Source organism: uncultured Bacteroides sp. (genome assembly GCF_910585845.1).
GTDB lineage: Bacteria > Bacteroidota > Bacteroidia > Bacteroidales > Bacteroidaceae > Bacteroides.
This window is the reverse complement of record NZ_CAJUHF010000008.1, coordinates 1-57,671: the sequence shown is the minus strand read 5'-3', so window position 1 is coordinate 57,671 and position 57,671 is coordinate 1. Positions and strand designations below refer to the sequence as shown.

Genomic DNA, 57,671 nt, shown 5'->3' with positions numbered 1-57,671 from the left:
TGACGAGAGAAGATCAAACCTGTCGGAGTTGTAGTATTTTCCATTGCCAGTCTCCATGCCACGGTTGTTTCTTCGGCATCTGCTGGGCGGAGCACCAACATAGAATTGTGACCTTTGTGGTTTTTCAGTTTCTCCATCAGACGGATCTGAGCTTCCTGTTCTACCGGTTCATGGGTAGGACCGTCTTCACCTACACGGAAGGCATCGTGTGTCCAAATGAACTTCACGGGCACTTCCATCAGCGCTGCCATACGTACGGCAGGTTTCATGTAGTCGGAGAACACGAAGAATGTTCCGCAAGCGGGAATAACACCACCGTGCAGTGCCATACCGATACAGCAGCAAGCCATTGTCAACTCGGCAACACCAGCCTGGAAGAATGCACCGCTGAAGTCACCTTTCGTGAATGCATGGGTCTTCTTCAGGAAACCGTCGGTCTTGTCAGAGTTTGAAAGGTCGGCAGAGGCTACGATCATATTCTCTACCTGAGTGGCAAGGGCACCGAGCACAGTAGCTGATGCGGCACGCGTGGCAGAACCTGCTTTCTGTTCGATAGCAGCCCAGTTCACTTCCGGAGCTTTGCCTGAGAAGAATTGCTCAAGCTTAGCTGCTTTTTCAGGGTTGGCTTTTTCCCATGCTGCTTTGATTGCATATTGTTTAGCCATGATTTCCTTCAGTTCGGCAGCGCGTTTGGCATACAGTTCTGCCACTTCGGGGAAGATAACAAACGGGTTGGTCGGATCGCCGCCCAAATTCTTGATCGTGTTGACGTATGCATCACCGCCCAGAGGAGCACCGTGCGTTGCGCAGTTTGCTTCGTAGCTGCTGCCATCGGCTTTGCGTGCGCCTTTACCCATGACAGTCTGTCCGATAATCAATGTCGGGCGTTCGTTCTCAGCCTTAGCCTCATTCAGGGCACCGCGGATAGCGTCAGGATCGTTACCGTTGATTTTGATGACTTTCCATCCCCATGATTCATATTTCTTTGCAGTATCTTCGATGGTTACATCTTTGGTCTCGGTAGACAGCTGAATATCGTTGGAGTCGTAGAACATGATAAGATTGTCCAGCCCCAATGCACCGGCAATACGGCCTGCGCCCTGAGAAATCTCTTCCTGTATACCACCGTCGGAGATATAGGCGTAAATGGTCTGCGGCATCACCTCTTCGAAACGGGCTTTCATGAATTTGGCAGCAATGGCAGCACCTACAGCGTAAGTGTGACCCTGTCCGAGCGGGCCGGAAGTGTTTTCAATGCCACGCATGATGTCGCGTTCGGGATGTCCCGGTGTGGGGCTTCCCCATTGGCGGAACTCTTTCAGTTCATCCAGCGTGAACTTTCCGGTCAGTGCCAATTGGGAATACAACATCGGCGACATGTGGCCTGGATCAAGGAAGAAACGGTCGCGACCTTCCCATGACGGATTTTCAGGGTCATAAACAAGGAATTCAGAGAAGAGCACGTTCACAAAATCAGCGCCACCCATAGCGCCACCGGGATGACCGGAATTGGCTTTCTCGACCATAGAAGCAGCAAGGATACGAATGTTGTCCGCTGCGCGGTTCATAAGTTTGTTGTCGTTCATATTGATATTAATTATACATTTGAATACTATAATAAAGCGGGTTGAAGTTTCACTTGTTAATTTTAACAGCGACAAAGATAACTCTTTATGCGAAATTCACAACACAGAAAGAGGCTCTTTTTTATCCTTCCCTCTTCCGACTCTTCGTTGGAAATACAATAAGTATTTCCTTCTGATTTACTGTAACTCAATCGTAATAATTGACTTTGCAGGTAGTTTGATCTTTAATTCTCCTTTGTTGATTTTTACCTCTTTGAACGGGGCTAATTTTACATTATCCGGTTTTTCAAAAGAATTGTAATCAGTCAGGTTGGGAGAGGTCAGAATCTCACCTACGGCTTTTTTTGCCTTTACATCCGGAAGGTTGATGGTAACTTCCTGGGAGTTGTCGGCATCAATGTTTGATATGGAAATGTGTATTTTACCGTCTTTGTCTTTGGAAGCAGTTGCACTGATCAGGGGCACCTTGCGGTTGTCGCGCACGTCTTTGATTTCACAGTTCAAGTCGAGTGGGAGATAGGTGGCATCCTGATGCACGTTGTACATCTTGAATACATAGTAAGTGGGTGTCAATACCATCTCTTTGTCTTTGGTCAAAATCATTGACTGCAATACATTTACTATCTGTGCGATGTTCGCCATTTTCAGGCGGTCAGTGTACTTGTGGAAGATATCAAAACTGAGAGAGGCTACGAAAGCATCGCGCAAAGTGTTTTGCTGGTAAAGGTGGCCTGGAATAGTACCGGGTTCTTCATCCCACCATGTACCCCATTCATCAAGCATAAGGGCTATATTCTTTTTAGGGTCGTATTCGTCCATGATGGCACAATGTTTTTTGAGCACGTCTTCTATCTCGCGGCATTTACCCATTGTCCAGTAGTAATCGTCTTTGCTGAACTGGGTGGCTGCACCTTTGCTTCCGCTCCATCCGGTCACGGTGTAGTAGTGGAGGGAGAGACCGTTCATGCGTCCGCCTACCTGGTTCATCAGGACTTTCGTCCAGTTATAATCATAATCGCTGGCACCACTGGCAATCTTAAATAAGTTATTGCCATCATAATTGCGGCAATAAGTGGAGTAACGGCGATATAAGTCTGCATAATATTCAGGACGCATGCTTCCGCCGCATCCCCAGCTTTCGTTGCCTACACCAAGATATTTAACCTTCCATGCTTTGTCACGCCCGTTCTGACGGCGGAGTCTTGCCATTGGGGAATCTCCTTCGGATGTCATGTATTCTACCCATTTAGCCAATTCCTCTACGGTGCCACTACCTACATTTCCACTGATATAGGGTTCGGTGCCCAACATCTCGCAGAGGTTGAGGAACTCATGTGTACCGAAGCTGTTGTCTTCGATCGTGCCTCCCCAATTGTTGTTCACCATTTTAGGGCGGTTTTCTTTCGGACCGATACCGTCCATCCAGTGATATTCGTCGGCAAAGCAACCGCCAGGCCAACGGAGGACAGGAACACGGAGTTCTTTCAATGCGTTGAATACGTCAGTGCGGTAACCCTTGATATTGGGAATGGCAGAATCTTCACCTACCCAAAGTCCGCCGTAAATGCAAGTACCGAGGTGTTCGGCAAACTGACCGTAGATTTCTTTAGGGATGATCTGTGTGCCTTGATCGGCATGAACTGTGATGGATGCACTCTTCTGTGCAGATAATGATACGGAAGCAGCTAAAAGGATACTGCTGAAAAATAATTTGTTTCTCATAAATGTAATTAGTTATATGATCTTTGTAATGTAAGGAATCTGTTGATTTTAGCAAACACACTCTATGAATGGCATACGCCTGTTGAGGCTTATAGAGAAGGGATTGCATCAAATAAGTTTCTGTCTGGGGGAAGACAATTGTGTTTACCCGGTTAGGGTAGGGCGCTTGAGAGGAAGACCGCTTTCACGCAGGACGGGATATCAAAATATACGCAACAATATACGTATGGTAAAAGCATCATTTGCATAATGAGAGTGTGCGCAATGCACGAAGCTGTGTCTTGCACACTCTCATCATGAATAATTACTTCTTGAATTTCACCGCTGCTTCTTCTACGGGCAGTGCTGCTTTATAGTTTTCGATGTATGCGTTAAAACCTTCTACCTCTTCTGCTGTAGGAGAGATTTCAATGCCTGCATCTCCACCGAACACTTGCTCATCGAGGAAAACATCAAGTGGTTGATTCTTCTTGTTGTTCACGAGATAAGAACCTAACAAGGCAATACCCCAAGCGCCGCCTTCACCAGCTGTTTCCATCACCGAGATTGGTGAGTTTAATGCAGCTGCAAGTACTCGCTGACCTACGTTTTTGGTCTTGAACAATCCTCCATGTCCTGTGATTCTGTCTACTTTGACTTTTTCTTCTTTGAAGAGAATGTCATTACCGATCTTGAGAACGCCGACAGAAGCATACAGATGTGTCCTCATCAGGTTGGCAAGGTTGAACTTGTCGTTTGCTGAACGTACAAACATGGGTCTTCCGTCTGCAAGTCCCATTACTGGTTCGCCTGAAATGTAGTTGTATGAAATGAGGCCTCCACAATCAGCATCGCCTGTAAGAGCGTGATTGTAGAGTTTTCCATATACTTCATTCATATCTACCGGAATGCCTAACAATTCTTGATACTCCTTAAACAGATTGACCCATGCATTGAGGTCGGATGTGCAATTATTGCAATGTACCATCGCTACGGGACTTCCGTCAGGAGTTGTGACCATGTCAATCACTTCATACGGTTGAGATAGATCCTTTTCCAATACAATCATAGAGAAGGATGAAGTACCTGCCGAAACATTTCCTGTACGTTGTTTGACTGCATTGGTTGCCACCATACCTGTGCCTGCATCTCCTTCGGGCGGGCAGACTGGTACTCCTGCTTTCAGATGGCCTGAAACATCAAGTTTCTGTGCACCTTCCGGGGTGAGGTAGCCGGCATTCTCACCCGCTGACAATACTTTGGGGAGGATATCCGACAGTTTCCAGTCAAATCCCTGTGGGGCAATCAGCTTGTCGAACTTATCTACCATTTCGGCAGAGTAGTTCTTGGTAATCGGGTCTATAGGTAGCATACCTGATGCATCGCCTATCCCCAACACCTTCTGACCTGTCATTTGCCAATGAATATATCCTGCCAGGGTAGTCAGATAATCAATCTCTTTGACGTGCTCTTCGTTATCTAAAATGGCCTGATACAGATGGGAGATGCTCCATCGTAAAGGAATGTTGTAAACGAACAGTTCCGATAGAGCGGCTGCCGCCTTGCCTGTATTGGTATTTCTCCAAGTGCGGAAAGGCACAAGAATTTCCTCTCTCTTATCGAACGCCATGTAGCCGTGCATCATGGCGCTGATACCGATGGCTGCCAACGTTTCTATCTCTATGCCATACAATGCCTTTACATTTGAGCGCAGATCAGCGTAGCAGTCCTGCAGTCCATGCCAGATGGCTTCAATGCTATACGTCCAAAGTCCGTCTACCAATTGGTTTTCCCAAGTGTGGCTTCCCTGAGCGATAGGTTTGTTCTCTTCGTCAATCAAAACAGCCTTTATTCGGGTAGAGCCGAATTCTATACCCAGAATAGCTTTGCCGTTTTCTATGGTTGATTTAGCATCCGGTTTCATAATCAGCAAAGTGCTTTGTTCAACATGTAATATACTTCATTCATGCGCAGTTCTTTCTTGAACTCGCTGATTGTTGTATTTTCATCAATGACAACCATTTCGATACCTGCCATTTCTGCATAGTCGGCCCAGTATTCTACTGTCAGGTCGTAAGAGAAGCTGGTGTGATGGGTACCACCTGCCAGGATCCATGCGGCGGCACCAATCTCGAGGTTAGGCTGCGGAATCCACAAAGCGCTGGCTACGGGAAGTTTCGGCAGCGGTTTGCTCTTGATGCATTCCACCTTGTTTACGATCAGACGGAAACGGTTGCCCAAATCAACAATAGTGGCTGCTACGCCTTCACCTTGCTTGCTGGTGAACACGAGGCGTGCCGTTTCGCTGTCGATACCGATGCTTAGGCGATGTACTTCCAGTTTCGGTTTGGCCTCAGCTATCAGCGGACATACTTCCAGCATGTGTGCTTGCAGGATGGCACTCTTTTCGCCATCGAAGTGCAGAGTATAGTCTTCGAGGAAAGAACATCCCTTAGGCATACCTTGACTCATGAACCAAGTGGTACGGTATAATGCAGCTGTCTTCCAGTCACCTTCTGCACCGAAGCCGTAGCCTTCTGCCATCAGACGTTGGGATGCCAATCCCGGAATCTGGTCGAAGTCACCCAGGTCATTGAAGTTGGTGGTGAATGCTTTGGCACCTGTATCCTTCAGGATGCGGCGAAGGGCGATTTCTGCTTTAGCAGAGTTCCATACTTTCTGATAAGCCATTGTGCGTCCGTCTTCCAGTTCGGGAGCGTGGTCGTACTCTTTGAAATAGGTTTCCACAAGAGCCTGTACATCGTTGTCTTCTACTGCATTATAGTACTTCATCAGGTCGTTAACCGGACAATAATCTACGTGATAGCCTAATACTTGCTCGGCGGATACTTTGTCGCCATCAGTTACGGCAACGTTGTTCATCTGGTCGCCAAAGCGGATAATCAACATATCCTGTGCGTCGGCCCAGCCTGCACATACACGCATCCATGCTGCTATCTGTCCTTGTGCTTTTTCGTCTTGCCAGTGGCCGACAACTACTTTGCGGTTCTTGCGCATGCGGGTTACGATATGACCGAATTCGCGGTCTCCGTGGGCGGATTGGTTCAAGTTCATGAAGTCCATATCCATGGTGTCCCAAGGAATTTCTTTATTGAATTGTGTATGGAAGTGCAACAATGGCTTCTTCAATTCCTGCAAGCCGTGAATCCACATTTTGGCAGGAGAGAAAGTGTGCATCCAAGTGATGACACCGATACATTTCTCATCATTGTTGGCTGCTTTGAAAGCGGCAGTCACTTCTTTTGAGGAGTTTACTGTACCTTTGTAGACAACTTTAACAGGCAGATTCCCACTGGCGTTCAGTCCGGCTACCATTTCGTTACTATGTGCGTCTACTGCGATAACTGCATCGCCTCCGTACAGGAGCTGTGCTCCGGTTACGAACCATACTTCATATTGATCAAATGCGCTCATGATTGATTGTTTTTATTGTAATTCTAAATAGTTGATTTTATTTCTTTTGTCCGTAATAGGCATTGGGACCATGTTTACGGTTGAAGTGCTTTTCTACCAGCAGTGGATTCATGGTCAAATTCGGGTTGACACTATAGGCTATGCTTGCCATTTTTGCTACTTGTTCCATCACTACGGCATTGTGCACTGCATCGTGTGCATCTTTTCCCCATGAGAAAGGACCGTGATTCTTCACCAATACCCCTGGTGTGTGTACAGGATTCAGTCCTTCGAAACGTTTGACGATGACGTTTCCGGTTTCCAGTTCGTAGGCTCCTTCCACTTCTTCTTTTGTCATATCTGCCGTGCAAGGTATGGCATCGTGGAAATAGTCGGCATGCGTGGTGCCGATGTTGGGTATATCGCATCCTGCCTGTGCCCAAGCAGTCGCATAGGTAGAGTGGGTATGTACCACACCGCCTATTTCAGGGAAAGCTTTGTAGAGTACGATGTGGGTAGGAGTGTCGGAAGAAGGATTCAGTCGTCCTTCTACTACTTTCCCGTTGAGGTCAACTACTACCATGTCTTCAGCTTTCATATCGTCATAGCTTACACCACTGGGTTTGATGACTACCAGCCCTGACTCACGGTCAATAGCTGATACATTTCCCCAAGTGAAGATAACCAGTCCATGCTTCACCAGTTCAAGGTTGGCATGGAATACTTTTTCTTTCAGTTCTTCCAGCATAATATTAATTATCATAGTTTAAATTTGGGTGCCTTGCGGTATGCCTTTTCATTGAATTTATATAAGGCTGCACCGCGTTTGGAACCGGTTTTATCAATCTTGTCTGTCTTTTCGATGTAATCCATTTCAGCTATTCGTTTACGGAAGTTACGTTTATCTATCTGTTCGCCATAAATAGCTTCGTAGAGACTTTGTAATTGGGATAGAGTGAATAATTGGGGTAACAGATTAAATCCAATAGGTTCTGTGGATGCTTTTTGCTGCATCAATTTCCTGGCCTGCTCCACCATTTGAGGATGGTCGAAAATCAGCGGGGGAAGCTCATTGATGTTCACCCAATATGCATTGTGCTGACGCACCAGTTCACGGTCGTATTCATTGATGTTGATCAGTGCATAGTAAGCGATGGAGATAACTCGTTCTCCCGGATCACGTTCGACTTCTCCGAACGTTCCCACTTGTTCCATGTATACATTTTCCAGCCCGGTGAGTTCTGTCAGTACGCGCTTGGCGGCATCATTTACACTTTCACTCTGTTGCACAAATCCACCCATCAAAGACCATTCACCCATTGCAGGCTGAAAGTTTCGTTTCAGCAATAACAGGTCCAATTCTCCTTCGTTGAAACCGAAAATAATGCAGTCTATACCAACATAGAAAGTTGGATTTGAGCTATAATATTTATTCATATTAATTTATGAGTTGCGAGCTACAAGTTGCAGCGGGTGTATTATAATGCTGTTACGGCTTGTAGCTCGCCTTTGTTTTACCAGAAATAGATATAGAAAGCGGCTGTAATACCTAAGATAATAATCGTGTGGATAATATCCCAATGATTCCAGCTGGCGCGTGTTTCTGCTCTTTGTTCTGGAGTAGAGGTTCCGAACACCAAGCCTTGTATCTTGTCGGTAGCAGGTGCTTCTGTTGCCAGGCTGACCAGAATGACTACAATGATGCAGAATAGGAACATCCATCCGCAGAAGAACAGCCAGTTCATATCGTAGAACAGGTATTTGAACATGCCGTCGGTTGCATCGCTTATGTTGCTATAATATACTTTGGCTCCCAGACGTGTCAGACCGATTACCATACCGGCAATCAATCCCCACATACCGCCTTGTGCAGAAGTGCGTTTCCAGCATATACCCAGCAGGAATGCAGCCGCAATACCTGGAGCTAAAACAGATTGAACGTCTTGTAAGTACGTATAAAGAACGTCACCTACGCTACGCATGATAGGAATCCACAATATACCCAGAATCACAATAACTACAGTTGCTGCCTGACCAATACCAACTAATTTCTTTTCCGGTGTATTGGGTTTGAAACGTTTGTAGAAGTCAATTGTGAACAACATTGCCGAAGAATTGAACAGAGAGGCCAATGAACTCATCAGGGCTGCCAAGATACCGCAAACAACCAGCCCTTTAACACCCGCGGGTAATAATTTGGCTACCAATGTGGGGAAAGCTGCATCGGCATTTGCATTACCATTAGCAAGCATCGGAAGGAAACCTTCACCGCCTGCACCGATATATTTCTGGTGGAGAGCAAAAGCAATCATGCCTGGAATCAGGAACAGGAATACCGGTAACAGTTTCAAGTAAGCACCGAAGATCGTACCACGGCGAGCTTCTTTCTGGTTCTTTCCAGAAAGCACACGTTGCACGATGAACTGGTCAGTACACCAGTACCAGAAACCGATAATAGCCGAGCCGATCAATGCTCCCAGCCAAGGGAAGTTGGGGTCGCTGTTGCTGCGAATCAATTCGGTCATTGTATTGCCTTGTTCGTTTACGGTCACTGCACCGCAAATCCTCATCATTTCATCCCAGCCCCCCAATTCTTTGAAACCAAGGACAAGAATGATTAGTGAACCCAAAAGCAGAATCGGAGTTTGCAGCACAGAAGTGTAAAGTACTGACTTCATACCTCCGAAAATGGTGTATAGGGCAGTGATTAGTACCAAACCGATAGCTGCGATCCAGAAGAAGTCAATTCCCCAAAGTTCCTTGATCCCGAACACTTGTTGGAAAACCAGACCTCCGGCATATACCGTAACCGCAACTTTGGTCAATACGTAGCTGATTAAAGAAATGACGGACAATATGGTACGTGACTGCGGATTGTAGCGACGTTCCAAAAATTCCGGCATCGTGTACACCATGCTTCTTGTATAGAAAGGCACAAATACCCATCCTAAAATAAGAATCATCCATCCTTGAATTTCCCAGTGTGCCATAGCCATACCGCTGGAGGCTCCTGCGCCTGCTAAACCGATCAAGTGTTCCGATCCGATGTTTGATGCGAAAATAGACGCACCGATAGCAATCCATGTAGCATCGCGTCCACCTAAAAAATAGTCTGCTGAATCGTTCTGTTTTTGCTTGACAACCCAAACAATAATACCTATCAGAGCCACAGCAAAGACTCCGATAACAATCCAATCTAATGCTTCCACAATTTTAATATTTAAAGGTTAACAATTATTGCTCTACTGAAAATTTGAAAAAACATTCGCTATTGTAGGTTTCTCCCGGTTCCAACACAACGCTGGGCCATTCAGGTTTGTTGGGGCTGTCGGGATAGTGTTGTGTTTCCAAGCATACGGAAGCACGTTGGTTATAAACGATGCCTTTTTTGCCAGTAACGGTTCCATCCAGGAAATTGCCGGTATAAACCTGTATGCCCGGTTCGTCAGTATATACTTCCAGTGTGATTCCACTAACTGGTGATGTCAGTCTTGCGGCTACTACTGAGAGGTCACCCTTAGTGTTCAACACCCAGTTGTGGTCATAACCGTTTCCATTCTTCAATTGGGCGAAATCGTATTTTGTAATATCCTGTCCCACGGCTTTAGGAGTAGTGAAATCCATAGGGGTGTCTTTCACTGGTACAATTTCCCCTGTGGTCATAAATGTGTTGTCTACCGGAGTATAATTGTCGGCGTTCACATATAAGATATGATCGGTTGCTGCTTGGGCAGGATTACCGGATAAGTTGAAGTAAGAGTGATTGGTCATGTTGATGATGGTCTTCTTATCCGTAGTGGCACTATACTTTATGTCTATGGCATTGTCTTCAGTCAGTTTGAACAGGACTTTAGCTGTCAGGTTACCGGGGAAGTTCTCGTCTCCGTCCGGAGAAATGCGGGTCAGTTCCAAAGTTGTATTGTCAATAGGGTTGGCATTGTAGACTTGGTATTGCCATCCTTTTGGACCACCGTGCAGGCAATGGCCGAAGTTGTTTTTCGGCAGCTGGATCGTATCTCCGTCCAATACGATTTTTCCTTGATTGATTCGGTTGGCATAGCGTCCGATAGAAGCACCGAAGTCACTGGGAATGTTGATGTAATCGGCGATACTGTCGAAGCCTAATACTACATCTTGCATAGTACCATTCTTGTCAGGTACCATAATAGATACGATGCGACCTCCAAAGTTGGTGATACACACTTCCATACCAGCTTTGTTTTTTAAGGTGTAAAGCTGCGTTTGGGCATCGTTTACTGTTGTTTGGAATTTTACCGGATCAAGGCCGGAGAGCGTAAGCGCTGTTTCTGGTTGGTGGTTACACGCAGTCAACATCATTGCGGCAACTCCTGCAAGTAAAACTTGTCTTTTCATGGTTTTGTATTTAATGTAAATGAGATAATTATCTTCTTTTGGGTGTAAAAGTAACACTTTTCTTTGTTGTATGGTACATTCTTTTGCATGTTATACAACATAAACGAAGAAAGAGGATGTATCAAAACTCCTTTTTTGAGAAGAATTCCCCCTACGACAAATAGTTGTGCAGGGGGAATTCTTTCAATTTGGGCATTATGAGACACCTCTTTCTTTCTGAAAAAGGGGGATTAACGTGATTTTTTACCCCAATACGTCTTGTTGTTGCCATATCCGGCATATACAATGGTGTGGGTTCTGGGATTTGCTTCCCAATCCACTTCTCTTTGGAGATAAACTTCCACTCCATTGCTGAAACTGATTCGTTCGTTATCGGCATCATACGTCCAATCGGTTCCTTTCCAACTTCCTTCTGTCACTTTGTGGTCAGCGGATAAGGTCATGCCGGTTGATTCTTTTTGTTTACCGTAAGCATAAGAGAGGTCGATGTGTTCCCAGTTTCCGACTAACTCTTCTTCGGTGATGGATACTTTGGGGACAGCACCGTAGCGTTCGGGCATTACCACCGGCCAGCCGTCCTTGGTCCAGCGGATAGAGCGCACATGTCCCATCATTACTGCGTTACTTGCATTGATCCCCGGTACATTCTCCGGCAACCTGCCTTGTGAAGCATAAAACCAGTTGCCCTTGCCGTCATCAAAGATGGCGCAGTGTGAAATACCTACCCACCCGTTGCTGTTACTGAATTTATAAGGATGGGTGACGACAGGAAGCATCTCACCACCTGTGTTGGTGAGGTCTGTACCGTCAATGCCAAAGTAAGGACCGTTGATGTTTTGTGAGCGGCAAACGCGGGTGTTATAGGGGACAGACAAAGCATCATAAGCAACAAACAGGTAATAATATCCCGTTTGGGGATTATAGATGATTTCCGGTCCTTCCGAAGCCTGCCAACGGTTGCCCATTTGACGGGTTACCAAGAGCTTGCCGTAAGCTGAAATTTCTTTGCTTGTTCCCCACGGATTGGGAAGGTCAGTAGGCTTTCCGCTGTTTGCTTCCAGTTCTACAGCTGCAATGCCGCTATGCCAAGAACCGTAAATCAAGAAGTGCTTGCCATCTCCATCTATGATATAAGAGGGGTCGATGGCATTCCATTTAAAGTAACAGTTGCCCCAGTCATCAGGTTTTACCATATAGTCCAGCCCTTTATCCGAAGCATTGGTGATGACGTAGCCTTTGTCTTCCCAACCGTCATTGTTGGCAGGATTGTCGTTTTCCATCAATCCGATGAATGCACGTTCGCTCCAACTATTATCTCCGTTGATATGCCCGGGTACTACGATGGAGTAGTACATGCGGTATAATCCATCTTTTACTTTGCGTACACAAGGTGCCCAATAGCCGAAGTCGCTTTCAGCCGGCGAAGCCTCACCTAATCCCATCGCGGAGCGGATCTCATTCAGTTTGGGGATTACCCATCCGGGTAATGATTTCATGGTTCCTCCCAAATATTCCCAGTTCACAAGATCCTTGGAGCGGCGGGCGTGGAAATGTCCTCCGGCAACGTGCGCATTTCCATAGGAAGCATCAGTCTGGTACATGTAGTAATAACCGTCATCGGCCAGTACGACACTTGGGTCGTGTACATTGGCCAAGTTCCATTGTCCACGGTTGTTCCAGTCAGCGATGGCGGTATAGTCATCGGCGTAAGTAGGGGCTACATAGTTCTTGAGTTGCTCGTCAATGCTTGAAGCGGCTGTGGTTACCGTGAGCGTTGCGGAGTAAGTGTAACGGCTGTTACCGTAAGTGTATGCGCGCACATAGTAGATTGTGCTGCTTGCTAAGCCGGAGATGGTTGCATTGAAGTTTTCGTCGGCTTCCACTGCATTCTCTTTGACGGTGGGGACTGGGTTGTTTATACTATAGCAAAATCCTCGTCTGACTACATTATTCAGATTGCCGCTGACTAATGATTGAACAGTCAGCGAAATACTTGTTATTGCTGTTGTTTCGGGAGTGGTTATGGTTACGCCGCTGTCTCCATTGTATTCGATATTGTCCAATCCGTCGGAGCAGTTCGTGAAAGTGAAGACCGTCAGCAGGGATAATACGATAAATGATAATTTCTTCATTTGTTGATAAGTTTTATAACCATACCGACCTTTGGTAAAAAAGGTACGGTATGGATGATGAAAATTAATCGTTATTTTCTATTCATTAAACACGAGATGGCAGCTGTCAACGGTCAATGCGAAGTTCAGGTCGCTGGGTTCTACCGTATTGATGCCTAAATAATATTGGGTCGAGGTGCTGCTTGTAGTGCCTTCCATTACGGCTTGGATGTCGGCAGTGCCATTTCCGCAGTTGGTTACGTAGACTGTGACTTTGGCTCCGTTCATGCCGGCAAGCCAAGTACCCCAATCGCCTTGTGTGCCGTTGTGGATACAAGCGTTGTATCCATTACCCCAACCGTAGTTGTCGGCGCGAACTACTGCGTATTCGGTCATATCCGCTTTGCGGAGAATCACGATGAAGTTGTTCCAGTTGCCAGCCAAGTTGCTATAGTTGGTGAAAATAATCTGTTTGGTCTCGCCGGTCGGTACGTTGAAGTCATCCGAGAAGGCACCCCAGAATCCTGTAGAGTTGTCTTCGGCTCCTACCAGGTTGGTGCTGTTGTTTACGGCGGAAGTTGTAGATTCGGCTACGGTCACCTCTACTGTTGCGCTGATGCCATTTTCATTGGCGGGAGTGATGGTGACGGTGTGAGAGCCTGCTTTGGCAGGGATAACCGAGAAGTTGAGTCTTGCATGGTCTACTTCCCTTGTTTGTCCACTGCTGTAAGTAGCTGTAACCACCATGCCGGTCGGATCGAAAGAGAGTGTCCGGTCTGTCAGGCCTTGGGTCGCTTCTGAGGTGTAATAATAGTATTGCGCGCGCGAAGGCAGGGCAGTCACTTCGATAGATACAATCTGTTCTACCATTTCAAAAGTGGCGTTGGCTACAATCGGCTGTTCGCAATTCTCACCTTTGAAGGTCTTGTTGTAGATGGCTATAAGAGTCTTCATGCCTGGCTCATCCATATCGGGGATGGCAGAGAGGTGGAGGTCGGAAACCGGTACAGTTTTGGTCACTCCCTCTTCGAAGGTGACGATGGCTGATATATTGGCCATGGCCTCTTCGAGCGTGCTGCCTACCACGACTTGGTCAGGTACATTTTGTAGTTCCATGGATACCGGATTTTTGTCCAAGGCGGAAGTAAGTCCACCAATAGGTTCGATGTTGGTTTGCTGGAAGTCGATGAAGGAACCGTCGGGAACCAAGAAACAACGGATATTGGTGTTGCTTGCATCAGCGTTCAGGTTTTCTTCCTTGTAGGGTTGTGCGTATGTCTTGGTCACTGCGCTATTGGTTATCTTTATGGTGAACGCATTCTCGTTGGTGCGGTCAACGGTGAGCGTCACCTTTCCTGCGAGTGCTTGCACGTTGGCATCCAAGTCATCATCGCCGGAAGAAAACATCAATGTTCCGGAAACGTACTGCCTGTTGATGTGGTCGCCCCATTCGGAGTTCTTGTTCGGGTCGTTGTCGAAGCGGATGGCTCCATATTCGGTATAACCTTCGCCACCGCGGTCCACGTCATTGGTGAGGATAAGGGCAAAGTTCTTGTAATAGGTATTGTCTGTTGGATTGATGTGGAGGTTGAACACCGCATTCCACTTCTCGCCGTCGGGTATTACATAATACTTGGAAAAGGCGCTCCAAAAGCCGGAGGTGAAATCGGTATTCCCGAAAGAATACACATCTTCCATCATACCTTCCAACTCTTCGTCTTCCGGTTCTTTCTTCGAATCTTCAATTTCCTGTATCTTGTCGGAAATCCAGTCGGGGGCGTTTACTTCGTAAATACTGCCATCCGTGCAACTCGTCAGTGCCAGCAGCCCAAGGGTGGCGTAGCAACAAGCGTGTGCTATTTTATTTAGTAATCTCATTGTCTTTATTTTAAGGATGTTATTGTTCTTAAAGATATTATTGGTTCCATTAGTTTAAGTCGACGACCGGACGCACTGTCCAACCTTTTTCACGGAAGTAGGTAGAGTTGTCCGTACTGGAGTTGGCCGAATTACCTTTCAGGTTGGGATTGTTGTTCATCAGCTGTTGCACGATGGGCAGGAACTCATGTCCCGGCAGGTAGGTGTCGAATGAACTCTTCAGTTGGGGATCGCTTGCGATATTGCTGTAGCTCACGGGTTCTTTTGTGCCTTCCGTGGATCGGCGTACTACGGCATGTTCCTTGAGTTGTTGCAATCGGCCGTTGTCGTAGAAGAATCCCCAGCGGATGAGATCGAAGCCGCGTCCGAACTCGCATCCGAATTCCTTGGGACGTTCTACGTTGGCTATCTGTTCGAAGAGTTTGTCGGCGGTGTTGAAGTCGGACAGCTGCAGGTCGGCCAGACGGGCGCGGTTGCGTACTTCATTGATCCAGTCAATGGCCTGTTGGGTGGGACCGTTCACTTCGTTTTCGCACTCGGCGGCGCGCAGCAGCACATCAGAATAGCGCATCAGGCGCAGGTTGATGCCATCGTGCAGGCCGGTAACGACCGTGCTGTATAGACCGGTGCGGAGGTTGGTGAACTTGGCTATCGGCAGGCCACCGTAGATGTTGTTGGTCACGATGTTGTCGGTAGCTGTAAGCGTATGCGTATAGGCCACGTTACCGTATTCAAAGTTTGCCCAGTCGCTTTCGTAGGTCCCGATGGTCCAGTAGAGACGCGGGTCGAGCGTGCCGTTTACGGTGCGTTCGGCTTTGAACAGGTGGTAGAGCCAGGGTGAAGCCGAGATGTCCGCCCAACCGCCATAGTTGCCGGGGGCAAAGTTGCTCTCAATGGCGGAGCCTTGTGTAGCGTTGGGGCTTGTGTTCACCGGAGTCCACTCATCGTCGGTGCCTTGCGAGCCGTAGTCGAGGAACTGTACTTCGAAGAGGCTCTCCTCGTTGTTTTCATAGGCCAGGCCTTCGCGGAAGTTGTCGCCATAGTTATCCATCAGTCGGTATGAGCCGTATTTCTTGCCGATGATGTCTTTCAGTACGGTGAGGGCTTCGCTGTATTTGTGGCGTACCATGAGGGTACGGGCATAGTAGCCGGCAGCGGCACCGCAGGTGGCACGTCCGCCACTCCATTCACTGCCTTTGTCGCGTGAAGGTAGCAGTTCCATCGCTTCGCGGAAATCTTTTTCTACTTGGTCGAGCACTTCATCGTAGTTGCTGTTGGTACCATACAGCCCTTCCAGCGAAGAGTAGGTGGAGTAGTCTGTGATAAGAGGGGGATTCTGGTAATAACCTACCAGGTTATAGTAGGACAAGCCTCGCAGGAAGAGCATCTGTCCTTTGATGTATTTCATCTTGTCGGACAGTTGGCTGTTGTCTTCGTCGCAGCGTGAGATGGCGAAGTTGCACACGTTGATGGTGTAGTACCATTCACGCCAGGGCCACCACGTGATGTCCGAAGTGACTTCGGCATTCAGGTCATCGAAGGGTAGATACCACACTTGTGACGAGTTCCAGGCTTCATCGCCTCGACAGACGTCGATGGTGTAGCCTACGCGGGCATACGAGCCTTCCATTCGGATATGGTTGTAACCGGCAATCACGCATTCTTCCAGGTCGTCGGCATTGAAACCGAATGTGCTTGAGGTTTGCTGGTTGGGATTCAATAGGTCCAGCCGGTCACTGCAAGAAGTCAGCATGCTGACTCCTAAGATGAGAGCAAGTGAATATTTATTTAGTTTCATAAGATATATTTTTGTATTTAGGATTTAGAATGTAAAGTGAACGCCACACATGAACGTGCGTGCCGTGGGATAGGAACAGAAGTTGTACCCCGGAGTGAATGTTCCTCCTGCATAGTCTACGTTGTAACCGTGATAGCCCGTGAAGGTGTGGATGTTCTGTGCCGACACATAGAGGCGTACGTTAGATACATAGTTGCCGAACCATTTGTCGGGGAAGTTGTAGCCCAGTTCGATGTTGGCAATCTTCCAGTAGGCGGCGTTCTGAATCTTGCGTGAGCTGAAGAGGTCGTTCCATCCCAGGCTGGCGTTGTTGCTGGTGTAGGTACGCGGCACGTTGGAGAGGTAGGTGCTGCCGTCTTCGCTGAAACGGTTTGCATCGAGCATGTCCACTTCTTTGTTACCCCAGCCGTAGCAGGAGTTCAGCGAGTTGTAGATGTCATCACTGACGTGGTAATTCAGTGCACCGAAGGTAGCGATACTCAGGTCGAAGTTCTTGTATTCGAACCTGGCGTTCAGACCGAAGTTCATCTTGGGCATACCGCTGCCCAGAACCACTTGGTCTTCGGAGTCTACCTTGCCATCGTTGTTCACGTCCTTGTAGAGGCAGTCGCCCACTTGGGCACCTTCCTGGGTGGCGTGGTTGTCGAGGTCGGCTTGCGTGCGGGCTATGCCTTCATAAGCCCAACCGTAGAACTGGCCGATTTCGGAACCTACCTTGGTGATGTAGGCGCCTGTGATGTAAGAGTCGGTGCCAAATCCCAGTGAGGTGACGCGGTTGCGTAGGGTGCTGAGGTTGGCGGATACTTCGTATTTGAAGTCGTGGTCGCGGTTACGGTAGGTGGCAGAGAATTCGAAGCCGGAGTTGTTCATCGAGGCGGCATTCATGGTTACGGTGGTGTTGGACACGCCGGCCTGTTCCGGTACGGGAACGGCATACAGGAGGTCTTCGCTGGTGTTCTTGTTCCATTCGGCGGTAAATTCCAAACGGTTGCGGAACAAAGCGAGGTCGATACCCACGTTGTAGGTCTTTTTCTTCTCCCAGGAGAGATTGTTGTCGACGAAGGTAGAGACGGCGGAACCGGTTATGACGTTGCCATTAAAGTTGTAGGTCATGTTGTTGCGCGACATAACGGCTTGGTACATGTATTCGCCGATGTTTTCATTTCCCAGTTCGCCGTAGCTGGCACGCACTTTAAACATATTTACCACGTTGGTACTGAAGGGGAAGAATCTCTCCTTGTCGAAACGCCAGCCCAGTGAGACGGAGGGGAATGTTCCCCAACGGATGCTCCGGGTCAGACGGGAGCTACCATCGCGGCGCACGGTGGCCGAGAAGAGGTAACGGTCGTCATAATTGTAATTGACGCGTCCGATGTAGGAGAGGATGGAGTGTTTGTATTCGTAGCTGCTGGAGTAGGTGCTGGCCGCATTCTGAAGTTGCAGGAAATAGGGTTCGGTGAAGTTGACGCCCCATCCGGTTAGTTCGTCGGTGTCTTCTTCCTCGTAGGTTTGTCCTGCCACTACGTTGATGTGGTGTTTGCCTATGGTGCCATCGTAGGTGAGTACGTTTTCGATGAGGGCATCCGAGTAGTTGCGCGAGGCTTTGGTCAGTCGTTCGTTGCTCTTGGCCAGATAGACGCGGTTGCTCTGCACCCAGGCGGGAATCCAGGTGAAGTCCTTACAGAAGGTCTTGCTGTAGGAGAGGTTTATCTTATAGTTGAACTTGTGGTTCTTGCTGTCAATGCCCAGCATGTTGAGGATGTCCACGTCGGCTGAACCGGTTCCCACAACGCGGTCTACGCGGGTGTTGCGTTTCATCAGGTTGTTCACCAGCAAGGGGTTGGAAGCTGAGATATCACCATGCACAGTGTCGTAATATACGCCATAACCGTAAGCGTCGTAGTGGTAGTTGTTGGCGATGCCCACGAGGTTGTCGAGCACCCAGGTGGAGGAGTCGTAGGCCTTGATGGTGGGTTGCATCAGCAGGGTGCCGCGCAGCACGTTTGTCACGTCGCCATAAAGTCCTTGGACGTATTCGGAGGCGTTGGACAAGCCCATGTTGTCTTGGTCGGAGTGGGAGTAGACCAGGCTGGTGTGGAACTTGACGAACTTGGTGTCCATCGTGTTGTTCACGCGGGCGGTATATCGTTCGTAGTTGGGGCCGGCACCTTCGAGTGTTCCCTTCTGGTTGAAATAGTCCAGGGAGATGTTATAGGTATTGTGGGCGCCGCCGCTGGAGAGGTTGACATTGTGATTCTGCCGGATGCCTGTCTTGAAGACTTCCTTGAACCAGTCGGTGTTGGTATTGTCCTGGAAATGATATTTTCCGGTGGCGCTGTCGAGCTGGTAGCCTGAGGGCAAGGGGGTGTTGGAGTTGGCGCAGGCTTGGGCGAGGTATTGGCTATATTGGTCGGCGTTCATCACGTCGTAGACGTTTCCGGGGATGAAGTCCGTGCCGAAGTATCCGTTGTAGTCCACCTTGAGAGGTTGGTCTTTCTGTCCGCGTTTGGTGGTGATGATAATCACGCCGTTGGCGGCACGCGAACCATAGATGGCGGCTGCGGAGGCGTCTTTCAGCACCTGTATGGTTTCGATGTCGTTCGAGGAGAAGTCGCGTATGGTGGTTCCCATGGGCACGCCGTCAATCACGTAGAGCGGAGCAGTGCTTCCGAAGGAGCCTACACCGCGTATGCGTACGGTAGGGTCGGCTCCGGGTTGTCCGTCGGAGGTGATTTGCACGCCGGAGACTTTGCCTTCGAGCATGGTGGAGATGTTGGAGTTTGAGGTTTGCTTCAGGGCTTTCGCGTCGACCACGGCGACGGAGCCTGTCAGGTCTGATTTCTTCTGTGTGCCGTAGCCTACGACTACGACTTGTTCAAGCATCTGTTCGTCAGATTGCAGTTGGATAGGTTCAAGGATGGCACGGTTGCGCACGGCTACTTCGCGTTCTTTGTATCCGATGTAGCTTATCACCAGGATGGCATTGCCGGGAACATCCAACTGGAAGTTACCGTTCAGGTCGGTGATGGTTCCGCCTTGTCCGCCTTTGATGGTGATATTGGCTCCGATTAGGGGTTCGCCTGTTTCGTCGATGACTTGTCCGCGTACTTTGATGGTGGGGGCCTGGGTCACGATGGCCATGGCCGGTGTGGGATACACCGTCATGCTGCCGATGGCAGACAGGCCGAGCAGTGCGGAGAATAATAAATGTTTCCTCATTTCTGTAAGTATTAAGGTTGTTTTTAATTAAATGATTGTTCTCGATGGTGGGGTGCCGGATGGGCGGCTTGGACGACCGGATGGCGGTCGGGGTGTAAGTTTGGGGTTATTCTTCATCATAGTAGGATTTAAAAATTAAACATTTTGTACGGGACTTCCGCGAGGGGCGGAGATCCGGCGACAGGGCAAAAGTACAATCTTACAAGCAAACAGAGGGGGACAATCGAACATAAGAGGTGGATAAACGAGCAACAGGGCCGAGGGAGTACGGACGGTGGGTTTTGTTCAGGCATAACACCCCCAACATGCAAACATAACGCAGGCGGAAACCTACTGGAAATCGCCTGTGAATCGTCCGCTCCGCCCGTGCGCGCTACTCGTTCAGGAGGCTGCTGGGGCTGACGTTATACTCCTTGGTGAAGCAGCGGGTGAAATATTTGGGATCGTTGAACCCTACTTCGTAGGCAATCTCCGTGACGCTCATGCTTTTTGTACCCCGGCATTCCAGTATCAGCTCGTGTGCCAGATTAAGTCGGTAGCTGCGGATGAACTGTGCCGGCGATTGTCCGAGGAGGTTCTGCAGTTTGGTGTTGAGCAGCGACTTGCTTACGCCGGCCTCTTTGCTGAAGGTGCTCACCTCGAAGCCGGGGTCCTTGTAATGGGTCTTCATGATTTCCATCACGCGGGTGACGAACTTCTTGTCGCCCGATCGGTAGTCTATGTTCAGCACTTCGGGATTCATGCTCAAGGCAAACTTCCTCTGGAAACGTTTACGGTTCTCCAGAATGTTCTCTATGCGTGCCAAGAGCAGGGGTTCGTCAAAGGGTTTCAGCAGGTATTCATCCACACCGATGCGGTAGCTCTCAATGCGTGTCTCCTGCGAGGTCTTGGCGGTCAGCATCAGGAAGGGGATGTGGGAGATGGCGAAGTTTTCTTTCACCCGACGCGACAACTCGATGCCATCCATCACAGGCATCATCAGGTCGCTGATGATGAAGTCCGTTTTCTGTGTGTTCAGTATGTCGAGAGCCTCCTGTCCGTTGGCCGCTTCTACCACCTGGTATTTGTCGCGCAGGATGGAGCGTATGTAGCTGCGCATGTCGGGGTTGTCCTCCACCACGAGGATGCAGAGCGGTCGGGATTCGCCATCGGCTTGCTGTATGGGCAGGTCGGGCAGTGTCGGTCTGCTGTCGGCGGGTACAGAGACGGTGGACTGGGCTTGTTGTATGGGCAGTAGCAGACGGAACGTGCACCCTTGACGACGATTGTTGTGCACGTGGATAGAGCCGCCCATGGCCTCTACGATGCGTTTGCACAGGTAAAGCCCGATACCACTGCCCGACTGTCCGTACATGGGGTACTTATGTTGGTTCTGTACCTGATAGAAGCGGTTGAAGATGTTTTCCAAGTCTTGCTCAGGAATGCCGTTGCCTGAGTCGCGCACACTGGCGTAGAGCAACTCGCCGTGTTGTGCTGTGGGTGGGAGCAGAGCGATGAAAAGGGACACCTCGCCGCCGTCGGGTGTGAACTTGATGGCGTTGCTCAACAGATTGGTCAGTATCTTTTGCATCGCTTCTTCGTCATAGCTCAGCGGCGCATCCGGCAGATGCCGGTAGAAATTCAGGTCGATGTTCCGTTCGCGGGCAAACACTGCGAACGGGGCCACCAGCTCATTGGTAAACGTGTTGAAGTCGCCCGGTGTATTCACTATCTTGACCTTTCCGGACTCCACCTTGCGGAAGTCCATCAGTTGGTTGACGAGTGACAGCAGATATTTGGAATTGCGTTCCACGAATTGCAGCTGCTCGATGACCTGCGGGTTGTAACTCAGCTTCAAGGCGCGCTCTATGGGGCCGATGATGAGCGTGATGGGTGTGCGGAACTCGTGGGTGATGTTGGTGAAGAAGGCTATCTTATCCAGTGTCAGAGTTTGCACCTTACGTGCCAGTTCGGCCAGTTTCTCTTTCTGGCGTGAAATCTTTTCATTCTGTTCTTTCAGTAGCTCGTTCTGTCGGGCTAACTCTTCTCCCTTCTCTTCCAGCAGTTGTTTCTGCTCTTTCAGCTCGTGGGTGCGTTGTTCCACCTGGAGGTGTAACTCCTCGCTACGCCGTTTCAGGGTCCGGAAACGCCACTGGTAGAACTGCCACACAGCGATGGTTGCGACCGCTATTGCCAGCAAGAGGAACCAAGAGGTCTTGTAGAAGTAGGGGCGCACTACGATGCGTAGCTCCATCATCTCCGTCTGGTTCTCTTCCTGATAAGGGGTGTATTTCACTTGCAGGGTATACTTTCCCGGCGAAAGATTGGTGTACCGCGCCCAGCGGTGGTCGTCCTGTATGGGAATCCACTGCTTGTCGAAGCCGACCAGGCGGTAGCAATAACTGTCGGCATGGTTCGGTTCGTAGTTGAGGGCGGCAAACTCCACTGAAAGGGAGCGTGTGCTTTCGTGGATACTGATTTCAGGTGTGAAGGGCAGGTCTTGGGGTAGCAGTTCGTTTCCCGGCTGTACTTCCTCGTTGTCCACCCACAGCCGCGTGAACTGGAGGGGAATTGCTTTGTTGTTCTGATAAGGAATCAGTTTGGGATGGATGGCCGTCATGCCCTTCAGGTGGCCGAAGTAGAGCAGGTTGTCACTGGTGTGGCAGGCAGCGTTCCAGTAGAATTGCGTGTTGGGCAGGCCGTCCTGACAGGTGAAGTTGATGAAACGTTCCTTGTCGGGCAGGAAACACGAAAGCCCGTTGTTGGTGGCAAGCCACAGGTTGCCTTGCCGGTCGCCCAGGATGTTGCGTACGCAGTTGTTGGGCAGTCCGTCGGCGGTGGTGAATGCCTCAAACCATTCTTCGCCGTTGTTGCCCGTCCGTCTTCGGTAGAGGCCGCACCCGTTGCTGCCCAGCCACAGTGTGCCCTCCGGATCCTGATAGAAACAGTCTATCTTCTCTACCAGACCCAATTCCGGTTGGTCGAGCTTGTATTTCAGATGCCGGTAGGCAAATTTCCCTTCCGCTGTGCGCTTCGAGTGCAGGTCTATGACGTATGCTCCCTCCAGACAGCCTATCCACAGCTGCCCGTCGCGGTCTATGATGGAGCCGATGCAGCCATGTATGCTTTCAGCAATCTGATCGGGTAGGGGGACGGTCAGTCTTTCTTGTTGCAGGTCGTAGAAGAAGATGCCTTCGTTGGCACCCACCCAGATGGCGTTGTTGATGGAATCGTAGGTCAGTGAACCGATGAAGTCGATGGGGTAGCCGTTGCAGTTGTCCGGTGTCAGGAGCTGTATGCGGTGTTGCGGTTGCCTTTTTTCCAGCAGGCTGATGCCTCCTCCCCAGGTTCCTACCCACAGCCTGCCCTTGGGGTCGGCTGTGATGGCACTTACGGAGTTATGTCCCAAGATGCCCTTCTCTTGCGTGTAATGGGTGAAGGCGCTGCTCCCTTTCGTTTTCCGATTCAGTCCGCCTTCCACGGTTCCCACCCACAAGGTGCCCTCCTCATCCTCGTAGATGGCATTCACGGGGTTGTGGGACAGGCTTCCCGTATTCTCTTTGCTGTAGCTGTAGTTCGTCAGGGTGAGCCGTTTGGGGGTTAGCAGGGTGACTCCTCCGCTTTCGGTGCCTATCCAGATGTGCCTTCCTACGATGGCGACGCAGTTCACGAAGTTGCTGTTCAGCAGGGGAGAGGGGTTGCCGGGCAGATCGTTCCTGATTTGCTCGAACCGGTCATACAGGGGATTGTAGACGTTGAGGCCACAGAGACTTGCCACTATCAGTTGTTTGTTCTCTGTGATGGCCAGTGCGGTCAGGAAATTCTGCGAGAGGGATCCGGGGGTATTCGGAGTGTGTTCGTAGTGCTTCACCACGTTGCTGTGGAGAGCATACCGGTAGAGTCCCTGATTGGTGGTTATCCAGATCTCATCTTCTTTGGCAATGAAGTCGGATACGGTGGTGCCGGGTGCGAAGTTCAGTCCTTCGGCCACCGGGGTGGCTTGCAACTTGCCGTTCTCCTGCAACTCTACGGTGCATATTTCCCCGTTGAGGCTTATCCATATCTTGCCGTTTTGTTTTACGTCTTTGAATATCAGGTTGCTCTTTTCGAGTCCGGGATGGCTGAGCGTGTGTATGCTTTCGATGCTGCCTTCCTGACAGAAGGCGATGCGGTAGAGCTGGTGTCCGTCGTGCAGCCAGAGGCATCCGTCGGCATCCTGCTCGATGTGAAAGGCGGAAGTGTCGGTGAGCCTGTCGGGCAGGGGACCCAACGCTTGGGGCGGGATGTTCTGCAAGGTCTTGAGGTCAATGAGGTCTATTCCCCCTTCCGAAGCCACCCACAAGCGGTGGAAGCGGTCTTCGCGGGCACAGCGCACGAAGTTGCTCTTCAGTTTGCGGTGCGGAATGCTGGGGTGGAAATGGATGAACTCGTATCCGTCGTATCTTGATAGGCCTCCTCCTCCGGCGGACAGCCAGATGAAGCCTTGCCTGTCCTGATAGATGTCATCGATGAAGTTGGTAGGCAGTCCCTCGTTCATGGTGATATGGGTGGCGTTGTAGTGCATGGTGAACAACTCTTCTTGCAGCAGGGCGCGGGCAGGCCATGCAGGCAGGAAGCATATTATAATAAGGAGTATCCGGAAGGAAAAGAATCTTGTCATAGTACTGTCTGTTGGTGAATGGAAACAAAAATAGTGGCTGTCGTTTGATTTGCCAAAGTTTTTAGGGTCAAAATGAGCATTTTGTCCATTTATCCACTTAGTTTGTTCGTTTATCCACCTGCGTGTGTTTGTTTGGGCGTACATTTGCAAAATAGCTAAGAGTCTGTTTAGCTCAAAGAAGCTGAATAAAAAACTTTCTGAAGAGAATTAAAACAGTTTCTTAGTCTTGGTATATAAACATTTGATGTCTGATAATATGAAGAATTTCTTGTATTCGCTTGGGGTCATTCTCTTCGTCTTGACCCTGTCGGCAGGTTGCAAACCGGTTCCGACTTTCGTTCCTACGGATTCACCCAATCCTTGGGCGGATGATTACTTCTCTTTGTCCTCTATGGAGGACTATCGTTCTTGGGGCACGTACAACGTGCACGACCCTTCGTGCCGCAAGTTGGGCGACTATTATTATATGTATTCCACCGATGCCATCTTCCGCGAGAATCGCAAGGCGGCCGAAGAGAAAGGCGTCCCCTTGGGATACATCCAAGTGCGCCGCTCCAAAGACCTGGTAAATTGGGAATTCGTGGGATGGGCATTTCCGGAGATTCCCCGCGAAGCAGTGGAGTGGGTTCGCTCTCATGCCGGCGGACAGGGGGCAACCAATATTTGGGCGCCTTATATCCTTCCATGCGGTGATGATAAGCACGGTTCTTATGGCGACGGCAATACCTACAGGCTCTATTATTGTGTGTCGGCTTTCGGCCGAAAGACTTCTTATATCGGCATGGCGGAGTCGTCTTCTCCCGAAGGACCTTGGGAACAGAAGGGATGTGTGGTGAAGACAGATGAAACCACTGACATGAATGCCATCGACCCCAGCATCATTGTCAGCAGCGAAGACGGGAAATGGTGGATGCATTACGGCTCTTATTTTGGAGGCTTGTATTGCGTGGAACTGAATCCTGCCACCGGGCTTCCCGTTGTAGAGGGCGACCGTGGACACCTGATTGCCCGGCGTGCCAACTATAAGAAGGACAACTTGGAAGCTCCCGAAATCATTTACAATCCGGATTTGAATCTCTATTTCCTCTTTGTCTCCTACGACCCGCTGATGACCACCTACAATGTGCGTGTAGGACGCTCGGACAAGCCGGAAGGTCCCTTTTTGGATTACTTTGGAAAAGAGTTGAAAGATACCACCAATAACTTTCCTATCCTGACGGCCCCCTATCGTTTTGAAAACCATCCGGGATGGGCAGGTACGGCCCACTGTGGTGTACTGACCGCGGATGATGGGGCTTTCTTTATGGTGCACCAAGGCAGGCTTTCGCCTCATAATCAGATGATGGACTTACATGTGCGCCAACTGTTCTTTACTAAAGACGGATGGCCGGTAGTCTCTCCTGAACGTTATGCCGGCGATACGCCACGGCGTTTTGCAGCGGCAGACTTGGTGGGAGAGTGGGAATTCATCCGGGTTCAAGAGCCCTTGTACGAACGTCAGTTGGAAGCCGGACAAATCTTATGGGGCGAGGGTGAACTGAAAATGGAGGAATGGAACGTTTCGCGTCTTCTCTCGTTCAACAAAGAGGGTGGAATAGGGCAGAATGCGAATCAAGGCACTTGGTCGTTCTCGGCAGAGGAACAGTCCTTGTCGCTTCAGCTGGATGGCGAGGAACTGGAAAGACTTATTGTCTTTGCCGGACACGATTGGGAGAACGAGAGGAAAACCATTCTTTTTACCGGTTTGGATAGCCGCGGACGTTCTGTTTGGGGAAAGAGAGTCCGGTAAGTTTTCTCCTTTCAGGGGAAATTTGAATAAACCATAATATTTATATTTACTTATAATACTTTGAAACAATGAAAAAAAGTACCGGATTATTGGCTGTCATGGCTTTGGCAGCGGGGATGGGACTTCAGGCACAAACCAACGAATGGGTGATACAGACCAAAAAGTTGGGAGCCGAAATCCAGCCCACGATGTATGGCCTCTTCTTTGAAGATATCAATTATGCTGCCGATGGTGGCTTGTATGCCGAACTGGTGAAAAACCGTTCGTTCGAGTTTCCGCAGAGCCTGATGGGGTGGAAGAGTTTTGGAAAAGTCTCCGTGAGGGATGACGGTCCTTTCGAACGTAATCCCCACTATGTGCGCTTAGCGTATGCCGGACATCCGCACAAGCATACCGGATTGGATAATGAAGGCTTCTTCGGCATCGGGGTGGAAAAAGGAAAAGAGTATCGTTTCTCTGTTTGGGCACGTATCCCTGACGGAGGAAAGGCAGGAAAGATCCGTGTAGAATTGATAAACCCCAGTTCTATGGGCGAAAGGCAGGCCTTTGCCAAGGCAAACCTGACCATTGACTCCAAGGAGTGGAAGAAGTACCAAGTGATTCTGAAATCCGATGTTACCGATGCAAAGTCCGTACTTCGTATCTTCTTGGACTCACCCCAGACGGTGGACTTGGAACACATCTCTCTCTTTCCCACTGATACTTGGAAGGGACATGAGAATGGCTTGCGTAAAGACTTGGCGCAGGCTTTGGCCGATTTGAAGCCCGGCGTTTTCCGTTTCCCCGGCGGATGTATTGTGGAAGGTACCGATTTGGCTACGCGTTATGACTGGAAAAAGTCGGTAGGTGCTGTGGAAAACCGTCCCTTGAATGAGAACCGTTGGCAATATACATTCCAGCATCGTTTCTATCCGGACTATTATCAAAGCTATGGCTTGGGATTCTATGAATTTTTCCAGCTTTCGGAAGAGATAGGTGCCGAACCGCTTCCCGTATTGAGTTGTGGATTGGCTTGCCAGTTCCAGAATCCTGATGCCGAGGCTCATGTGCCCGTTGGCGAGTTGGAAGGTTACATCCAGGATGCACTCGATCTGATAGAGTTTGCCAATGGCGATACAGATACTCAGTGGGGTAAGTTGCGTGCCGAGATGGGACATCCGGCGCCTTTTAACCTGAAGTTCATCGGCATCGGAAACGAGCAGTGGGGGAAAGAGTATCCCGAACATCTGGAACCTTTTGTGGCAGCCATCCGCAAGGCTCATCCGGAGATAAAGATTGTCGGCAGTTCCGGTCCCGACTCAGAAGGCAAGCAGTTCGACTACTTGTGGCCGGAGATGAAGCGTTTGAAAGCCGATTTGGTAGATGAGCATTTCTACCGTCCCGAATCATGGTTCTTAAGCCAGGGAGCACGTTATGACAATTATGACCGTAAAGGTCCCAAGGTGTTTGCCGGAGAATATGCTTGCCACGGAAAAGGCAAGAAGTGGAACCACTACCATGCCTCTTTGTTGGAAGCAGCCTTTATGACGGGGCTTGAGCGCAATGCCGACATCGTACACATGGCGACATACGCTCCGTTGTTTGCCCACGTGGAGGGGTGGCAATGGAGGCCGGATATGATTTGGTACGACAATCTGAACTCCGTGCGCACTGTCAGCTACTATGTGCAGCAGTTGTATGCTACTTATAAGGGTACACATGTTTTGCCGCTGATGATGGATAAGAAGCCGGTTACTGGTGCCGAAGGACAGAACGGCTTGTTTGCAAGTGCTGTCTATGACAAGGCAAAAGACGAATACATCATCAAGGTAGCCAATACTTCGGACAAGCTACAGTCTCTGCAAATGACATTTGCGGGCATGAAGAAGCAGCAAAGCTTTTCTCAAGGAAAGTGTATCAAGCTGACGGCGACCGATATGGACAAAGATAATACCTTGGATAATCCTTCGGCTATTGTTCCGCATGAGTCGGAGGTGGAAGTAGGTGCGCAATCGTTGAATGTGGAGATCGAGCCGAACACGTTTGCAGTTTATGTTTTGAAAAAATAAGAGCCTGTTTAAGAGCCTGTTTATTTTTGAAGAAAATTTAAACAGGCTCTAAATTTTGAGAAAAATTAAACAGTTTCTAATTCCTCAAAAAAAAGCTGATTAGGGTTAGCTTAGAATAAATTGATGTTTATTTTAGCAAAGAGGGGCGTTTCCATTTCGGAAACGCCCCTCAATCTTTATATTCAAATCCTATTGAATTGCGAATACTCAGGAGTCGGGTTACGACAGTCTGCGTGCACCGTCGCTGATGACAACATCATAGATTTTCGGGCTTCTGCCGAATTTCTCTTTGAATTTGTCTTTGGCATTCTGGATGAATGTGTCGTACAATTCTTCTTTTACCAGGTTGATTGTGCAACCACCGAATCCACCACCCATCACGCGTGAACCTGTCACACCGCAGTCGAATGCGAGGTCGTTGAGGAAGTCGAGTTCTTCGCAGCTTACTTCGTACAGTTTGCTCATGCCATGGTGTGTTTCGTACATTTTCTGACCCACAGTCTCGTAGTCGCCTTTTTCCAAAGCGTCACATACGTCGAGCACACGTTGTATCTCTTCGATTACGTATTCTGCGCGTTTGTAGTCTTCTTTGCTAATCTCAGCTTTAGATTCTTGCAACATCTCCATCGTGCAGTCGCGCAAGAACTCTACGAGCGGATGTTTCTTTTGGATAGCGGCAACTGCTGCTTCGCAACTCTGGCGACGCTTGTTGTAGGCCGAGGAAGCCAATTCGTGCTTAACTACAGAGTCAACCAATACCAGACGATAGCCTTGCGGATCGAACGGGAAGTACTGATACTCCAGCGAACGGCAATCCAGACGGATCAGGCTGCCTTTCTTGCCGAATACGGAAGCAAACTGGTCCATGATACCGCAGTTCACGCCACAATAGTTGTGTTCGGTAGCCTGTCCTATCTTTGCCAACTCGAATTTGTCTATCTTGTTTTCGCCGAACAGGTCGTTCAGTGCGTATGCATACGTACTTTCCAGAGCTGCCGATGAAGACATACCTGCACCCAGAGGCACATCGCCTGCAAATGCAGTATTGAATCCCTTCACATCAACGCCACGCTTGATCATTTCGCGGCATACACCGAATATATACCTTGCCCAGCTTGCCCGCGGAGCATCTTCTTCTTTCAAACCGAACTCTACATAGTCCTTCAAATCGATGGAATAAGCTTTCACAATGTCAGTTCCATTCGGTTTAATCTCAGCAATCATACCTTTGTCGATTGCTCCGGGAAATACAAAACCACCGTTATAGTCAGTATGCTCACCAATAAGGTTGATGCGTCCCGGAGAAGCATATACAGCTCCTGTTGTTCCGTCAAAATGTTTGATGAAACGGCTTCTTACGTGTTCTATATCCATGATATTTCCAAATTTAAGTGAATAAATAAGTTTTCTATAATTCTGTTTTTATTGATCAGTCATCTACGGGGATGTCTTTGTTTACGTTCTTGCAGCCGATTGTGCTGTAATACAGAATGTAAGCCAGCATGGCGATGATGAGCCAGTAGCTGCTGATGGGATTGGTTGCCTTGGCAATGAAATCCTGAATCAACGGCATGATGCCACCACCTACAACCATCATCATGAACAAGCCCGATGCAGCGGCTGTGTACTTGCCCAATCCTTCTACTGCGAGGTTGAAGATACCGCCCCACATGATGGAAGTGCAGAGACCGCACAGAGCGAGGAAGAAGCATTTCACGGGAATGTCGTGTCCTTGGAAGCTGACAGCAATGGATTCCGGCATGAAGATAGCAATGAGGATGAACACGATAGCCGTAACGGAAACGATGGTCATCTGAGTGGAAGTAGCCACTTTGCCACTGATTACACTACTGGAAGCACGGCCAATCAGCATCAGGAACCAGTAGCTGGCAGCCAACGTACCTCCTATGGCAGCAGAACCTTCAAATCCCAAGTTAGTGATATAGAAGTTCAGCTGGGCGGGGATACCGATTTCGATACCTACATAGAAGAAGATGGCGATGATGCCGAGAACGCAGTGGCGGAAAGCTAGAGGGCTGTGTTCGTATTTCTCTCCCTTGCTGTTGTTTTGCGGTTCGGGAATGCTGACAGCGGAGATGATGAAGAAGGAAAGCACGAAGACGCCCATACCGATGAACAGCAGAGGAGCAACGTCTGTCATGCTGGTGCTTTCTGTCACCTGGCCGATCAGCACACCTACCAACAACGGAGTCAGCGTACCGGTCAGGGAGTTCAGCGTACCACCGATCTGGATAAGCTGATTACCCTTGTTGCCGCCGCCGCCGAGGAGGTTCAGCATCGGATTTACTACTGTGTTCAGCATACATACGCAGAAACCGCAGATGAATGCACCCAGCAGATAGATGATCAGGTTCAATGCTACCATCTGACCGTCGTACGAGAATACTGCCACATCGGCACCGAAGAGGCTTGACAGATATTGTACGAACAAACCTACTATACCCACGGCCAGTGCAATCAGTGCCGTTTTCTTATAGCCGTATTTCACCAACATCTTGCCGGCAGGGATTCCCATGAAGAGATATGCAGCGAAGTTCATCATGTTTCCCATCATGCCTGCCCAGCTGTATGTATTGCCCCAAATATTTCCGAAAGGTGCAGCCATGTTCGTTACGAACGAAATCATAGCAAATATGAAGCACATTGTAATAATGGCGACGAGATTACCGTTTGGGTTTTGTTGTGTCATAATTTTTAAGAAGTTATTAGTTTATAAAATTAGGTTGGTTATATTCATTCTTGCACGCCGAACTTGTAAATGGTCACCTGTTGATATTCATCGCCAGGCAGCAATATAGCCGACGGGAAATGTGGTTTGTTAGGGGTGTCGGGGAAACATTGTGCCTCGAAGCAGACAGCACTCCGTGCGGGGAATGTGGCTCCGTGAGCGCCGGCGAATCCGCCTAACCAGTTTCCTGTATAGAGTTGCACACCGTTTTCCGTAGTATAGACTTCCATCGTACGGCCGCTTTCCGGGTCTGTATAGGTGGCGGCGGGACTCAGTTCGCCGTTTTCCGTCTTGTTCAGCACATAGCAGTGGTCGTAGCCGGTGCCGTTCACCAGTTGCTGGAACGGGTCATCGATACGCTCGCCGATGGTGTGCGGCGTGCGGAAGTCCATAGGAGTACCTTCCACCTTCAAGATTTCTCCTGTCGGGATAGACACTTCGTCGATGGGGACATAATGGTCGGCGTTGATGGTGATGATGTGGTTCAGTACCGTAGGGGTGGGGTTAGCAATGCCTGCCAGATTGAAGAAGCCGTGGTTGGTGAGGTTTACGACAGTAGCTTTGTCGGTGGTTGCTCGGTATTCGATGACTAAGGCGTTCGTTTCGTCTTCCAGTCGGTAAGTCATCTCTACTTCCAGATTTCCGGGGAATCCCTCTTCGCCGTCGGCGGATTTATAGTTGAAGACCACGGTTGTCGGAGTCGGCTGGACGGCATCCCACACTCTGGCGTGGAAACCCGTGGGACCTCCGTGCAGGGAGTTGGGTCCGTTGTTGATGGTCAGTTCGTGTTCTTCGCCGTAGAGGGTGAATTTTCCTTTGGCGATACGGTTGCCATAGCGTCCGATGGTGGTGTTGAGGAAAGGCTCAGGGCTGTTGATCACATGGTCTATGCTATCGTGTCCCAGAATCACATTGGCATATTTCCCGTTTTTGTCAGGCACCATAATGGAGAGGATGGCACATCCGTAGTTCGTTACCGCAACTTCCATTCCCTGAGAATTTCTCAGAACAAATAAATCAGTTTTTTTGTTGTTTATATCTTTTTGAAAGTCTTCCCTTTTTAATCCGGACAAGTTGCTTTCTGTGGGTTGAGTGTTTATCATATCAATGGTATCATTTAAATTTTCTTGCAAATAAAAAGAATTTATTTCGTACTCCCAAGTATTTATCTTGAAATGTGAAGAACATTTTAGGAAAGTTTAGCGTTTAACATTTAGCCGGCGAATTGATATTTTTTGTATGTTTGCCGCATTAATTTGAAAAAATGTAATATTTTTATTAAAGAACTAACAAAAACTACGAATGTATCCTTTGAAATTCGAGCCTATTCTGAAGCAAACGCTTTGGGGAGGCGACAAAATTATTGCTTTCAAGCATTTGAACGAAACATTGTCTGGAGTAGGCGAAAGCTGGGAAGTCTCGGCTGTGGAAAACAATGAGTCTGTTGTGGCAAATGGTCCGGACAAAGGTCTTACGCTCTCGGAGATGGTAGGGAAATACCGCCAGGAGCTGGTGGGCGAAGCCAATTATTCCCGTTTTGGAACCAAATTCCCTCTACTGATAAAGTTCATTGATGCCAAGTTGGATCTGTCCATCCAGGTACATCCGGGAGATGAGTTGGCAAGGAAACGCCACAATTCGTTCGGAAAGAATGAAATGTGGTATGTGGTTTCTGCCGACAAAGGGGCAAAACTGATTTCCGGTTTTTCCGAGCAGATCACTCCGAAAGAGTATAAGGAGAGGGTGTATGACGGGACTTTCGCCGAGGTGCTTCAAACGTGTGACGTGAAGGCGGGAGACGTGTTCTATGTTCCTGCCGGACGTGTTCATGGTATCGGTGCCGGTGCTTTTGTGGCTGAAATCCAGCAGACGTCGGACATCACTTATCGCATCTACGATTATAACCGGAAAGACAAAGAGGGCAAGCTGCGCGAACTGCATACCACGCAGGCGGTTGAGGCCATCAACTATGCCGATGTGCAGGATGACTTCCGTACCCATTACGAGCCTGTGCAGAATGAGCCGATCGACTTGGTTGCCAGTCCCTATTTCACGACTTCGCTCTACGACATGACGGAGGAAATCACGTGTGACTACTCGGAGTTGGATTCGTTTGTGATTTTCATTTGCGTGGAAGGTGCATGCCGACTTACGGACGACAACCGGAACGAGGTTACGCTACGTGCCGGAGAGACGGTCTTGCTGCCTGCCGTTACGCAGGAGGTTACGATTGTGCCTGAGGAGGGTGGCGTGAAACTGCTTGAGACTTACGTATGATATTGTGCGGTGATATCCCAGTGATATTACCGGTTGTCATGAAAAAAACGTGGATGTGTCGAAGCGCATCCACGTTTTTTGATGAGTTATTTCTTACTGCTGAACATCTTCCTGACTTTTTTTATCATTCTCAACCCCAGCAGTGCTCCGTCGAAAATGGCGAAACTCGTTTTGAAAGCGTGCACGATGCCTGTGCTTTTGCTGGTGGCAGGAGCAGACGGGGCGAACAGCGATTTCGCCATATCCGTCATCAGCTGCTTCTGCGACGATATCTCCTTGCGCAGTTCCTCTTTTCGTTGCGCGATGCTTTCGAGGGTGATGTAGGTTGTATCGGATGTATTATTCTTCATTACTCTTCTTGTTGAAATCATTTTGTTGAAATCATTTTTTGTCGAAAAACAATCCGGCAATGAAATTGATCAGCGGATTGATGATGAACTGTTTACGGAAAACCACTACCAATACAATCAGTAGGATGTGAAAACAGGCAAGGATGCTGAAACTTACCATCAGTCCGCCTACAAGCGGGGCCAAAACGTATGCCAGGGCAAATGACAGATAAAACAGCGCCACCATGCCGAGAGTGATGACCACCAGAAGTAGAATCAAGGTGGAAAGAAGGATTGATAATTTTTCCGTAACCTCCAGTTGGGTATATTCCTTTTGCAGGTTCAGGTATTTCCTGAACTCGTGGAACAGCTGCTGGAGGGTGTCAATGCTTTTGTCGTCTGCAAACATCATAGTGGCTCAGTCTTTTTAATGGAATTGATTTATTCGCCGGCTTCGCCTTTCAGTTCTGTTGCGATTTCGTCTACCAGGTTTTCCATCTCCGTACGGCTCAGACGGATGCCTTTCTTGCGCAGGATTTCTGCGATTTTGTGACGGGTGTCTTCTCCTTTTTCAGGAGCGAATAAGATACCGAGGGCTGCGCCTATTGCTGCACCGCCCAAGAAAGCTGCAAGTACATTTAATCCTTTCATAACATGTTCCTTTCTTTTGTTTAAAAAGTTAATACTACAAAGCTAACGTTTTTCTTGGGAAAGTTGTTCATGCCACCCCGTTTTTTTATGTATCTACCACATTTCCCATTTCTCTCTTTCTTTCTTTTTTCCCTTTCTCCTTCTCCTTTCCCTTTCTCCTTCTCCTTTCCCTTTCCCTTTCCCTTTTCCCCTTCCCGTTTCTTGTTTTTCGTTTTTCGTTTCTCGTTTTTCCATTTATTGTCCCCTTATTGACCCGTATTGTCCCCCTTTCCTTTTTACTCCTAAACCTCAGGTTTAGCACCGTAGAGTTGAGGTTTACGATGCTAATGGAGACAATAGGGACAGTGGTCTGGCTCTCCTCACACACACACACGCACGAGCGCGCGTATTATAATGTATGCGCGTAAGAAGAGAATGTGCGCAAGTGCGTACACGTATTGAGAATTTGAAAGATTGCCATCCTGAATTCGAAAGATTGCCGTCCTGCCTGTTGTCTGTATTGTCCTTTTATTATTCTTCGTATTGTCTTTTGTTGTCGATATTGTCCTGTTTAAGAGCCTGTTTAATTTTGTTTTGGCTCCTTTTGAGGGCTCTTTTGAGGATGTTTTCCTGCTTTTATGAAGAGTATAGCGGGATATGTGACGAATAAAAAGAGTAAAACAGACCGATAAGAAATTCAAAAGAAACTCAAAAGAAATCCTCTTCATTCGTTTCATCCAGTTCAGGATGTTTTCGTTTTTTTATGTCTATCTCTTTCGCCTGTTCCGCTTTCTTTCGCCTGTTCGCGCCAGCATGTTTCTGGTGAACTGTTCGTTCTTGCATATCATCAACGTGTCGCGGTCGGCATTTCTTCTGTGGTCTTCTGTATTTTTTCTATGTACACCTTATAATACGCGTGCGCGCGCTCTTGTGTGTGTGTGAGGAGAGCCGGACCACTGTCCCTATTGTCCCCATTTGTTCTGTTTGCACATTGCATAATGGGGCGAGGTGGAACGCGATACCCCGTTGTATACCGTTCTTGCCGCTGTTCAACTCATTTTTGAAGAGTCTTCCGACTGAATTTCGGCAACAGACTACAATAGGGACAAAAAGTTCTCTTGTCCCTCTTTGCTAAGAGCCTGTTTAGATTTTGTTCAACCTTCTTTTCTGCCTTCTTTTCTGCTTTCTTTTCAGCCTTCTTTTAGAGGCTTTTTTCTGCTTTTATGAGAATCATAGCGGGCTATGTATTTCATTTCGTCCGTTTAATTAAATTTAACTACAAGAGTGGCATCCGGTTTGATTGTTCCGCGTACATTTGTTGACTTATTCAGAATATGAATTACATGAAGATGCGAGGAAAAGGGATCTTTCTGATTGTAGCGATGTTGATGCTTGTGCTGTTTGCTTGCAGCAACGGCGACGGTGACCTGGACAACAAGTGGCAGTTGAGGCAATATCGGTATGCTGACGGTTCGGTGAAGCGTCAGGACAGTATTTTCTACAATTTCCAGAAAGGAAGCTTCTCCGCCATTTGTCTGTTGAAAAATGGCAGCTACCAAACGTTTTTTGGAAATTATTCTTTGAAAGGAGATAAAATTTCTATTATTTTGTTGCCTGAAAGTGTGGATGAGGAGAACTATGCGCTCTATATGGGGTGGGAGAACGGAGAACGAACGTTCACGATTGAAGAACTAAATTCCTCCTCACTTTGTTTAGAATATGCGGACGTACGATATGTATTCCGTAAGTATTGAGAAAATGATTGGATAAACAGATAATGATTGGATAAACAGATATAGAAATAATTAATAAAAACGATGTAATTATGAAAAAAATGGCAATTTTTGGAATGGGATTGTGCGTTGTATTGGCTTTTTCTTCTTGCAAGTCAAGTGAGAGCGCTTACAAGAAAGCATACGAAAAGGCAAAGCAACAGGAACTGGCCGAGCCTCAGGTTAGTGAGCCGGTAGAAGTGACTCCGGTAGTCAGTGCTCCGGTGGAAGCGAAAGTAGTGGAAAGCGTGCCCGTGGCAACCGCCGGTGTGCGTCAGGAGAAAGTGGAGGTTGTGTCCGGTGCCGGTAGCTTGAAAGACTACAGCGTGGTTTGCGGAAGTTTCGGTGTGAAGGCTAATGCAGAAAACCTGAAGAACTTCCTCGATGGAGAAGGATACAATGCCGTAGTCGTTTTCAATCCGGAGGCAGCTATGTATCGTGTGGTGGTAAGCACTTATGCCGACAGAGCTTCAGCAGCCGAAGCGCGTGACGCTTTCAAGGCAAGATACTCTACCCGTAAGGATTTCCAAGGGGCGTGGTTGCTTTATCGTCTGAAGTAAGCCGAATTCTTTTTGGTAATTATAGAAAGGGGATTTCCTCTTTCAAAACAAGGCAGTAGCTGGGAAGTTATTGCCTTTTTCTGTTTATGAGGTAACAATGAAGAAGCCTCAATCCGTTGAGGGGGGGTAACTTGGGTTGAGGCTTCTTGGGGGTATTGTGTCAGTCGTTTTCTTTTAAGGTCTTGTTACTTTAGTCGAATCTCAAATGCTTGGGTACGTCCGGCATAGATATCGCTATTACTGAAGTCGCAATTTACGGTTCCCGAACGTTTTCCGGTACAAATATTTACGGTTATGTCTGACCGGGACTGTGCAGGGTCGGCAATATGAACTTCTGCTTTATTTTTATCCATATTCTTGATTATCAAAGCACAGCCTTTGCTTGTTTTTACCGTCATGTCTTTGTCGGTGAATTCTCCCGCATCATAAAACACCATTTGCCAAATATCATCCTTCTTATTTCTTACTACTTGTACATTTTCCGTATTGGCTAAAATTTCGAGATTATTTTTTCGTCGGTAACTTTTCATCTCTTCAGGGGATTGAATGCCGGGAACAACAATGTAAGCATAAGTTGCCCGTTCGGGGGTAATACCATGATTCAGACATAGGGTAAATACTTTTTTTTGTGTGATATCTTTGGAAGTGGAATGATTGATATCATACCAACTTCCTGTCTGTACTTGGTTGGTTGCGATTACCTGTTGTCCGTCTGGCAATATATATCCTACTTTGTTGTGCAGAATCCACTCAGGAGAACTGTAATCGGAAATTCCTTCGTTGATTGCAGAGACTTTTCCTTTTTGGCAGACTATGGCATTTTCGGTAGAAGACAAGCATTGATTGATTGTCGTGAATATGGGGTACGAAGATGTGGAGTGTATGCCCGCTCCCAGACATACTATCTCATCGTTGAAAAAGAACCATGCTTTACGTGCGCTTGTATTGATTCCGGCATATGAGTCTGTGTACGAATAGGCAGATACTCCGTATAGACTGTCGGATACGCCTCCGGCGAAGGTTGAAGTTCCAAGAGTCTGCCAATCACTGGCTGCCATAGGAATCTCATCAACTTGCGGAGCGGTTGTTCCGGGAATACGTGTCCAGTTCCAGACGGGAAAGATTTCATCATATTCGTTTCCATCGACTACTATGTTGGTACATCCGTCGGACATGAAGTAGGTCTTTAGGTTTTCTCCATTTCCATATTCGCAGCGGGCTGTACGGTTAGATGTCATGCGTACGTCAAAAGTATAAGTGGGGCGCACGTGCAAGGTATAATCTCCGCGGAAATAGTGAGTATGCTTTGCTGTTAGTGCGTAATTGGCAGGTTGTTTGCCATCCAGGCGAGCTATGATTTCTTTAAATTCATCGGCATGGGCGGGGTCCAACTCCACCATACGTTTGGCAAATAACGCAGTATGTGTCTTTTTCGTGGTTCCGGGGCGGCTCACGCCTCTTCCTAACACGTCAAACAACATGAATTGACCGCGTATGGTAGAATAATAGGTTTCTCGCATAAATCTGCTTAGCAAGGCCAGTTTGTCTTGCGGAATTGCATATTGAGTACCTTTGGCATACATGGCTATTTGAGTTACCCCTTTCAGAATTTCATCCCCGTATCCGCCGATATAGAGTTGTTGTCCGTGCTGGAAGTAGCTGTTGTCATGTTGAAAGCCTTCTTTTGTGGTATATACAATTGGATTATAAACATTTTCGAGTGCAAATTTCAAGTCTGCTTCATTTTCGGAAAGACATGCGCGATATATCCAGTGTAGGGAGATGTCCGTGCGGTTGGCTCCTGTCCATTTGGCGGGATTTCCTCCGTCTGTTTTAATTCTTTCCAGTATTTTATTTTCGAGTTCCCTGTTCAACTGTTTTTCTCCTGTCCGCATTTGTATCAGTAATATTCCCAAACGTTGAGGCTCGGCAATTTGGTTATACCACCAGTTGTGACACCAAGGATTGCGCTTATGCCAGTATTCCAGTCCTTGCTCTATTTTGGTAAAGAGGTCTTCGTCTTTATAATATTTATTATTCGGATTGGTATATGCGAATACAAAATTATACAGGCGGTCGATGTGTTCCAGAGGAGGCCAATTGGTTCGTTGTATGCTACTGTAATCCACGTCTGTAAATGAACCGTCAGCTTCATTGTATTTCTTCAAGTCTTCGTCAATGGAAGGATTCTTGGCAAAGTCGATCCTGATTTTTTGCATCAATACTTCAAAATCGTTGTTGTTGCCCGAAGGATGGGGACGGGTTGATGCATTTGCCTTTGTCGATATCATACTGCTCATGATGAACACTATAATAAGGTGAATTGTAATTTTCATATTGTTTTCAATGTTTATTATGTTATATATAATAATTGTCTTTTTTACTCAGCCATTTTATATATCTGGTTCCCGGCCAATAAAAATGCCCCTACACCATATACCTCTGTCATTTCGCGGGTTACTTTCTTCGGGTCAGCACCGATGGGCTGTACATAACCCAGTTTTCCATCTTTTTCCACGGCTTTTACCAGTGCTTTCCATCCCTTTTTGATGGCGGGCATAAAAGTTGTTTTGTCTAATAGGCCCTCATTTACACCATACGCCAATGCATATACAATAAATCCTGTGGCACTCGTTTCGGGAGAAGGATAGGAGTCAGGATCCAGCAGGCTTGCATGCCAATATCCGTCTTTGCTTTGCAACTGGATTATGCGGTCGGATAAAGTTATGAATAAATCCTGATAGAACTGACGGTGCATGTTGTTGCGTGGCAAGGTTTGTAGAATTTCGCAAAGACCTCCTAATACCCAACCGTTTCCACGTCCCCAGAATACTTTTGCACCATTGGCTTCTTGCTGTTTGAAATAGCGGTGATCTCTATAGAACAGTTTTTCTTCTTTATCAAACAAATAATCGTAAGTTGCTTTATATTCTCGGTTCATGAACTCGATATATCTCCAGTCATTTGTCAGCATGTACATTTTGCTATAAACGGGGGGAGCCATAAATAAAGCATCACACCACGACCAACGTTCTAAACTGCCCATGTTCCTGTAGTCCAGTTCCAATGTGCTGGCTGACGGGTGATTGATGACAAATTCCGTACGTGCCAGGGTGGGGAGCAGCATGTTTCGATCGTGATACTTCTGGTACATATCCAAAAACACCTGCCCCACAGCTATATGGTCTGCATGATACATGTATTTTCCTACTTGCCAGGCGTTACGCCGACCTATTTTCATCAACCATTCATAGTAAGAATTGTCTCCATCTTCTTTTTCTGTTAATTCGGCCCAATCTATCATTCCCATATAGAGTGCAGCGTATGTCCAGTTCAGGTCATCATGCTCATGCCCTTTTGCCGGATTGGCTATCTGCCAGTCGGCAACGCGTTTCATAATAGTTTTTATATCAGCTTTGCTGAAATAGCTCTGTCCATACGTATATATGGAGGCGATGGATAAAATGGAATAAATGATTAAACGTTTCATTTCTTTTTTATTTAAGTAAGTGCTTCATGATATTTATTTGCGTGGATATGATCCCCATAAATTTTCTAATGTTCCGTAGGTCAGTATATCCTGATATAATTTATAAGTCCGATTGCGGTTTTTTGAAAGAAGAAGTGTTTTCATAATTTTTCATGTGTTAAAATCAAGAGCAAAGATATCCATTTTTATCAATAACTCAGAACTATATTGTCTATAATGAGTCCGCGTGGACAATAAGTGCCACAAAAATGGACGGATTTGACATGATAGGATGTAAAAAAGAATGAAGAGTATATTGTTATTTAAACTCTTTTGTATAATTTTGCAAGCACTATATGCAATTAATTAATCTTAAGCACTATATTACTATGAACCGACTTAGATACATATTGTTGTTTGTGCTGATATTATTGTGTGCGAAATCACATGGACAGTATTTTAAGAAACTGACAATGAAAGATGGACTTTCCAGTCCTTCTGTACTTTCTATCTATCAAGATACTTTAGGACGGATGTGGTTTGGAACAAATGAAGGTGTGAATGTATATGACGGCAATCAGATTTCCAAATATAAGTCTTATGATATTATTAATAATCAATACCGGGACAAGGCGCTTATTAATGGAGTAGTCAACACGATTGTGGGTGATTCGCAGGGGAATGTTCTAATGATAAATAGCGGGGCTCTGATAAAGTATGATATTCGTAAAGAGACATTCCAGAAAATCATTTCGTCAGGCGTCGGTGCTTTGGCTACTTTAGATGAAGAAGTATGGTGCACTATTCGTGACTCTTTGTTTAGATATGATTCGGAAGAGGATTCATTGTATTTTTACCGTAAATTGGGTACTACCGCTGTCATGTGTATGGAAAAAATGGATGAGAAGATATGGATAGGGACGGCAAACGGCTTATATGTATTGGCGGGGGATGAATTAAAATGCGTGTTGCCTGATATTGAAATCTTTAAATTATTTGTGAGTAGCCGTAAGGAACTGTGGATTGCTTCGCGAATGAAAGGGTTATATAAGGTGGGTCGGGATGGAAAGTTGATAAAGGAAGAGCATTCACCCACACGCGTCGTAAGTCTGCAAATACGAGGTTTTGTGGAAGACGAACAGCAGAATATCTGGTTTGGTACTTTCGAAGGACTACAAGTTTATAATCCCTATTTGGATACATACCGTGTTTATCGGCCCGACTACCATCCGGGTTCTTTGGAGCACCAATCTGTTTTTTCACTTTATAAAGACAGGCAAGGTACAATTTGGGTAGGTACTTATTATGGTGGTGTCAATTATTTCAATCAGTCGAAAGATATATTTTTGTATTATCCTTATGATAACGCCAATAATCATTGTTTGAATTTTCCTATTGTAGGACAGATGGTTGAAGATAAAGATCATAATCTGTGGATTGGTACAGACGGAGGCGGGGTGAACCTCTTGAACAGGGTAACCGGAACCTTTACTTATTATACCTCTACCGGAAAAAATTCCGTTCTGCATAATAATGTAAAAACCCTGAGTTATGACAGGCAACGCGATCAGGTATATATCGGTACATATACAGGGGGAATAAGTTGTTATGACAGAAAACGCACTCGTTTCTATCATTATCTGGATCATTACAAGCAGACAGGAGAGGGGCCGAATCATATCATTTATCATTCTTTATTTAAAGACGGTTGGCTGTATGTAACTGCCCGTAACGGTTTTTGGCGAATTCATCCGGAGCGCAATGAGTTTCAGTTGCTTAGTAAAGAACACCTTTTTTTGACATTTGAGATGGATTCGAGAGGATACATCTGGTTGGTGGCTGATTTCAAACTTTACAGGATGAAAGCAGAGAATTGGGATCAGCTGGAATGCATCAAGCTGGAAGGAGGCACTACTGCCGATGCCCGGATAACCCGGATTATGGAAGCGGCTGATGGTACGGTTTATATGGCTACCTTGGGAGATGGTGTATATTCTTATAATTATGAAACTGGACACTGGAAACATTATACAAAAAAGAGCAACCATCTTTTGAGCGATTTTTGCTATAATCTGGAAGAAACACACATGAATAATATTCTGATAACTTGCGATGAAGGTTTTTCCATTTATTCTCCTTTTAATTATTCTATGCATTCCATTAAATTGGGGCTTAAGGGAGGTATCTCGGCAGTGGCCGAGGGCGGTGGTATTCTGATGGCCGATGACGACCGGATTTATATAGGAGGAGTGGATGGAATGATTGCATTCAGAGAGAAGGATTTATATCAGGATAATGAAGATGGGGCATCCGGATTCTATTTTTCCAATCTATATATCAATAACGTGAAGGTTTCTCCTGATGATGGTTCGGGTGTGTTGTCCCAATCCCTGTCATTTACAAAACATTTGGATCTTTCTGCCAGGCAGAATAATATAATGATTGATTTTTCCAGTTCCAATTACGTGGAATTGGAAGGAAAAGATGAATACTTTTATAAGTTGGAAGGCTTTGATAAAGATTGGATATTGACAGACCAGTTGCGCGTGAATTATACAAATTTGGCTCTGGGCAATTATGTGTTGAAAGTGCGTGAATCGGGGACTAAGGTGAAAAATGAGGAAGGGCAGGAAATAATGCTTGATATAACGATCCACCGTCCTTGGTTTGCTACATTCTGGGCATTTTTGTTGTACTTTCTTGTGGTTGCGGGCATTGTTTACAGTTTCTGGCGGGTGAAGATGGCACGCAGGGCGTTGGCTTTGTCATTGGCTGAAGAAAAGAATGAGAAAGAGCGGATAGAAGAGGTAAATAAAGTGAAGCTACGTTTCTTTACAAATATTTCACATGAATTCCGTACTCCGTTGACTTTGATAATTGGACAAGTAGAGATGCTGCTACAAATGGAAAAATTAGCTCCTGTTGTAAACAAACGCTTGCATGGAATACACAGGAATGCGATTAATCTTCGTCTTCTTATAACAGAACTGTTGGACTTCCGCAAACAAGAGCAGGGATTCATGAGGCTGAAAGTGGAACGTGTGGAAGCAGTCCTCTTTGTGAAAGACATTTATCGGTTGTTTGTCGATTTTGCCCGTAAAAGGAATATGGAATATATATTTGAAGATACGGGAGAGGAGATTTACTTATGGTTCGACCCGGTACAGATGCAGAAGGTAGTCTTTAATTTGTTGTCGAACGCATTTAAGTATACACCGGAAGGGAAAAGTATAAAGGTGTCCGTCAGGCGGCAGCAGCGGATAGTGGAGATAGTGGTGGAGGACACAGGCTGCGGAATTTCTGCGGATGACAAGCAAAAAATATTCGAACGTTTTTATCAAGCAGGAGATGAATATTCTGGAAAAGGGATTGTGGGCAGCGGCATAGGATTGGCTCTGCTTAAAGGGATAGTAGATGCGCATAAGGGAGAAATAAAGGTAGACAGCGTGTTGGGCGAGGGAAGTACATTCAGGATATGCCTGCCTGTTGGAAACGGACACTTCACACAGGAAGAATTGGAGTGTGAAAAGACGGTTAGGGCTTTCTCCGACCGTGAGGATATGCTTATGGACGAAATAGCATTGCTGAACGATACAATGGAAAAAAGTGAGGCGGACCAGGATATGCCTGAGGACAAAAATGAAGGAATGCCGCGTGTGCTGCTTGTTGAAGATGATGAAGAGGTGTTGGAAATGCTGGTGAGCATCTTTTCGCCCACATACACAGTATATAAGGCTACTAACGGGCAGGTGGGGTTTGAGATGGCGCAACAGTGGCATCCGGATATTGTGGTCAGTGATGTGATGATGCCGGTGATGTCCGGCAAGGAGATGTGCTATAAGATAAAGAACTGTCTGGAACTGGCATATATGCCGGTGGTATTGCTGACGGCACAAACTTCGGAAGATTGCACGATAGAAGGATACATGTTCGGTGCGGATGATTATATCACAAAACCGTTTAATGTGAAATTACTATTGACCCGTTGCGGAAATTTGCTGAAGAATAGAAAAAAATTGCTCGATAAAGCGGCGCAGGTTGAAGTGACGGCAGTTCCGGAAGTCGGAATTCTGAATGTGGTGGATCAGGAATTGCTCGATAAAGCAACAAGTATTATAAAACGTAACTTTGATAATCCGGACTTTGACATGAATATGTTGGCTTCTGAACTGAATATGGGGCGCAGCAAAATGTTTGTCCGTCTGAAAGAAGTGGTGGGGCTCACTCCCAACGAGTTTACTTTAAAACTGAAATTGGAAGAAGCGTTGCGGATGTTACAGGAAGCTCCTCAATATAATATATCGGAGATATCGTATCAACTGGGATTTACTTCTCCCCGTTACTTCAGTCGATGCTTCAAGGACTTTTACGGAGTGTCTCCATTGGCTTATCGAAAGGAACCTTCTAATGGGAAGGAAGCGGATCTGAATTAGTAAAGTTGGTAATAATTAATCTTATGCATTTACATTGTTTTTCTTTTGAAATGTAAAAGATTTTATCTTGGGATGTAATGGACGTTTTCCTTATAGTAACGGCCTTTACCTTGGTATGTAACAGACGTTTCCCGGTGGGGTGACGGAGGTTACGCTGTAAGGTAACGGAAGCTACGTCGTAGGATAATGGATCATACTACTTAGGGTGGGAGAGACTATCATGTTTGTTTTGTAGAGGATAGGGGTAAAAAACGTCCAAAGTGTGACACAGATTGTCCGAAATACAATTAGTGCACATGTATCATATATACAGGGAAAGTATAAGTCTGAGAATTGGGCTTAATTTGTGCTGTGCTTATCGAGGTCTTTTCATCGTAAGTGTAAAGTTTATAAATATCAATCAAAATCTTTTTTATGAGAAACAAAGTATGGTTACTTGTGTTGGCTTTATTGGTCGTGCACTCAGGCAGGGCTTGGGGGGATGAAAGTCATTCCCGGTCAACAGCTATTACAGAGCAAACTAAGAAGAAAGTAGTGAAGGGTGTTGTACTGGACGATATGGGTCCGGTTATCGGTGCTACTGTATTTGTGAAAGGAACCCAGAATGGTATGGCAACCAATCTGGATGGAGAATTTACGTTGACGGTTCCGATTGGAGCTACCATTGTGGTTTCATTTATAGGCTACGAAGATAGAGAGATTGTCTATAAAGGTGAACCGGAGTTGAAGGTCATACTGACCGAAAATGTTACTAGTTTGGAAGAAGTGCAGGTTATTGCTTATGGTACTACTAAGAAAGTAACAGTCACAGGAGCACTCTCTTCGGTGAAATCAGAGGAAATCATGAAATCTCCTGTGGGAAGTATTGCTAATGCATTGAGTGGAAAAGTTCCCGGATTATCCAGTGTGCAGTCCAGTGGACAGCCTGGTGCCGACGATGCTACAATTTATGTGCGTGGTGTAGGTTCGTTGACTGAAGGATTGTCTGCTCCTTTGATGCTTGTAGATGGGGTGGAACGCTCGTTCTATCAGTTGGATCCGAACGAAATAGAAGATATTACGGTCTTGAAGGACGCATCGGCAACTGCCGTGTTTGGTGTGCGCGGTGCGAATGGTGTTGTTTTGGTTACTACCAAACGTGGACAGGAAGGTAAAGCTAAGATTAGTTTTTCTACCAGTATGGCACTTCAGTTACCTACTCGCATACCGGAGTTTGCTAACAGTTATGATTACGCAACCACTTATAATAATGCTCAGCTACGTGATGGAGTGTCAGAAAAAAATCTGGCATTTTCACCGGAAATGCTGGAAGCATTCCGCACGCATAGTAACCCGATGATTTATTCGGATACTGATTGGACTGATATGCTGATAAGGAAAACAGCGGTACAGACCCAGCATAATTTCAATATTTCAGGTGGTTCAAAGCGTGTCCGCTATTTTGCGTCGCTGGGTGTATTCACTCAGGACGGACTTTTTAAAACATTTGATACACACGGACACAAGACAGGTTTTAAATACAACCGTTACAACTACCGTGTGAACATGGATGTGGATGTAACTAAAACCACTTCCATGAAAATCAATCTGGGAGGTCGTCTGACTGACAAGCGTGAACCAAATTACAATAACGGTACAGCCACAAATGTCAAGAGCTTGTTCAGGGACATATATTGGACTCCTCCTTTTGCAGGACCGGGTATTGTGGATGGAAAGTGGGTTACCGTTAATGCGCAGACATTCGGAAAATTCGGTACAGTGTATGATGCATTGAATTCTTACTACGGAAAAGGCTTCAATACGTATGACAATAATGTGGTGAACTTTGACTTTGTGCTTGATCAGAAACTTGATTTCCTCACAAAGGGGTTGAAAGCTCATGTGAAAGGCGCTTATAATAGTGGTGTGAGTATAACTAAACGTCGTGAAGGCCGTGCTGACCGTTATGAGGCTTTTCTTGGAGAAGGAAATGAAGTCTTGCTGAAGAAAAACCAGGAGATGCAAACGCTGGGGTATAGTGATGAGAAATATGGCCAGTCCCGTGACTGGTATTTAGAGGCGGCCGTGAATTATCAGAGAAAGTTCGGATCTCATAATGTGTCTGCTTTGTTTATGTATAATCAAAACATGAAATACTACTATTCGACTAAATTTCAGGGTATTCCACGTAGTTATGTCGGTTTGGTAGGGCGTGCCACCTATGACTATAAAACTCGCTATCTGGCAGATTTCAGCATTGGATATAATGGTTCCGAGAATTTTGCGGAAGGCAGTCGCTTCGGTCTCTTTCCCGCAGGTTCTGTCGGATGGATAATTTCGGAAGAGCCGTTCATGAAATCTTTAAAACCATATATCAGTTATCTGAAACTACGTGGCTCGTATGGTATTGTCGGTAATGATATTGTTTCTGACGGTTCTAGGTTCCTGTATCTTCCCGATGCTTATACAATCAGTACTGAAAAATACGGTTTCGGTTCAATAGTTAACAATATATTGGTCGGAGCTAAAGAATCGAGGATTGGCAATCCGAACGTAACTTGGGAAACGGCTGCCAAACAGAATTATGGTATTGATCTGCACTTTTTTGACAGTCGCCTGAAAACGTCTTTCGATTACTTTATCGAACACCGCAAAGACATCTTGATATCCCGTAATATCAATCCCGGTTATCTGGCCATAAGTTTGCCTATCGTGAATATGGGTAAAGTTGATAATAAAGGTTTCGAGGTGACGGCTCGTTGGGAAGATCAGATACAGAATGTCAGATATCATATCGGAACCAATTGGGGGTATGCCAAGAACAAGATTGTGTTCAATGATGAAATTCCTCAGCCTTATGAATGGATGCGCAAGACAGGACGTCCCGTGGGACAACAGTTCGGATATATATATGACGGTTTCTTTACGGAAGAGGAAGCGGCAAACTATGCTTCGTTGAAAGGACAGGAGGGAGGTATACCGGATCATGGCGAAGGATTTACTCCTTTGGCCGGTGATGTGAAGTATAAGGATTTGAACGGAGACCATAAAATTGACAATAATGATGTTTCTGCCATTGGTAATCCTATTTATCCATTGCTTACGGGGAATCTGTCAATGGGTTTCTCTTGGAAAGGGTTGGATTTTAGTATGACGTGGGCGGGTGCATTCAAGACTTCCCGTTTGATTGCGGACTTTTACCGGTATCCGTTTGGAAGTACTAATAATCGCTCTCTGCTGAAGTACATGATAGATGATGCTTGGACACCGGAGAAGGGAAATTCTGCAAAGGCACCGGCTATTTCGTTGACAAACAGTAAACCGAACAATTATAAAGATTCTGATTTATGGTTGCGTGACGCTTCTTATGTTCGTCTGAAAAACTTGGAAGTAGGTTATTCTTTCCCTCAAAGTCTTTTGACTAAGATTCATCTGAGCTCCTTGCGCATCTCTCTTTCCGGTTATAACCTGTTGACGTTTGATGCATTAGGTTTCAGTGACCCCGAAAGTAATCCTAGCGGAGACACCTATCCGTTGGTGAAAGTTATAAACTTTGGATTAAAGGTTGGATTTTAACGCTTAAATAAAAGAAATGATATGAAGAATATAAAAAAACATTTTCATGCTATTGTGTTGCTACTGGGATTGCTGATTTCCACCAACGCGTGCGAGGACTTGGCTTTCGGAGATAAGTTCCTGCAAAAGCCACCCAGTACAGACGTTACGATCGATACGGTCTTTTCTACAGCTGAGTATGCTCGCAGGGTTTTGTGGTACAGTTATCGGTATTTACCGATGGGACTCGAAACGTCGAATAGCTATTGGAATACAATGTGGTTAGGAAATATTGAAGGACTGACGGATTTGAATCAGGATTATCTGGGATATTCCGGGGTGAATAAAGTCTATTATGCCGGTAACTATAATGCCGGTACGGAAAATTCACCGAGAGGTACATATATGGCTACCAAAGTTCGCTTTAATGAGAATGAAACTCATATGTGGTCGGCTATCCGTAATGCCTGGTTGATTGTAGCCAACATAGATAGGGTGCCTGATATGGATCAGGCAGAGAAAGAGCGCCTGAAAGCGGAAGCCAAGATGATAGTGGCTGTATATTATGCGCACATGTTGCGTCACTATGGTGGTTTGCCCATCGTGGATAAAGTTATTTCACCGGATGAGGCTGAGATGCCTGCTCGGGCAACTTTACAACAAACTGTCGATTTTATCGTGAGGCTGTTGAACGAGGCTATTGATTGTCCGGAGTTCCCTTGGCATATATCAGAGGCAGAGATGGCTAATTGGGACGGCCGTCTGACCAAAGCCGGTGCGATGGGGCTGAAGGCAAGAGTATTGCTCTTTGTTGCCAGTCCGTTGTTTAATAACGATCAGCCTTACTTTCAGGGAGCTGCCTCTGATGCGTTGATGACTTGGTTTGGAAATTATGACCGTGAACGTTGGAAACATGCGATGGATGCTTGCGAAGCCTTTTTTAAAGCTGTTGACAGTAACGGCTTTTATAAACTGGTCGAAAAAGGAGATGTGAATCCCAGCGACTATCGTTATGCTTTCCGTGCCGCTTATTTTGACCGTGGTACTACCGAAACTTTAATATCTGTTCGTAGAGAAAATTACTATAAGGCCAACCAACAACCCTATACTAACCAGGCTATCCGTTGGGGAGCAATCTGTCCTACAAAGGAATATTTTGATATGTTCCCGACTGCTGACGGAGAGAATTTTGATTGGAATAATCCGGAACATGCGAAGAATCCTTTTGTCAATAGAGATCCCCGTTTATCTGAAACATTCATACTGGATGGAGATATTTTCCAAAACAGAAAGGCCGGTGTTACAAAGGAGAAGCCGGACGATAAGGAAAATTATCCGGCAGGAAGAGACTGGAATGTAGGGCAGGTGACAGCCAAGTCGTTGCTGACAGGATTATCTTGCAGGAAATGGGGGTTGGACCGTGCAGGTGAGTATAACGGTCATGTCATCCAGTGGCCTCATCTGCGTATTGCGGAAATCTACTTGAGTTATGCGGAAGCCTTGAATGAGTATAATAACGGTCCGAATGATTTGGCTTACCATTATGTCGATAAAGTACGTGCACGTGTCGGCATGAAGGGACTGAAGAGAGGATTGAGTCAGGAAGAATTCAGAAAAGAGTTGCTTCGTGAGCGTGCTTGTGAATTTGGCTATGAGGAAGTACGTTTCTTCGATTTGATCCGCTGGAAGATGAAGGATCATTTCTCTTCTCCTCTGCATGGATTGAATATCTATAAGAATAAGAATGACGGCAGCTATATTTGTGAAGAGTTCTCACTTTTGGGAGGAGAACAAAGCCGTGCTTGGTGGAATCCCGGTGGATTCTCGGAGAAGTGGTATCTGAGTGCTTTTCCGCAGAATGAAATTAATAAAGGATATGGATTGATACAAAATCCCGGTTGGGAATAATACATCTGAAAAACATAGATAAACAAAAGTATGAATAAAAAGATAAATATCATATTGGCAAGTGTATTGTGCTCATTCAACCTGATGGCACAAGTAGACACATTGACGATTCATAAGGATAAAGTGGTTATGGATTATGGCCGCAATATTACTTATGATGCAAGAGAGGTTACCGGTGCTGTTTCTACGGCTACCAGCGATAAACTTTCGCATAAGAATAGCATTAATGCCACGAATCAGTTGTTCGGTATGTTACCGGGGTTACAGGTGTTGCAGAATGCCGGTGCGGTTTGGGAAGGCGGAGCTACCATGTATGTGCGTGGCATAGAGACTTTAAATTCTAAGAGTCCGTTGGTACTGGTTGATGGTTTCGAACGTTCTCTTAAGGAACTGAGTTCGGAAGAAATAGAGTCTGTGAGCGTATTGAAGGATGCCGTAGCTACCAGTTTGTATGGAATCCGTGGTGCCAACGGTGTAATTCTGGTTAAAACGAAGCGTGGTGTTCTGACCTCACCTCAGATCAATTTCTCTTATGAGTTTAATATGGCTACTCCGAAGCGTTTACCCGATTTTGTGGATGGATATACTTATGCATCAGCGTTGAATGAGGCAATGAAGAACGGGTTCTTCGTCACTTTTGGGGCAGTTCATGTGTTAAAGCTAGTAAATTTATTGCCTAACAAGGTAATGCTTGTCCTATTGAACATGTGTCTTTTGATAGCTTTAATTTTATTCCCTTAAATAAGCTGGTATAGTCTATAGATAAAGGTGTTTAGTATATTTTACTGCCCCAAAAGTGACGAAGAACCGAAGAACGACGGTTCAATGCCGCGCTATTCGGCAGCAGAGTTGGATGCTTTTAAAAATCAGACCAATCCCTTGTTTTATCCTAATGTGGATTGGGTGGACGAGACACTGCGGGGAGCCAGCTATGGAGACAATATAACCTTTTCGGCACGTGGTGGCGGTAAGTTTGTAACCTACTATACAATGTTGAACTTCTTGGATAACCGTGGCATTTTGCAGCCCACCGGAGATAATGATGGCTATTCCACGCAACTTAAGTATTCTAAGCTGAATGTTCGTACCAATTTAGATATTACAGCCTCACCTACTACGACTGTGCAATTGAATTTGTTGGGTAACTTCTCTGAACATAATCGTCCGGGAACGGGGGTTGGAGATATCTTTACGGCCATATATCAGGTTCCTGCCGGGGCATTTCCCATTAAGACGGAAAGAGGAATCTGGGGAGGTACTACGACTTATAAAAATAATCCGGTCGCTAATATTTCAGGTAAGGGATATGCGCGTTCTCAGACTCGTGCCTTGTTTGCCGATATGCATTTGAAACAGGACTTGGCGGTTCTGCTGCCTGGGCTGACAGGTGGTATTAAAGTCGCATTGGATAACACAGCTTCCTATTGGGACAGCAATACGAAGAATTTCGGTTATGAATCGGCTGTTTTGGATTTGGAAACAGGGGAGAAAGAGTTTAAAACTCATGCCAATGAAGGTACACTCTCCTATTCAAAAAGTGTAGGTTCCGTTACCACTCACTTCAACTTTGAGGCTTATGCCAACCTTGCCAGACAGTGGGGTAAGCATGATTTGAAGGCTACTTTTATGTACTCTATGGATAAGATAAAATCAAAAGGACGTAATACGGGACGTGCCTTTATGGATGTAATAGGTCAGGCACATTACGCATATAATAATCGTTATCTGGTGGATTTGTCATTGTCTGGTTCTGCATCCAGCATTCTCGATCCCGATGATCGTTGGGGAATATTTCCGGCTATTGGTGCCGGTTGGATTCTGTCGGAAGAAAGTTTTCTGAAGAATGATTGGCTGAACTTCCTGAAATTAAGAGCTTCGTATGGTATTTCCGGACGTGCTGATTATGACGTAAACCTATTTCAAAACATTTACGGTGGCGGAGGTTCATACTTTTTTAAGAATACTCCTACTTCTATGAACGGCATGAAACTGACTCAATTGGGAGTTGAGGGATTGACATACGAAAAATCGCATAAACTGAATGTCGGAGTTGATTTCAAAGCCTGGGATAAGTTATCATTGGCTATTGATGCTTTTTATGATCATCGTACAGATATTCTTGTTAGTGGCAGTAATGCAGTTTCTGGTGTATTAGGTATATCAGTTCCGAAAGCCAATGACGGGATTGTTGACAATAAAGGTGTTGAAATTGCTTTGAACTGGGATGATAAGATTTCGAATTTTACTTATCACATAGGTGGGCAATTCTCATTTGTACGCAACAAGATTATAAAACAAAATGAAGAATATCGTCCTTATGATTATCTGAAGCGTACTGGAGGTTCTTTAAATCAATTTTTTGGTTATGAGGTAGTGGGTATCTATCAATCGCAGGAAGAAATCGATAATCGTGAAGTCAAGCAATATCTGGGAGATGTACGTCCTGGAGATCTGATGTTTAAAGATCAGAATGGCGATAACCGGATAGATAATTATGACCAGGTAGCGTTAGGATATAATTCTACATGTCCCGAAATCTACTATTCGTTCGATTTGGAGGCTGAATACAAAGGTTGGGGTGTGTATGCTCTGTTTCAGGGTACAGGTAATTACAGTAAATTATTGGACACAAGAAGTATTTATCGTCCTATAGTAGGCAACAATACGATTTCTACTTATTATTATGAGAACCGTTGGAGTGAGACGAATCCGAATGGTACCCTTCCGCGTCTTACTTATTCAGGATCGGATAATAACTATAATAATAACTCATTGTGGATAGCTGATGCATCCTTCTTGAAGTTGAGAACATTGGAAATGTATTATAAACTTCCGGAGAAGTTGTTGAAGAAAACGGGTTTTCTGGGTGGAGCGAAAATCTTTGCCCGCGCGCATGACTTGTTCTGCATTGATGGAATTGATATCCGTGATCCGGAGGCTATCGGTGCATCTCATCCTACTATGACTCAATATGCATTTGGATTTAATTTATCTTTCTAAAAAAGTAGAACAATATGAAATCTATAAATAAATATACAATAATATTTCTGTCACTGTTTTTATTTGCTGCCTGTGATTTCATGGACTGCAACGAATCGGATTATTATTCAAAAGGGCAGATTCAGGGGAGTTATGCACGTGTCAAGCAGTTTGTGACAAATGTCTATAGCTATTTACCTCAGGATTTCTGTAGTATTGATGGGGCAATGCAGGATGCAGCTACAGATGATGCTATACATGTTTACAAAACTTCAAAGATACAGAGGTTTGTAAATGGAACATGGTCTGCCAATACTACGGTTGACGACAAATTTTCCAACTATTATTCAGGAATTCACGATGCTAATTTCTATTTGGAAAATATGGTAGGACTGACTTTCGAAGACTGGAAGTATGGAGATGAGTATGAAGACTGGATGAAGGAGTATCCGAATTACGAATATGAAGTTCGTTTCTTGCGTGCATTTTTCTATTTTGAGTTGGTGAAGCGTTATAGGAATATCCCGTTAATAACCAAAGTTGTTACTAAAGAAGAGGCGAATAATGCTGAGCCTGTATCAGCCGATGTAATCTTGAATTTTATTATTTCCGAATGTACGGAAATGGCTGAACTGCTTCCGGTGAGTTATGTAAACTTCGGAAAAGAGCAGGAGGTAGGACGTGTGACGAAAGGTGTTGCCTTGGCGTTGAAAGCTCGTGCCGCATTATATGCTGCAAGTCCTTTGTTCAATCCGAATAACGATAAAAGTAAGTGGATTGCCGCTGCAGAAGCCGCTTATGAAATTATAGGCAACCAGTCTGCTTTGGGATATACTTTGGATAAGAATTTTGCAAATCTGTTCGGAGCACAGAATAATAGAAGTCAGGAGGTTATTTGGGCTCGTCCTAATGGAGAAAATAACGGTTTCGAAGCTTCTAATTTCCCTATGGGAGTGACAGGTGGAAAAACATCTACTTGTCCGACGGAAAATCTGGCAAGTGCGTTTGAAATGAGTAACGGTGAATCTTTTGATTGGAATAATGAAGCTATGCGAGAGAATCCTTACGCTCAGAGAGATCCCCGTTTTTATCTGACCATTGTGCATAATAATATGAAATGGCCGGCAGGGAAGGAAGTGGAAATATGGGAAGGAGGAAGTAATGGATTACCACTGACTAATGCTACGACGACAGGATACTACTTGCGTAAGTATGTCAATAGCAGTGTCAGTTTTGAGGCTGGTGCACCAACCACAAAAGTTCATCACAACTGGATATTGTTTAGATATGCGGAAGTATTGCTGAACTATGCTGAGGCTATGGTCAATGCTTATAATGACATTACATTTACGAATGAGAAATGTGGTATATCTGCATTGCAGGCTGTAAATCAGGTGCGCGGCAGAGATGGAATAAAGATGCCTGCATTGCCTGAAACTTTATCATCGGCAGATTTTCTGAAACGTCTGAAGAATGAACGCAGGGTTGAACTTGCTTTTGAAGGGCATCGTTTTTGGGATCTTCGTAGATGGAAAGAGCTGGATGTTTCAAAAGATATTTATGGAGTGAAGATAACAAAGGGAGAAGCCGGGATAAATTATGCAAGGCAATTATTGGACACACGTCCTGTTGATGATAAGTTATACTTCTATCCGATTGCTAATACGGAACTTTTCAAGAATGATAAATTGGAACAGAATCCGGGTTGGAAGTAGTAAGTGAAGTAAATATAGACTAAAGAAAGGCCGTTGTTACATTAAAAAGTCAGAACGGCCTTTCTGTTAATTATCCAGTATGGATTATCTGTATCAAATAAATAATAATTATTTAGGTAAAAAGGATTAAGGATGAAAATGAATAAACTTTGGATATTGTGTTTGCTTGTTTTTTGCTCGTGTGGTACAAAGAATGAGGAAAATATTGTGTCTTATGGCTTTGAACGAGCGGAACAGCAGCTTTCTGCTCAGTTGAAAGTAATACCAGAACCTACTGAGTATCCGCGTACCATTAAAGATGGAAAATTGAAAACTACGAAAAAGAATGATTGGACCGAAGGATTTTATCCGGGATGTTTGTGGTATATATATGAATATAATCATGATGAAAACTGGAAAGAGGCGGCGATAAAATGGACCGAAGCTCTTGAACCGTTGAAGAAACTGACCAATCATCACGATATTGGCTTTCTGATGTACTGTAGTTTTGGCAATGCATATCGTTTGACCGGTAATGAAGCCTATAAAGACATTTTGATAGAGTCTGCCCGTTCGCTGTGCACTCGTTTTAATGAGAAAACGGGGTGTATTGAGTCATGGAATTACCGAAAAGCATGGAACGGAACAGATGAGTGGTTTTATCCTGTGATCATTGATAATATGATGAATTTGGAACTTTTATATTTTGCAACGAAGGTAACAGGAGATTCTGTCTATGCAAATATTGCTAATACGCATGCTGAGACCACTGCGAAGAATCAGTTCCGTGCAGATTATAGTAATTATCACGTAGTGAATTATGACGAGGAGACCGGAAAAGTGCTTCATAAAGCTACTTGCCAGGGCTTTTCGGACAATTCTGCTTGGGCGCGTGGACAGGCATGGGCTATTTACGGCTATACGATGGCCTATCGTGAAACAAAAAGAAAAGATTTCCTGGACATGGCTATACATACAGCCGACTTTTGGCTGAATCATCCGAATTTGCCGGAAGACGGGATACCATATTGGGATTTCAATGCCGGTCAGGAAGGATATGTTCCTGATTGGAATTATGATTCTCAGATGTTTAAGGAAGTACCACGTGATGCTTCGGCAGCAGCCATTGTTGCTTCAGCTTTTGGGGAATTGGCAGATTATGTGGCTGATGGGGAAAAGTATGAACAGGCGGCTGAACATATATTGAAGAGTCTTTCCTCACCGGTTTATTTGGCGGAAGCGGGGACGAACTGTAATTTTATTCTGATGCATAGTGTAGGAAGTATTCCCCATAAAAATGAGATAGATGTTCCTTTGGTATATGCAGATTATTATTATCTGGAAGCATTATTGAGATATAATAGTAAGCAAAAAAAATAGTGTCATGAAATACAACAAAACAATATTTTCCGGGATGATTTGTGTGATCGTCTTATTGTTGCAACTTTTTGCTTCAGGTGTGCAGGCAGGTGAATCGCGTTTTTCTACGGCAGGTTTTTATGAGCTTGCCGGTAGTGGGCGCGAAGTATATAATATGAATGTGGGATGGCGGTTTTATAAAGGGAGTTGTCCGGATGCATGGAAAAAGGAGTTTGATGATTCTTCATGGGAGGCTGTGAATATACCTCATGGACTCGATTTGCTTCCTGAAGAGGCCAGTGGTAGTATTAATTATCAGGGAGAGGCATGGTACAGGAAGAACTTTTCCGTGTCTGGAGAACTGAAAAATAAAAAAGTTTATCTGCATTTTGAAGGTATCATGGGCAAGTCACGGATCTGGCTTAACGGAAAGTTACTAAAAGAGCATTTCAATGGTTATTTGCCCGTCATCGTAGATGTAACGGAAGACTTGAGTTTTGAGGCAGAGAATCTGTTGAGTGTTTGTGCGGATAATAGTGATGATTCTTCGTTTTTACCTGGTAAACCTCAGCAAGCTTTGGATTTTGCTTATTTTGGAGGGGTTTACAGAGACTGTTTCTTGATTGCCCATGATCGTGTGTATATAACGGATGCTAACTATGAAGATGAGATTGCCGGTGGCGGTGTTTTTATTCATTATCCTTATGTTTCAGAAGATAGGGCGGAAATAGGTGTGAAAATGCACTTGCGTAATGAGTCGACAGGTTTGTTTAAAGGAAAATTAATGTTGACATTACGAGATATCTACAACAAAGAAATTTGTAAAGAGGTGAAAAGTCTCTCGTTACGGAAGGGAAAGGCAGACCATTATGATATGAGACTGCATGTGGATTGTCCGATGCTTTGGACACCTGATTCTCCTGTTTTGCATCAATTAGAGATTAAATTGGTTGATGAAAATGGCCATCTTATTGATGGCATGTTACAAAGAATAGGAATTCGTAAGATAGAGTATAGCGGGAAAGATGGATTATACTTGAATGATAAACCCTATCGTGACAAACTGATAGGAGTTAATCGTCACCAGGATTTTGCCATTATCGGTAATGCGTTGTCCAATTCATTGCATTGGCGCGATGCAAAAAAATTGCGTGATGCAGGAGTGCGTATCGTACGCTGTATCCATTACCCGCATGATCCTGCTTTTCTGGATGCCTGTGATGAATTTGGCATTTTAACGATATTGGCTGTTGCCGGATGGCAATTTTGGAACGATGAACCTATTTTCTCCGAAAGGGCCTATTCTGATATTCGTGGTTTGGTACGTCGTGATCGTAATCACCCTTCTACTTTTATATGGGAACCGGTTTAGTAGATGACAAAATTTAAATTTATGCTGTTAAACATCTAATTTTCAAGTG

At 46.0% G+C, this 57,671-nt stretch carries 35 protein-coding genes (1 of these 35 running past the window's edge); 13 read left to right on the top strand and 22 right to left on the bottom strand.

Going from position 1 to position 57,671, the window contains the following annotated elements:
- From QZ323_RS04005 to QZ323_RS03945, 13 genes are all read right to left on the bottom strand, one after another.
- Positions 1 to 1,586, bottom strand: the 5' portion of a protein-coding gene (locus QZ323_RS04005) for a transketolase (protein WP_294633003.1). 424 nt of this gene lie to the left of the window's left edge; the window shows 1,586 of its 2,010 coding nt (coding positions 1–1,586); its start codon is at positions 1,584 to 1,586; its stop codon lies off the left edge, out of view.
- Between the two features lie 177 nt (positions 1,587 to 1,763).
- Positions 1,764 to 3,308, bottom strand: a complete 1,545-nt coding sequence (locus QZ323_RS04000) for an alpha-L-arabinofuranosidase C-terminal domain-containing protein (protein ID WP_294632997.1) — start codon at positions 3,306 to 3,308, stop codon at positions 1,764 to 1,766.
- A gap of 304 nt (positions 3,309 to 3,612) precedes the next feature.
- A complete protein-coding gene (locus QZ323_RS03995; RefSeq protein WP_294632996.1) occupies positions 3,613 to 5,211 on the bottom strand; it encodes an FGGY-family carbohydrate kinase in 1,599 nt (532 codons plus the stop codon).
- A gap of 2 nt (positions 5,212 to 5,213) precedes the next feature.
- The gene (gene araA, locus QZ323_RS03990; protein WP_294632994.1) at positions 5,214 to 6,722 is read right to left on the bottom strand and encodes an L-arabinose isomerase; all 1,509 of its coding nucleotides are present in this window, start codon (positions 6,720 to 6,722) and stop codon (positions 5,214 to 5,216) included.
- Positions 6,723 to 6,759: 37 nt separating this feature from the next.
- Complete coding sequence (locus QZ323_RS03985) at positions 6,760 to 7,449, bottom strand: L-ribulose-5-phosphate 4-epimerase (RefSeq protein ID WP_294633063.1); 690 nt, start codon at positions 7,447 to 7,449, stop codon at positions 6,760 to 6,762.
- Between the two features lie 11 nt (positions 7,450 to 7,460).
- On the bottom strand, positions 7,461 to 8,138 hold the full coding sequence (locus QZ323_RS03980; RefSeq protein WP_294632993.1) for an NUDIX domain-containing protein: 678 nt from the start codon (positions 8,136 to 8,138) through the stop codon (positions 7,461 to 7,463).
- A 77-nt stretch (positions 8,139 to 8,215) separates the two neighbouring features.
- Positions 8,216 to 9,910, bottom strand: coding sequence for a sodium:solute symporter (locus tag QZ323_RS03975; RefSeq protein WP_294632991.1), 1,695 nt, complete (start codon positions 9,908 to 9,910; stop codon positions 8,216 to 8,218).
- Between the two features lie 25 nt (positions 9,911 to 9,935).
- Positions 9,936 to 11,075, bottom strand: coding sequence for an aldose epimerase family protein (locus QZ323_RS03970; RefSeq protein ID WP_294632989.1), 1,140 nt, complete (start codon positions 11,073 to 11,075; stop codon positions 9,936 to 9,938).
- Between the two features lie 230 nt (positions 11,076 to 11,305).
- Complete coding sequence (locus QZ323_RS03965; RefSeq protein ID WP_294632987.1) at positions 11,306 to 13,207, bottom strand: arabinan endo-1,5-alpha-L-arabinosidase; 1,902 nt, start codon at positions 13,205 to 13,207, stop codon at positions 11,306 to 11,308.
- A gap of 78 nt (positions 13,208 to 13,285) precedes the next feature.
- Complete coding sequence (locus QZ323_RS03960) at positions 13,286 to 15,064, bottom strand: bacterial Ig-like domain-containing protein (protein ID WP_294632986.1); 1,779 nt, start codon at positions 15,062 to 15,064, stop codon at positions 13,286 to 13,288.
- 49 nt (positions 15,065 to 15,113) lie between these two features.
- On the bottom strand, positions 15,114 to 16,862 hold the full coding sequence (locus tag QZ323_RS03955) for a RagB/SusD family nutrient uptake outer membrane protein (protein WP_294632985.1): 1,749 nt from the start codon (positions 16,860 to 16,862) through the stop codon (positions 15,114 to 15,116).
- A 24-nt stretch (positions 16,863 to 16,886) separates the two neighbouring features.
- Entirely contained in the window at positions 16,887 to 20,081 is a 3,195-nt protein-coding gene (locus QZ323_RS03950) for a TonB-dependent receptor (RefSeq protein WP_294632983.1), read from the bottom strand.
- Positions 20,082 to 20,454: 373 nt separating this feature from the next.
- Positions 20,455 to 24,720, bottom strand: coding sequence for a two-component regulator propeller domain-containing protein (locus QZ323_RS03945; protein ID WP_294632982.1), 4,266 nt, complete (start codon positions 24,718 to 24,720; stop codon positions 20,455 to 20,457).
- Positions 24,721 to 24,976: 256 nt separating this feature from the next.
- Here QZ323_RS03945 and QZ323_RS03940 point away from each other — a divergent pair, with 256 nt between their 5' ends.
- Positions 24,977 to 26,509, top strand: coding sequence for an arabinan endo-1,5-alpha-L-arabinosidase (locus tag QZ323_RS03940; RefSeq protein ID WP_294632981.1), 1,533 nt, complete (start codon positions 24,977 to 24,979; stop codon positions 26,507 to 26,509).
- Positions 26,510 to 26,577: 68 nt separating this feature from the next.
- Positions 26,578 to 28,557, top strand: coding sequence for an alpha-L-arabinofuranosidase C-terminal domain-containing protein (locus tag QZ323_RS03935; RefSeq protein WP_294632980.1), 1,980 nt, complete (start codon positions 26,578 to 26,580; stop codon positions 28,555 to 28,557).
- 219 nt (positions 28,558 to 28,776) lie between these two features.
- Here QZ323_RS03935 and galK read toward each other — a convergent pair whose 3' ends face one another.
- Genes galK through QZ323_RS03920 form a run of 3 tightly spaced genes read right to left on the bottom strand, consistent with a single transcriptional unit; the run spans position 28,777 to position 32,409 of the window.
- A complete protein-coding gene (galK, locus tag QZ323_RS03930) occupies positions 28,777 to 29,931 on the bottom strand; it encodes a galactokinase (protein WP_294632979.1) in 1,155 nt (384 codons plus the stop codon).
- 55 nt (positions 29,932 to 29,986) lie between these two features.
- Positions 29,987 to 31,267: an MFS transporter gene (locus tag QZ323_RS03925; RefSeq protein ID WP_294632977.1), complete on the bottom strand. Its 1,281-nt coding sequence runs from the start codon at positions 31,265 to 31,267 to the stop codon at positions 29,987 to 29,989.
- A 44-nt stretch (positions 31,268 to 31,311) separates the two neighbouring features.
- On the bottom strand, positions 31,312 to 32,409 hold the full coding sequence (locus tag QZ323_RS03920) for an aldose epimerase family protein (RefSeq protein WP_294632976.1): 1,098 nt from the start codon (positions 32,407 to 32,409) through the stop codon (positions 31,312 to 31,314).
- 199 nt (positions 32,410 to 32,608) lie between these two features.
- Between QZ323_RS03920 and QZ323_RS03915 the strand changes: the two genes are divergently transcribed.
- Entirely contained in the window at positions 32,609 to 33,583 is a 975-nt protein-coding gene (locus QZ323_RS03915; RefSeq protein WP_294632975.1) for a type I phosphomannose isomerase catalytic subunit, read from the top strand.
- 86 nt (positions 33,584 to 33,669) lie between these two features.
- Here QZ323_RS03915 and QZ323_RS03910 read toward each other — a convergent pair whose 3' ends face one another.
- The 4 genes from QZ323_RS03910 to QZ323_RS03895 all read right to left on the bottom strand — a co-directional run bounded on the left by QZ323_RS03910 (position 33,670) and on the right by QZ323_RS03895 (position 34,864).
- The gene (locus QZ323_RS03910; protein ID WP_294632974.1) at positions 33,670 to 33,933 is read right to left on the bottom strand and encodes a hypothetical protein; all 264 of its coding nucleotides are present in this window, start codon (positions 33,931 to 33,933) and stop codon (positions 33,670 to 33,672) included.
- A 31-nt stretch (positions 33,934 to 33,964) separates the two neighbouring features.
- Positions 33,965 to 34,321 carry a phage holin family protein gene (locus tag QZ323_RS03905; RefSeq protein WP_294633061.1) on the bottom strand — a complete coding sequence of 119 codons (357 nt, stop codon included), beginning with the start codon at positions 34,319 to 34,321 and terminating at the stop codon, positions 33,965 to 33,967.
- Between the two features lie 32 nt (positions 34,322 to 34,353).
- Positions 34,354 to 34,563 carry a YtxH domain-containing protein gene (locus tag QZ323_RS03900; protein ID WP_294632973.1) on the bottom strand — a complete coding sequence of 70 codons (210 nt, stop codon included), beginning with the start codon at positions 34,561 to 34,563 and terminating at the stop codon, positions 34,354 to 34,356.
- 85 nt (positions 34,564 to 34,648) lie between these two features.
- A complete protein-coding gene (locus QZ323_RS03895) occupies positions 34,649 to 34,864 on the bottom strand; it encodes a hypothetical protein (protein ID WP_294632972.1) in 216 nt (71 codons plus the stop codon).
- A 1,021-nt stretch (positions 34,865 to 35,885) separates the two neighbouring features.
- Here QZ323_RS03895 and QZ323_RS03890 point away from each other — a divergent pair.
- Both QZ323_RS03890 and QZ323_RS03885 read left to right on the top strand, forming a co-directional pair.
- Positions 35,886 to 36,296, top strand: a complete 411-nt coding sequence (locus QZ323_RS03890) for a lipocalin-like domain-containing protein (RefSeq protein ID WP_294633059.1) — start codon at positions 35,886 to 35,888, stop codon at positions 36,294 to 36,296.
- A 71-nt stretch (positions 36,297 to 36,367) separates the two neighbouring features.
- Complete coding sequence (locus tag QZ323_RS03885; protein ID WP_294632971.1) at positions 36,368 to 36,874, top strand: SPOR domain-containing protein; 507 nt, start codon at positions 36,368 to 36,370, stop codon at positions 36,872 to 36,874.
- A 185-nt stretch (positions 36,875 to 37,059) separates the two neighbouring features.
- Here the strand turns inward: QZ323_RS03885 and QZ323_RS03880 are convergent, their stop codons facing one another.
- Positions 37,060 to 39,210, bottom strand: coding sequence for a polysaccharide lyase 8 family protein (locus tag QZ323_RS03880; RefSeq protein ID WP_294632970.1), 2,151 nt, complete (start codon positions 39,208 to 39,210; stop codon positions 37,060 to 37,062).
- A gap of 44 nt (positions 39,211 to 39,254) precedes the next feature.
- Positions 39,255 to 40,364 (bottom strand): glycoside hydrolase family 88 protein, encoded by a 1,110-nt coding sequence (locus QZ323_RS03875; RefSeq protein WP_294632969.1) that lies wholly within the window; start codon positions 40,362 to 40,364, stop codon positions 39,255 to 39,257.
- A 452-nt stretch (positions 40,365 to 40,816) separates the two neighbouring features.
- On the opposite strand from QZ323_RS03875, the gene QZ323_RS03870 reads away from it, so the two are divergent.
- The 8 genes from QZ323_RS03870 to QZ323_RS03835 all read left to right on the top strand — a co-directional run bounded on the left by QZ323_RS03870 (position 40,817) and on the right by QZ323_RS03835 (position 57,622).
- Complete coding sequence (locus tag QZ323_RS03870; protein ID WP_294632968.1) at positions 40,817 to 44,776, top strand: two-component regulator propeller domain-containing protein; 3,960 nt, start codon at positions 40,817 to 40,819, stop codon at positions 44,774 to 44,776.
- A 414-nt stretch (positions 44,777 to 45,190) separates the two neighbouring features.
- Complete coding sequence (locus QZ323_RS03865; protein WP_294632966.1) at positions 45,191 to 48,331, top strand: TonB-dependent receptor; 3,141 nt, start codon at positions 45,191 to 45,193, stop codon at positions 48,329 to 48,331.
- A 21-nt stretch (positions 48,332 to 48,352) separates the two neighbouring features.
- A complete protein-coding gene (locus tag QZ323_RS03860) occupies positions 48,353 to 50,218 on the top strand; it encodes a RagB/SusD family nutrient uptake outer membrane protein (RefSeq protein WP_294632965.1) in 1,866 nt (621 codons plus the stop codon).
- A gap of 30 nt (positions 50,219 to 50,248) precedes the next feature.
- A complete protein-coding gene (locus QZ323_RS03855; RefSeq protein WP_294632963.1) occupies positions 50,249 to 50,959 on the top strand; it encodes a TonB-dependent receptor plug domain-containing protein in 711 nt (236 codons plus the stop codon).
- A 27-nt stretch (positions 50,960 to 50,986) separates the two neighbouring features.
- Positions 50,987 to 53,218 (top strand): SusC/RagA family TonB-linked outer membrane protein, encoded by a 2,232-nt coding sequence (locus tag QZ323_RS03850; protein ID WP_294632962.1) that lies wholly within the window; start codon positions 50,987 to 50,989, stop codon positions 53,216 to 53,218.
- 14 nt (positions 53,219 to 53,232) lie between these two features.
- Positions 53,233 to 54,912 carry a RagB/SusD family nutrient uptake outer membrane protein gene (locus tag QZ323_RS03845; protein WP_294632960.1) on the top strand — a complete coding sequence of 560 codons (1,680 nt, stop codon included), beginning with the start codon at positions 53,233 to 53,235 and terminating at the stop codon, positions 54,910 to 54,912.
- 132 nt (positions 54,913 to 55,044) lie between these two features.
- On the top strand, positions 55,045 to 56,271 hold the full coding sequence (locus QZ323_RS03840; RefSeq protein ID WP_294632959.1) for a glycoside hydrolase family 88 protein: 1,227 nt from the start codon (positions 55,045 to 55,047) through the stop codon (positions 56,269 to 56,271).
- Between the two features lie 4 nt (positions 56,272 to 56,275).
- Entirely contained in the window at positions 56,276 to 57,622 is a 1,347-nt protein-coding gene (locus tag QZ323_RS03835) for a glycoside hydrolase family 2 TIM barrel-domain containing protein (RefSeq protein WP_294632957.1), read from the top strand.
- The last annotated feature ends 49 nt before the right edge of the window (positions 57,623 to 57,671 follow it).

Excerpts from the sequence above, each read along its gene's own strand:
- QZ323_RS04000 (WP_294632997.1), bottom strand. The coding sequence starts at position 3,308 with ATGAGAAACAAATTATTTTTCAGCAGTATCCTTTTAGCTGCTTCCGTA.
- QZ323_RS03995 (WP_294632996.1), bottom strand. The coding sequence starts at position 5,211 with ATGAAACCGGATGCTAAATCAACCATAGAAAACGGCAAAGCTATTCTG.
- araA (WP_294632994.1), bottom strand. The coding sequence starts at position 6,722 with ATGAGCGCATTTGATCAATATGAAGTATGGTTCGTAACCGGAGCACAG.
- QZ323_RS03985 (WP_294633063.1), bottom strand. The coding sequence starts at position 7,449 with ATGCTGGAAGAACTGAAAGAAAAAGTATTCCATGCCAACCTTGAACTG.
- QZ323_RS03980 (WP_294632993.1), bottom strand. The coding sequence starts at position 8,138 with ATGAATAAATATTATAGCTCAAATCCAACTTTCTATGTTGGTATAGAC.
- QZ323_RS03970 (WP_294632989.1), bottom strand. The coding sequence starts at position 11,075 with ATGAAAAGACAAGTTTTACTTGCAGGAGTTGCCGCAATGATGTTGACT.
- QZ323_RS03965 (WP_294632987.1), bottom strand. The coding sequence starts at position 13,207 with ATGAAGAAATTATCATTTATCGTATTATCCCTGCTGACGGTCTTCACT.
- QZ323_RS03960 (WP_294632986.1), bottom strand. The coding sequence starts at position 15,064 with ATGAGATTACTAAATAAAATAGCACACGCTTGTTGCTACGCCACCCTT.
- QZ323_RS03955 (WP_294632985.1), bottom strand. The coding sequence starts at position 16,862 with ATGAAACTAAATAAATATTCACTTGCTCTCATCTTAGGAGTCAGCATG.
- QZ323_RS03950 (WP_294632983.1), bottom strand. The coding sequence starts at position 20,081 with ATGAGGAAACATTTATTATTCTCCGCACTGCTCGGCCTGTCTGCCATC.
- QZ323_RS03945 (WP_294632982.1), bottom strand. The coding sequence starts at position 24,720 with ATGACAAGATTCTTTTCCTTCCGGATACTCCTTATTATAATATGCTTC.
- QZ323_RS03940 (WP_294632981.1), top strand. The coding sequence starts at position 24,977 with ATGAAGAATTTCTTGTATTCGCTTGGGGTCATTCTCTTCGTCTTGACC.
- QZ323_RS03935 (WP_294632980.1), top strand. The coding sequence starts at position 26,578 with ATGAAAAAAAGTACCGGATTATTGGCTGTCATGGCTTTGGCAGCGGGG.
- galK (WP_294632979.1), bottom strand. The coding sequence starts at position 29,931 with ATGGATATAGAACACGTAAGAAGCCGTTTCATCAAACATTTTGACGGA.
- QZ323_RS03925 (WP_294632977.1), bottom strand. The coding sequence starts at position 31,267 with ATGACACAACAAAACCCAAACGGTAATCTCGTCGCCATTATTACAATG.
- QZ323_RS03920 (WP_294632976.1), bottom strand. The coding sequence starts at position 32,409 with ATGATAAACACTCAACCCACAGAAAGCAACTTGTCCGGATTAAAAAGG.
- QZ323_RS03915 (WP_294632975.1), top strand. The coding sequence starts at position 32,609 with ATGTATCCTTTGAAATTCGAGCCTATTCTGAAGCAAACGCTTTGGGGA.
- QZ323_RS03910 (WP_294632974.1), bottom strand. The coding sequence starts at position 33,933 with ATGAAGAATAATACATCCGATACAACCTACATCACCCTCGAAAGCATC.
- QZ323_RS03905 (WP_294633061.1), bottom strand. The coding sequence starts at position 34,321 with ATGTTTGCAGACGACAAAAGCATTGACACCCTCCAGCAGCTGTTCCAC.
- QZ323_RS03900 (WP_294632973.1), bottom strand. The coding sequence starts at position 34,563 with ATGAAAGGATTAAATGTACTTGCAGCTTTCTTGGGCGGTGCAGCAATA.
- QZ323_RS03890 (WP_294633059.1), top strand. The coding sequence starts at position 35,886 with ATGAAGATGCGAGGAAAAGGGATCTTTCTGATTGTAGCGATGTTGATG.
- QZ323_RS03885 (WP_294632971.1), top strand. The coding sequence starts at position 36,368 with ATGAAAAAAATGGCAATTTTTGGAATGGGATTGTGCGTTGTATTGGCT.
- QZ323_RS03880 (WP_294632970.1), bottom strand. The coding sequence starts at position 39,210 with ATGAAAATTACAATTCACCTTATTATAGTGTTCATCATGAGCAGTATG.
- QZ323_RS03875 (WP_294632969.1), bottom strand. The coding sequence starts at position 40,364 with ATGAAACGTTTAATCATTTATTCCATTTTATCCATCGCCTCCATATAT.
- QZ323_RS03870 (WP_294632968.1), top strand. The coding sequence starts at position 40,817 with ATGAAAGATGGACTTTCCAGTCCTTCTGTACTTTCTATCTATCAAGAT.
- QZ323_RS03865 (WP_294632966.1), top strand. The coding sequence starts at position 45,191 with ATGAGAAACAAAGTATGGTTACTTGTGTTGGCTTTATTGGTCGTGCAC.
- QZ323_RS03860 (WP_294632965.1), top strand. The coding sequence starts at position 48,353 with ATGAAGAATATAAAAAAACATTTTCATGCTATTGTGTTGCTACTGGGA.
- QZ323_RS03855 (WP_294632963.1), top strand. The coding sequence starts at position 50,249 with ATGAATAAAAAGATAAATATCATATTGGCAAGTGTATTGTGCTCATTC.
- QZ323_RS03845 (WP_294632960.1), top strand. The coding sequence starts at position 53,233 with ATGAAATCTATAAATAAATATACAATAATATTTCTGTCACTGTTTTTA.
- QZ323_RS03840 (WP_294632959.1), top strand. The coding sequence starts at position 55,045 with ATGAAAATGAATAAACTTTGGATATTGTGTTTGCTTGTTTTTTGCTCG.
- QZ323_RS03835 (WP_294632957.1), top strand. The coding sequence starts at position 56,276 with ATGAAATACAACAAAACAATATTTTCCGGGATGATTTGTGTGATCGTC.